58 protein-coding genes, 4 tRNA genes and 2 pseudogenes (1 of these 64 running past the window's edge) are annotated in these 55,391 nt (G+C 67.9%); 42 read left to right on the forward strand and 22 right to left on the reverse strand.

All coding sequences use genetic code 11. From position 1 onward, the window contains the following. Window positions 1-22 carry the 3' portion of an SDR family oxidoreductase gene (locus tag AB0F91_RS28525; RefSeq protein WP_360602272.1) on the forward strand. The gene continues 869 nt to the left of window position 1, outside the view, so 22 of the gene's 891 nt are visible here — the last part of the coding sequence; the start codon falls outside the window, past its left edge; it ends in the stop codon at window positions 20-22. A 61-nt stretch (window positions 23-83) separates the two neighbouring features. Here the strand turns inward: AB0F91_RS28525 and AB0F91_RS28530 are convergent, their stop codons facing one another. After that, on the reverse strand, window positions 84-737 hold the full coding sequence (locus AB0F91_RS28530) for a hypothetical protein (protein ID WP_360602274.1): 654 nt from the start codon (window positions 735-737) through the stop codon (window positions 84-86). Window positions 738-918: 181 nt separating this feature from the next. On the opposite strand from AB0F91_RS28530, the gene AB0F91_RS28535 reads away from it, so the two are divergent. The 4 genes from AB0F91_RS28535 (at window position 919) to AB0F91_RS28550 (ending at window position 6,189) form a co-directional block, all read left to right on the forward strand. Beyond that, window positions 919-2,130: a HupE/UreJ family protein gene (locus AB0F91_RS28535; protein ID WP_360602276.1), complete on the forward strand. Its 1,212-nt coding sequence runs from the start codon at window positions 919-921 to the stop codon at window positions 2,128-2,130. Between the two features lie 121 nt (window positions 2,131-2,251). Beyond that, on the forward strand, window positions 2,252-3,844 hold the full coding sequence (locus tag AB0F91_RS28540) for a metallophosphoesterase family protein (protein ID WP_360602278.1): 1,593 nt from the start codon (window positions 2,252-2,254) through the stop codon (window positions 3,842-3,844). Between the two features lie 89 nt (window positions 3,845-3,933). Further along, complete coding sequence (locus AB0F91_RS28545; protein WP_360602280.1) at window positions 3,934-4,986, forward strand: DUF916 domain-containing protein; 1,053 nt, start codon at window positions 3,934-3,936, stop codon at window positions 4,984-4,986. Window positions 4,987-5,484: 498 nt separating this feature from the next. After that, on the forward strand, window positions 5,485-6,189 hold the full coding sequence (locus AB0F91_RS28550) for a GAF and ANTAR domain-containing protein (RefSeq protein ID WP_360602281.1): 705 nt from the start codon (window positions 5,485-5,487) through the stop codon (window positions 6,187-6,189). A gap of 178 nt (window positions 6,190-6,367) precedes the next feature. On the opposite strand, the gene AB0F91_RS28555 is transcribed toward AB0F91_RS28550, so the two are convergent. Genes AB0F91_RS28555 through AB0F91_RS28565 form a run of 3 tightly spaced genes read right to left on the reverse strand, consistent with a single transcriptional unit; the run spans window position 6,368 to window position 7,815 of the window. Continuing rightward, on the reverse strand, window positions 6,368-7,222 hold the full coding sequence (locus tag AB0F91_RS28555; RefSeq protein ID WP_360602283.1) for an MFS transporter: 855 nt from the start codon (window positions 7,220-7,222) through the stop codon (window positions 6,368-6,370). After that, a complete protein-coding gene (locus tag AB0F91_RS28560) occupies window positions 7,219-7,635 on the reverse strand; it encodes an MFS transporter (RefSeq protein WP_360602285.1) in 417 nt (138 codons plus the stop codon). The genes AB0F91_RS28555 and AB0F91_RS28560 overlap by 4 nt, the downstream gene beginning before the upstream one ends. 33 nt (window positions 7,636-7,668) lie before the next feature. Further along, complete coding sequence (locus AB0F91_RS28565) at window positions 7,669-7,815, reverse strand: hypothetical protein (protein WP_360602287.1); 147 nt, start codon at window positions 7,813-7,815, stop codon at window positions 7,669-7,671. A gap of 220 nt (window positions 7,816-8,035) precedes the next feature. Between AB0F91_RS28565 and AB0F91_RS28570 the strand changes: the two genes are divergently transcribed. After that, complete coding sequence (locus tag AB0F91_RS28570; protein WP_360602289.1) at window positions 8,036-8,176, forward strand: contact-dependent growth inhibition system immunity protein; 141 nt, start codon at window positions 8,036-8,038, stop codon at window positions 8,174-8,176. A gap of 243 nt (window positions 8,177-8,419) precedes the next feature. Here AB0F91_RS28570 and AB0F91_RS28575 read toward each other — a convergent pair. The 4 genes from AB0F91_RS28575 to AB0F91_RS28590 form a co-directional block, all read right to left on the reverse strand. Further along, window positions 8,420-8,495 (reverse strand) — tRNA-Lys (locus AB0F91_RS28575). A gap of 101 nt (window positions 8,496-8,596) precedes the next feature. Further along, complete coding sequence (locus AB0F91_RS28580) at window positions 8,597-9,184, reverse strand: dihydrofolate reductase family protein (protein ID WP_360602291.1); 588 nt, start codon at window positions 9,182-9,184, stop codon at window positions 8,597-8,599. Continuing rightward, window positions 9,181-9,984 carry a metalloregulator ArsR/SmtB family transcription factor gene (locus tag AB0F91_RS28585; protein ID WP_360602292.1) on the reverse strand — a complete coding sequence of 268 codons (804 nt, stop codon included), beginning with the start codon at window positions 9,982-9,984 and terminating at the stop codon, window positions 9,181-9,183. The genes AB0F91_RS28580 and AB0F91_RS28585 overlap by 4 nt, the downstream gene beginning before the upstream one ends. 116 nt (window positions 9,985-10,100) lie before the next feature. Then, complete coding sequence (locus AB0F91_RS28590) at window positions 10,101-10,472, reverse strand: DUF5997 family protein (RefSeq protein ID WP_360602293.1); 372 nt, start codon at window positions 10,470-10,472, stop codon at window positions 10,101-10,103. A gap of 37 nt (window positions 10,473-10,509) precedes the next feature. Here AB0F91_RS28590 and AB0F91_RS28595 point away from each other — a divergent pair, with 37 nt between their 5' ends. The 7 genes from AB0F91_RS28595 (at window position 10,510) to AB0F91_RS28625 (ending at window position 16,549) form a co-directional block, all read left to right on the forward strand. Next, window positions 10,510-11,229 (forward strand): LysR substrate-binding domain-containing protein, encoded by a 720-nt coding sequence (locus AB0F91_RS28595; protein WP_360602295.1) that lies wholly within the window; start codon window positions 10,510-10,512, stop codon window positions 11,227-11,229. A 74-nt stretch (window positions 11,230-11,303) separates the two neighbouring features. After that, window positions 11,304-11,669, forward strand: coding sequence for a hypothetical protein (locus AB0F91_RS28600; protein WP_360602297.1), 366 nt, complete (start codon window positions 11,304-11,306; stop codon window positions 11,667-11,669). A gap of 761 nt (window positions 11,670-12,430) precedes the next feature. Then, window positions 12,431-13,882: an ATP-binding protein gene (locus AB0F91_RS28605; RefSeq protein WP_360602299.1), complete on the forward strand. Its 1,452-nt coding sequence runs from the start codon at window positions 12,431-12,433 to the stop codon at window positions 13,880-13,882. A 67-nt stretch (window positions 13,883-13,949) separates the two neighbouring features. Then, window positions 13,950-14,363: a roadblock/LC7 domain-containing protein gene (locus tag AB0F91_RS28610; RefSeq protein WP_360602301.1), complete on the forward strand. Its 414-nt coding sequence runs from the start codon at window positions 13,950-13,952 to the stop codon at window positions 14,361-14,363. Continuing rightward, window positions 14,360-14,719: a DUF742 domain-containing protein gene (locus tag AB0F91_RS28615; RefSeq protein ID WP_285970923.1), complete on the forward strand. Its 360-nt coding sequence runs from the start codon at window positions 14,360-14,362 to the stop codon at window positions 14,717-14,719. Before AB0F91_RS28610 ends, AB0F91_RS28615 begins: the two co-directional genes overlap by 4 nt. Before the next feature lie 52 nt (window positions 14,720-14,771). Beyond that, the gene (locus AB0F91_RS28620) at window positions 14,772-15,302 is read left to right on the forward strand and encodes an ATP/GTP-binding protein (protein WP_360602424.1); all 531 of its coding nucleotides are present in this window, start codon (window positions 14,772-14,774) and stop codon (window positions 15,300-15,302) included. Further along, window positions 15,299-16,549, forward strand: coding sequence for a cytochrome P450 (locus AB0F91_RS28625; protein WP_360602303.1), 1,251 nt, complete (start codon window positions 15,299-15,301; stop codon window positions 16,547-16,549). Before AB0F91_RS28620 ends, AB0F91_RS28625 begins: the two co-directional genes overlap by 4 nt. On the opposite strand, the gene AB0F91_RS28630 is transcribed toward AB0F91_RS28625, so the two are convergent. From AB0F91_RS28630 to AB0F91_RS28645, 4 genes are all read right to left on the reverse strand, one after another. Beyond that, entirely contained in the window at window positions 16,550-17,764 is a 1,215-nt protein-coding gene (locus AB0F91_RS28630; RefSeq protein WP_360602305.1) for a cytochrome P450, read from the reverse strand. A 216-nt stretch (window positions 17,765-17,980) separates the two neighbouring features. Further along, window positions 17,981-18,604 carry an isochorismatase family cysteine hydrolase gene (locus tag AB0F91_RS28635; protein ID WP_360602307.1) on the reverse strand — a complete coding sequence of 208 codons (624 nt, stop codon included), beginning with the start codon at window positions 18,602-18,604 and terminating at the stop codon, window positions 17,981-17,983. An 87-nt stretch (window positions 18,605-18,691) separates the two neighbouring features. Then, window positions 18,692-19,105: a thioesterase family protein gene (locus AB0F91_RS28640; RefSeq protein ID WP_360602309.1), complete on the reverse strand. Its 414-nt coding sequence runs from the start codon at window positions 19,103-19,105 to the stop codon at window positions 18,692-18,694. Further along, entirely contained in the window at window positions 19,099-20,379 is a 1,281-nt protein-coding gene (locus tag AB0F91_RS28645) for a hydroxyacid-oxoacid transhydrogenase (protein ID WP_360602311.1), read from the reverse strand. The genes AB0F91_RS28640 and AB0F91_RS28645 overlap by 7 nt, the downstream gene beginning before the upstream one ends. Before the next feature lie 116 nt (window positions 20,380-20,495). Here AB0F91_RS28645 and AB0F91_RS28650 point away from each other — a divergent pair, with 116 nt between their 5' ends. From AB0F91_RS28650 to AB0F91_RS28665, 4 genes are all read left to right on the forward strand, one after another. Continuing rightward, the gene (locus AB0F91_RS28650; RefSeq protein WP_360602426.1) at window positions 20,496-22,157 is read left to right on the forward strand and encodes a thiamine pyrophosphate-dependent enzyme; all 1,662 of its coding nucleotides are present in this window, start codon (window positions 20,496-20,498) and stop codon (window positions 22,155-22,157) included. A gap of 277 nt (window positions 22,158-22,434) precedes the next feature. Then, on the forward strand, window positions 22,435-22,665 hold the full coding sequence (locus tag AB0F91_RS28655) for a hypothetical protein (protein ID WP_220247900.1): 231 nt from the start codon (window positions 22,435-22,437) through the stop codon (window positions 22,663-22,665). Between the two features lie 226 nt (window positions 22,666-22,891). Beyond that, entirely contained in the window at window positions 22,892-23,095 is a 204-nt protein-coding gene (locus tag AB0F91_RS28660; protein ID WP_360602313.1) for a cold-shock protein, read from the forward strand. 222 nt (window positions 23,096-23,317) lie between these two features. Further along, window positions 23,318-23,539, forward strand: coding sequence for a heavy-metal-associated domain-containing protein (locus AB0F91_RS28665; RefSeq protein ID WP_360602315.1), 222 nt, complete (start codon window positions 23,318-23,320; stop codon window positions 23,537-23,539). 18 nt (window positions 23,540-23,557) lie between these two features. Here the strand turns inward: AB0F91_RS28665 and AB0F91_RS28670 are convergent, their stop codons facing one another. Next, on the reverse strand, window positions 23,558-24,022 hold the full coding sequence (locus AB0F91_RS28670) for a hypothetical protein (protein WP_360602317.1): 465 nt from the start codon (window positions 24,020-24,022) through the stop codon (window positions 23,558-23,560). An 85-nt stretch (window positions 24,023-24,107) separates the two neighbouring features. After that, a pseudogene (locus tag AB0F91_RS28675) lies at window positions 24,108-24,386 on the reverse strand (LLM class flavin-dependent oxidoreductase); the annotation flags it as partial. 275 nt (window positions 24,387-24,661) lie between these two features. On the opposite strand from AB0F91_RS28675, the gene AB0F91_RS28680 reads away from it, so the two are divergent. The 10 genes from AB0F91_RS28680 (at window position 24,662) to AB0F91_RS28725 (ending at window position 37,683) form a co-directional block, all read left to right on the forward strand. Then, window positions 24,662-25,699, forward strand: coding sequence for an NAD(+)/NADH kinase (locus AB0F91_RS28680; protein ID WP_360602319.1), 1,038 nt, complete (start codon window positions 24,662-24,664; stop codon window positions 25,697-25,699). Beyond that, window positions 25,696-26,652: a thiamine pyrophosphate-dependent dehydrogenase E1 component subunit alpha gene (locus AB0F91_RS28685; RefSeq protein WP_360602321.1), complete on the forward strand. Its 957-nt coding sequence runs from the start codon at window positions 25,696-25,698 to the stop codon at window positions 26,650-26,652. Before AB0F91_RS28680 ends, AB0F91_RS28685 begins: the two co-directional genes overlap by 4 nt. Window positions 26,653-26,665: 13 nt before the next feature. Further along, window positions 26,666-27,679 (forward strand): alpha-ketoacid dehydrogenase subunit beta, encoded by a 1,014-nt coding sequence (locus AB0F91_RS28690; RefSeq protein WP_360602323.1) that lies wholly within the window; start codon window positions 26,666-26,668, stop codon window positions 27,677-27,679. Continuing rightward, window positions 27,679-28,821: an acetoin dehydrogenase dihydrolipoyllysine-residue acetyltransferase subunit gene (locus AB0F91_RS28695; RefSeq protein ID WP_360602324.1), complete on the forward strand. Its 1,143-nt coding sequence runs from the start codon at window positions 27,679-27,681 to the stop codon at window positions 28,819-28,821. The genes AB0F91_RS28690 and AB0F91_RS28695 overlap by 1 nt, the downstream gene beginning before the upstream one ends. A gap of 198 nt (window positions 28,822-29,019) precedes the next feature. Next, entirely contained in the window at window positions 29,020-30,279 is a 1,260-nt protein-coding gene (locus AB0F91_RS28700; RefSeq protein ID WP_360602326.1) for a GAF domain-containing protein, read from the forward strand. Between the two features lie 109 nt (window positions 30,280-30,388). Then, window positions 30,389-31,249 carry a helix-turn-helix transcriptional regulator gene (locus AB0F91_RS28705; RefSeq protein ID WP_360602328.1) on the forward strand — a complete coding sequence of 287 codons (861 nt, stop codon included), beginning with the start codon at window positions 30,389-30,391 and terminating at the stop codon, window positions 31,247-31,249. Beyond that, entirely contained in the window at window positions 31,246-31,500 is a 255-nt protein-coding gene (locus tag AB0F91_RS28710) for a DUF397 domain-containing protein (protein ID WP_360602330.1), read from the forward strand. The genes AB0F91_RS28705 and AB0F91_RS28710 overlap by 4 nt, the downstream gene beginning before the upstream one ends. 95 nt (window positions 31,501-31,595) lie before the next feature. Continuing rightward, complete coding sequence (locus AB0F91_RS28715; protein ID WP_360602332.1) at window positions 31,596-33,008, forward strand: hypothetical protein; 1,413 nt, start codon at window positions 31,596-31,598, stop codon at window positions 33,006-33,008. Window positions 33,009-33,096: 88 nt separating this feature from the next. Beyond that, entirely contained in the window at window positions 33,097-34,065 is a 969-nt protein-coding gene (locus tag AB0F91_RS28720) for a glutamate ABC transporter substrate-binding protein (protein ID WP_360602334.1), read from the forward strand. A 1,305-nt stretch (window positions 34,066-35,370) separates the two neighbouring features. Further along, entirely contained in the window at window positions 35,371-37,683 is a 2,313-nt protein-coding gene (locus AB0F91_RS28725; RefSeq protein ID WP_360602428.1) for a tetratricopeptide repeat protein, read from the forward strand. A gap of 118 nt (window positions 37,684-37,801) precedes the next feature. On the opposite strand, the gene AB0F91_RS28730 is transcribed toward AB0F91_RS28725, so the two are convergent. Beyond that, on the reverse strand, window positions 37,802-38,071 hold the full coding sequence (locus AB0F91_RS28730) for a hypothetical protein (RefSeq protein WP_360602336.1): 270 nt from the start codon (window positions 38,069-38,071) through the stop codon (window positions 37,802-37,804). A gap of 316 nt (window positions 38,072-38,387) precedes the next feature. Next, window positions 38,388-38,981 (reverse strand): PaaI family thioesterase, encoded by a 594-nt coding sequence (locus AB0F91_RS28735; RefSeq protein WP_360602338.1) that lies wholly within the window; start codon window positions 38,979-38,981, stop codon window positions 38,388-38,390. A 202-nt stretch (window positions 38,982-39,183) separates the two neighbouring features. On the opposite strand from AB0F91_RS28735, the gene AB0F91_RS28740 reads away from it, so the two are divergent. Continuing rightward, window positions 39,184-40,542, forward strand: a complete 1,359-nt coding sequence (locus AB0F91_RS28740; RefSeq protein ID WP_360602340.1) for an MFS transporter — start codon at window positions 39,184-39,186, stop codon at window positions 40,540-40,542. Window positions 40,543-41,196: 654 nt separating this feature from the next. Here the strand turns inward: AB0F91_RS28740 and AB0F91_RS28745 are convergent. From AB0F91_RS28745 to AB0F91_RS28755, 3 genes and pseudogenes are all read right to left on the reverse strand, one after another. After that, window positions 41,197-41,477, reverse strand: a pseudogene (locus AB0F91_RS28745) (sigma factor); the annotation flags it as partial. A 27-nt stretch (window positions 41,478-41,504) separates the two neighbouring features. Continuing rightward, the gene (locus AB0F91_RS28750; RefSeq protein WP_360602342.1) at window positions 41,505-41,819 is read right to left on the reverse strand and encodes a hypothetical protein; all 315 of its coding nucleotides are present in this window, start codon (window positions 41,817-41,819) and stop codon (window positions 41,505-41,507) included. A 658-nt stretch (window positions 41,820-42,477) separates the two neighbouring features. Beyond that, window positions 42,478-43,686, reverse strand: a complete 1,209-nt coding sequence (locus tag AB0F91_RS28755) for an Ig-like domain-containing protein (RefSeq protein WP_360602430.1) — start codon at window positions 43,684-43,686, stop codon at window positions 42,478-42,480. A 465-nt stretch (window positions 43,687-44,151) separates the two neighbouring features. Between AB0F91_RS28755 and AB0F91_RS28760 the strand changes: the two genes are divergently transcribed. Beyond that, a complete protein-coding gene (locus tag AB0F91_RS28760; RefSeq protein WP_020669570.1) occupies window positions 44,152-44,355 on the forward strand; it encodes a cold-shock protein in 204 nt (67 codons plus the stop codon). Between the two features lie 208 nt (window positions 44,356-44,563). Here AB0F91_RS28760 and AB0F91_RS28765 read toward each other — a convergent pair whose 3' ends face one another. Beyond that, a complete protein-coding gene (locus tag AB0F91_RS28765; protein WP_360602344.1) occupies window positions 44,564-44,983 on the reverse strand; it encodes a hypothetical protein in 420 nt (139 codons plus the stop codon). 485 nt (window positions 44,984-45,468) lie between these two features. Here AB0F91_RS28765 and AB0F91_RS28770 point away from each other — a divergent pair, with 485 nt between their 5' ends. From AB0F91_RS28770 to AB0F91_RS28800, 7 genes are all read left to right on the forward strand, one after another. Beyond that, a complete protein-coding gene (locus AB0F91_RS28770; RefSeq protein WP_360602346.1) occupies window positions 45,469-45,723 on the forward strand; it encodes a hypothetical protein in 255 nt (84 codons plus the stop codon). Window positions 45,724-46,043: 320 nt separating this feature from the next. Continuing rightward, a tRNA-Glu gene (locus tag AB0F91_RS28775) sits at window positions 46,044-46,116 on the forward strand. Between the two features lie 14 nt (window positions 46,117-46,130). Next, window positions 46,131-46,204, forward strand: a tRNA-Asp gene (locus AB0F91_RS28780). Between the two features lie 31 nt (window positions 46,205-46,235). Next, window positions 46,236-46,309, forward strand: a tRNA-Phe gene (locus AB0F91_RS28785). Window positions 46,310-46,701: 392 nt separating this feature from the next. Then, complete coding sequence (locus AB0F91_RS28790) at window positions 46,702-47,196, forward strand: hypothetical protein (RefSeq protein ID WP_360602348.1); 495 nt, start codon at window positions 46,702-46,704, stop codon at window positions 47,194-47,196. 182 nt (window positions 47,197-47,378) lie between these two features. Continuing rightward, window positions 47,379-48,365 (forward strand): hypothetical protein, encoded by a 987-nt coding sequence (locus AB0F91_RS28795; RefSeq protein WP_360602350.1) that lies wholly within the window; start codon window positions 47,379-47,381, stop codon window positions 48,363-48,365. Window positions 48,366-48,496: 131 nt separating this feature from the next. After that, a complete protein-coding gene (locus AB0F91_RS28800) occupies window positions 48,497-48,880 on the forward strand; it encodes an SCO5389 family protein (protein WP_360602351.1) in 384 nt (127 codons plus the stop codon). A gap of 60 nt (window positions 48,881-48,940) precedes the next feature. Here the strand turns inward: AB0F91_RS28800 and AB0F91_RS28805 are convergent, their stop codons facing one another. Further along, the gene (locus tag AB0F91_RS28805) at window positions 48,941-49,516 is read right to left on the reverse strand and encodes a UTRA domain-containing protein (protein WP_360602353.1); all 576 of its coding nucleotides are present in this window, start codon (window positions 49,514-49,516) and stop codon (window positions 48,941-48,943) included. On the opposite strand from AB0F91_RS28805, the gene AB0F91_RS28810 reads away from it, so the two are divergent. From AB0F91_RS28810 to fxsT, 3 genes are all read left to right on the forward strand, one after another. Next, a complete protein-coding gene (locus tag AB0F91_RS28810) occupies window positions 49,436-49,987 on the forward strand; it encodes a site-specific integrase (protein WP_360602355.1) in 552 nt (183 codons plus the stop codon). The two genes, AB0F91_RS28805 and AB0F91_RS28810, sit on opposite strands and share 81 nt — an antisense overlap. Window positions 49,988-50,219: 232 nt before the next feature. Then, on the forward strand, window positions 50,220-50,630 hold the full coding sequence (locus AB0F91_RS28815) for a hypothetical protein (RefSeq protein WP_360602357.1): 411 nt from the start codon (window positions 50,220-50,222) through the stop codon (window positions 50,628-50,630). Window positions 50,631-50,731: 101 nt separating this feature from the next. Further along, on the forward strand, window positions 50,732-53,311 hold the full coding sequence (gene fxsT / locus AB0F91_RS28820; RefSeq protein ID WP_360602359.1) for an FxSxx-COOH system tetratricopeptide repeat protein: 2,580 nt from the start codon (window positions 50,732-50,734) through the stop codon (window positions 53,309-53,311). A gap of 305 nt (window positions 53,312-53,616) precedes the next feature. Here the strand turns inward: fxsT and AB0F91_RS28825 are convergent, their stop codons facing one another. After that, window positions 53,617-54,144 (reverse strand): hypothetical protein, encoded by a 528-nt coding sequence (locus tag AB0F91_RS28825; RefSeq protein ID WP_360602361.1) that lies wholly within the window; start codon window positions 54,142-54,144, stop codon window positions 53,617-53,619. Between the two features lie 237 nt (window positions 54,145-54,381). On the opposite strand from AB0F91_RS28825, the gene AB0F91_RS28830 reads away from it, so the two are divergent. The 3 genes from AB0F91_RS28830 (at window position 54,382) to AB0F91_RS28840 (ending at window position 55,338) form a co-directional block, all read left to right on the forward strand. Continuing rightward, window positions 54,382-54,837, forward strand: coding sequence for a hypothetical protein (locus tag AB0F91_RS28830; protein ID WP_360602363.1), 456 nt, complete (start codon window positions 54,382-54,384; stop codon window positions 54,835-54,837). A gap of 256 nt (window positions 54,838-55,093) precedes the next feature. Further along, entirely contained in the window at window positions 55,094-55,261 is a 168-nt protein-coding gene (locus tag AB0F91_RS28835; protein WP_360602432.1) for a hypothetical protein, read from the forward strand. Then, a complete protein-coding gene (locus AB0F91_RS28840) occupies window positions 55,207-55,338 on the forward strand; it encodes a hypothetical protein (protein WP_360602365.1) in 132 nt (43 codons plus the stop codon). The genes AB0F91_RS28835 and AB0F91_RS28840 overlap by 55 nt, the downstream gene beginning before the upstream one ends. Window positions 55,339-55,391: the final 53 nt, after the last annotated feature.

Here is a 55,391-nt window from a genome sequence, read left to right on the forward strand (position 1 = left end):
TCTGCTCACGATCCGGAAGTAGCCCGTCCGGAAGGGACTGCGGACCAGGGAGGGGAGCCCCGGCTTCCCTCCCTTCGCCATGCCTACTCCAGCCGGATGACGATCCCCGTGAGTCCACTCAGGACGCTCGCCACCCCCGCCCGCACGGCCGCCGCCGCGCGGGCCGGCGTGAAGGACGCCGGGTCATCGCCCGTGGCGGTGGTGAGGCCGGCGCCGCGGAAGGTGGCGCCCGGCCAGTTGGCGGCGGTGACGTTGACGGTCGGTTCGGCGATTTCCGCGCCGAGCACGAGGAACTGCCGGTCGAGGTGGCTGGCGGTGACCACGGTGATCGCGTCGACGAGTTCGCTGCCGGCCGTGATGATGAGGTCGGGGGCGAGGTTCATGGCATCGACGATGCTGTCGGTGTGGCGGTGGGGGTCGTCGGCCGTGACGACCTTGAGGCTCACCTTCTCCTGCGAAGCCCAGTCGTTGACCGCGCCGACCAGGGTCTTCGTCTGCGGGTCGTCGCCGGCGGTCAGGAGCACCACGCGGTAGCCCGGTGCCGGGTGCACGGCGTCCCACGAGCCCGGGCGTGGGGTGATGGTCGCCTCCGGAGTCGGCGGCGTACTGGTGAACCCCTGGCCGAGCACCCCGACCGCGGTGGGCGCGGGGTGTGGTCCCGACCAATCGTCGGTGGCGCCGCATCCACTCAGCAGCACTGCAGTCAGTACACCGACGACCACGAATCGTGAACGCAAGCCGGATTGTCCTTTCGGGCCAGTGGTGCGCGGGTCGGTGTCCTTCCTACCCGATCGCCGCGCGTTTCCGGGCTGCCGCTTTCTTCCGTCGGAATCCGGTCGCTGCGTGTTCGCCCGCCCTCTGCCGCTTGTTCGCTTGAGCCCAGCAAAGTGCTGGCGAGCAACCGGAAAGAGGAAGTCCATGCCCCGCCCCAGCAGACGTTTCGCCCGCCTGGCAATAGTTTTCGCGTTCGCCGCGCTGGCGGTTATTCTCGGCACTTCCACCGCCTCGGCGCACGGGTTTTCGTCGGTCGTCTACGCCGACGTCACCTCAGTCGGCTCCGGGCAGGTGCGCGCGGAGCTGGGGCTCGAATACGACCTGCTGGTCGTGTCGGCCGCCGACTACGAGCACGACGACCCGCTGTTCAAGCAGGGCACCGCTGCGTTCGACGCAAGAGATTCCGCCGCGCAGGCGAAAGCGCTCGACGACCACGCGGCCACGGTGATCAAGTACGTGACGGAACGCTTCCACGTGAGCACGCAAAGTCCCTGCACGCCGACGAAAGACGGCGGTTTCCGCCTGGAACAGCGGGAAGGTGTGCCCTATGCGCTGCTCGACCTCGACTACCACTGCGGCAGCGGCGATGCCCACGAGGTGCGCAGCGCGCTGTTCCCCGACGCCGAGGGCTACGTCCGCGACACCAAGACCGTCGTCACCTACGACCTCGACCTGACGTCGGGCAGCGCCGCCCTCGACGCGCACCAGCCGTCGTTCTCCACGCAGCAGTCGTTCGGTGAGCGGTTCTGGGAGTTCTTCCGGCTCGGCGCGGAGCACCTGCTCACTGGTCTCGACCACATCCTCTTCCTGCTCGCGCTCATCGCCGGCTCCCGTCGCCTGCGCGAGATCGTGCTGGCGGCGACCACGTTCACGCTGGCCCACTCCGTCACATTCGTGCTGGCGGCGCTCGGCCTGGTCACGGTGCCCGCCGCGATCATCGAGCCCCTCATCGCCCTCTCGATCGCGGTGGTCGCGGCCTGGCCGCTGTGGCGGCTGTGGCGGCGCAAGGTCAACGGCATCGACGACGACCTCACCGGCGAAGGTCACTTCAGCCTCGACCGCACCGGGTGGACCCGGCTCGCCGTGGTCTTCTGCTTCGGCCTCTGCCACGGCCTCGGGTTCGCGTCGGCGCTGGGCATCGACACCGCGTGGTCTTGGACACTTCTGTGGTCGCTGCTCGTGTTCAACGTCGGCATCGAGACGGTGCAGCTGGCGATCATCGCGATGGTTTTCCCGCTTCTGGTGCTGATCCGCCGTCGCGCGACCTTCGCTCCACAGTGGACGACCGGCGTCATTGCCGCCGCCGTTTCAGTGATGGGCCTCACGTGGTTCGTGCAGCGCATCGCGGCCGGCTGACCACGTAATTCCAGGGTGGGCCACCCGTGCTTCCGACGAAGTTCACCTTCCGCACACCAACGGCGATAACGCTACCAATCGGTCTTCCCGACCCATTGACCCGAAAGGGAAAGCACATCCGATGAAACCTTCCAGATCCGGGCGCAACCTCGCCTTCGGCATCGCGACGGTGGGCGTGAGCCTCATGCTGGCGTTCGGCAACGGCTCGGCGACTGCCGCCCCGTGGACGCCGACCCCGCCGGCCAAGGCGAACACCATCGTCCTCGGTGTCGGCGCCAAGGAATCGCAGCGCGTGTTGTCTTGGTACACCTCGACCAACGCGGACCAGACGGTCGAGCTGGTGCCGACCAATCGGCTCAACCACGGCAAGTTCCCCACCAACGCCAAGAAGTTCTCGGCGGTCATCGGCAGCAACGCGGTCAACGGTGGGTTCAACGCGCACGCCACCCTCGACGGCTTGCAGCAGAACACGGCGTACTCCTACCGCATCGGCAACGGTGACGGCTGGTCGCCGACGTACTCCTTCAAGACGCAGTCCTTCAAGGGCGACTTCGACTTCCTGTTCTACGGTGACCCGCAGATCGGTTCGTCGGGTGACGTCGCGAAGGACGGGGCCGGCTGGGCCGACACCCTGAACGTGTCGCTGGCCGCCAACCCGAAGGCCGAGCTCCTCGTGTCGGGTGGCGACCAGGTCGAGTCCGCCAACACCGAGGCGGACTGGGACGCGTTCCTGGGTTCGGACAAGCTGCGCCAGTACCCGTGGGCCGCCACCATCGGCAACCACGACGTCGGCGGCAAGGCCTACGAGCAGCACTTCTGGACGCCGAACACCGACCGTTCGACGCCGTTCTACAACGGCTCGCAGAACACGAACTCCGGTGGCGACTACTGGTACACCTACAAGGGTGTGCTGTTCATCGACCTGAACAGCAACGCCTACGCCAACAGCGCGGACGAGGCGCACATCGCCTACGTCACCGACGTGATCAAGAAGCACGGCGGCGAGGCCAAGTACACGGTGCTCGTGTACCACCACTCGATCTACTCGCCGGCGGACCACGCCAACGACGGTGACAACCAGCTGCGCCGCCAGGACTTCCCGACGGCGTTCTCCAACCTGGGTGTCGATCTGGTTCTGCAGGGTCACGACCACAGCTACTCGCGCAGCTACGTGATCAAGAACGGCAAGAAGGCCAACCCGGCCGAGCAGCCGGGCGCCACGCAGGTCCAGCAGGGGCCGGGCGGCGTCGTCTACGTGACGGCGAACTCCGCGTCGGGGTCGAAGTACTACGACCTCACAGACCCGGACACCACGAAGGACCCGAACTACGGGGCCGACCCGCTCAACCCGGACAACCACTGGGCCAACTCGGTCGAGAACCAGGAGCACGTGCGCACCTATGTCAAGGTCGAGGTGCGGGACGACAAGCTGATGGTCGAGAACGTCCGCAGTGGCACCTGTGCCGCTCCGAACGCCGCTGTCGAGCGCGGCAACGTCAAGTGGTGCGGCCCGGACGAGGGTGCTTCGCCCGCGGGCAAGGTCGGTTCCCTGGTCGACCAGGTCGTCATCCACCCGTACAAGCCCGGCAACAACAACGGCCACGGTGACAACGGCCACGGTGACAACGGTCACGGCAACGACGGTCACGGTGGTCCGTACTGGCTGAGCCAGACCCTCGGCAAGCTCGGCTCCACGCTCACCGCGTTGAGCTGACTCGCCTGATCCACCGGGCAGGGGCGGGTGCTCGCCGGTACCCGCCCCTGCCGCCCCTTCCGTTCTGCCCACCTGCCCGAGGACTGCACATGCGTTCCACGCTCACCCGCGCGCTCGCCGCGGTGCTGCTCGCCGCCGGGTTCGCCGTCACCACGGTGATGCCCGCCGCCGCTCAGGACACCGCTTCCCAGGACACCGTGCCCTGGGCCGTCAGTACCGCGGACAACGAGTTCGGCGCCGATCGCGTCAACTACAGCTACACCGCCGAGGCGGGGGAGCAGGTGCACGACGGTCTCAAGGTCGTCAACAACAGCACCGCGCCGCTGGAGCTGGCCGTGTACACCGCGGACGCGTTCACCCGGCCCGACGGGCAGGTCGACCTCCTCGCGCGCGACAAGAAGTCGGTCGGCGTCGGCGCGTGGGCGCGCGCGGCGAGCGACCACGTGAAGCTGGGGCCCGGCGAATCGGCCGACGTGCCCTTCACGATCGCCGTCCCGCCCGGCACCAAGGCCGGTGACTTCCTGGGCGGCATCGTCACGTCGGTGCAGCAGGGCACCGTCGAGCGCCGCCTCGGTATCCGCATCCGCCTGCGCGTGGGCGGTGACCTGACGCCCGCGCTGTCCGTCGAGGACGCGCACGTCGACTACTCGGGCACGGTGAACCCGTTCGGCACGGGTGACGCCAAGCTGTCCTACACCCTGCACAACACCGGTAACGCGATCACCGCCGCCCGCCAGAGCGCTTCGGTCTCCAGCTTGTTCGGCGCCTGGACCACCCCGGCCGCCGCGATCCCGGACTCGCCGCAGCTGCTGCCGGGGGAGACCTGGCACGTTTCGGTGCCCGTCCACGGTGTGGTTCCGGCGGGGCGGGTGGCCGCCGAGGTCTCGATCACGCCGCTGCTCACCGACGCGTCCGGCTCCGTCGCGCCGCTCGCGGTCGTGCCCGGTTCGGCTGGTGGCTGGGCGGTTCCGTGGACGTTGCTGGTCGTGCTGGTGTTGCTTGTGCTCGTTGTCGTTTTGGTGGTTCGGCGGCTGCGCAAGCGGCCGGTGGGCTCAGCCGAAGCAAGCCCGGTGGAGCGCCCCTCCGCTGAGTCCGAGACCGCGGCGGCCGAGTCCGCTGAGTCCGAAACCGTCGTGTCCTGAAGGTTCGGGTGCCGTCGTGCCCATGGCGCGACGGCTTCGGACGAGACCACCACCTCGTCGGACGGCTTGCCGACGAAGCCATCCGCTCCACGGAACCGGTTTCCAAGGCTTCGGACTGGGCCTCCGCGACGCGGCCGTGTGGCGCCGGCACGGCGAGCTGATCCTCGACGCCTCGAACGCCGGTTGAGTCCACAAGGCACTCAACCGGCATCTCCGGCCGCCCTACCGCAGCGCGTGCGGCGAAACCCGGCCGACGACCCCTGCCCGATGTGAGGTCGTCGACGTGCACCGGCTTGCCCGTGGTGAAGGCCCCGAGCGCGGGGCCGCGATCGGCTGCCACTGACCCAAGCGACGATCAACATCTCGTCTCGGCCGGGCTGTTCGGTAAAATCGCGAAAGTTCCGTTGGGATCCCAGCGGCTTCACGGAGGCCGGCGGGAACGGAACCCCGCCTGCACGGGCACGACAGGAGACAGGCGGAGTGGATGAGGAGACGAAGATGTCGGAAGAGCTCGACGAGCTCGCCGAGGCCATGCTCGGCCTCACCCGCGCCCTCGAGGACGACGAGCAGGGAACCGCGCTCTTGGAGGTGATCTGCGCCGAAGCCGTGCGCGCTGTCCCGGGCGCCGACATGGCGAGCGTGACCGTGATCCGCTCGGGCAAGGGTGAGACGGCCGCGACCACCGACCCGCGGGCCACCCAGGTCGACGCCGCGCAGTACGCCGCCGGCGAAGGCCCCTGTCTGCAGGCCGCCGACACGGGCGAGATCGTCCGCCTGTCGCTGCCCGCCGCGGACTACCGCTGGCGCGAGTTCACCGACGTCGCCAAGGAACTCGGCCTCGGCAGCTACCTGGCGGCCCCCCTGCACGTCGACGAGAACCTCTCCGGCGCGCTCAACCTCTTCGGCTTCGGCGACCACGGCTTCCGCGAGCTCGACAGCCAGCTGCTCAAGGTCTACATCACCATGGTCGCCTTCGGCCTGCGCACGCACCACCGCTACCGGGCCGCCCGCGGCCGCGCCGAACAGCTCGACCACGCGATGCGTTCGCGCGCCGTGATCGAGCAGGCCAAGGGCATGCTCATGGCCATCCACCGCATCGACGCGGACGAAGCGATGGAGCGCTTGATCGCCGAGTCGCAGACGACGAACACCAAACTCCGCGACATCGCGATCCGCTTTGTGACGACGGTGTCCGACCGCTGACTCACTCCGCCGCGGCACCGGGCACCTTCCCCCGAGCGACCTGGGCTGGTTGGCGCGTCGGCGCTGCTCGCACGGCCGCGCGTAGCTCGCGGTGAGGAACCGCGGTTCCACGGAGGTGCTGTGCCGATGGCGGTGCGCACACCAGGTTCTGCCGGATGGCGGGCGTGTCGACGACCACTCACCGGCTCACGCGCTCGTCCTCGCCTGCGGGCAGGTCGACCATCCTCCGCAGCGGCGACGCGAGGAGCGGCACCGCGGCGAGCAGCATCCCGCCACCCGCCACCCACAGCATCGGGCGCAACCCGATGCCGGTCGCGAGCACGCCGGCGAACAGGCTGCCGACCGGCGCGGCGCCCCAGTAGAGGAAGTTCATCGTCGCGTTCATGCGGCCCAGCAGATGATCGGGGCACAGCGTCTGCTGGAAGCTGACCTGCACGACGATCACGATGATCACGCACGTGCTCGTGAACAGGCCCGCCGCCACGTACCACGCCAGCTGCCACCCTGGCCCGGTCAGCGGGACCAGCAGGTACGCCAGGCCCTCCACCACCGCGACCGTCACAAGAAGCCGGGCGGCGCCGACCTTCCTGCTCAACCGCCTGGCCAACACCGACCCCAGCAACGCCCCCACCAGACCGAGGCTGCCCAGCAGCCCCACCGCCCCGGCGGACAACCCGATCACGCGCACCAGGAACAGCGTCGAAATCGCCAGGTAGGCGCTCGAGAACAACGCCGACACCATGTTGTTCAGTGCGATCGCCCGCAACACCGAGTGGCGCAGCACCAGCCGCAGCCCCTCCCGGATCTGCGCGCGCAGCGTCGCTTCGCGCTGCTCGGGCGCGACGACCTCTGGCACCCGCACCGTCCTCAGCCACGCCGCCGACCACAGGTAACTGACCGCGTCGACCAGCACGGCGACCGGCGCCGCCAGCCACTGCACCAGCAGCCCACCCAACCCGGGCCCCACCAACGCGGCCGCGGACGTGCTGAACTTCAGCTTCGCGTTTCCTTCGATCAGATCGGCTTTCGTCACCAGCCTCGGCAGAACGACTGGTGGGCCACATCGAAGAACACCGTCAACACCCCCGCGACGAAGACCGCCGCGTACACCTGCCAGATCGTCAGCGCCCCGAACACAGCGGCGACCGGGATCGACCCCAGCGCCACCGCCCGCCCGAGATCGGCACCCACCAGCACAGGCCGCTTCCGCACCCGGTCGCACCACGCCCCCGCCTGCAGCCCGACGAGCAGGTACGCCAACGTCTGCAGCGTGCGCAACACGGAAATCTCGAACGTCGAGGCGTGGAGGGTGATCACGACCAGCAGCGAGATCGCCGTGCCGCTCACCCTGGTGCCGACTTGGCTGATCGCGTCGGCCAGCCAAAAATGCCGGAAATCGTGCTGCCGGAGAAGGCCGCCCATTTTCCGTTTTGCCCCGTTCGCCACCGAATGATCTTACCGAGCCGGGCATTGCCGTTGTCAGGGTTGACCATCAGCGGCTTTTCTGGCCGCGGGACCGGCCACCCGCATGCCGTAGATTTCGCAGGTGGATTCGTCAATCAGCTCGACCATCCGCTCTTCGAAAACCTCAGAAACAACGTATCCTTTGTTGGCAACGTGTGCCACGGAACCGCAGTCGAGGACAAGCTGACGCTTTTCCGCAGAGGACGGAGGTCCAGCTCGGAGCGTATCCACTGGCCTTCGCCGACGACGAGCCCATGGGATCCTGTTCCGACGTTGACGAATCGCTCACCCTTGAGCATCGAAGGCCGCCGCTGGGGCGACTCGCCGGCCGACGCGACTGATCAGGACGGTTTACGAGCTACGCAACAAACGGGTGGGTGCCATGGACGCAGAAGACCTCCGCGTGCTGCTGCTCCAGCAGGAGAACATCGATGTGCTGGTCCCCGTTGCGCTGACTCGCCTCGAGCAGAATCCACTGGCCGAAGGCGACTTGTATCCCGGTGACCGCTCGCAGCGGTTCTGAAAGTCCCGCCGGCGTACTGGCAGCAGCACGCCGACCAACGTCACCGCGCGTTAGGGGTGATCGGAGCAGTCGAGGCCCTCGGCGACCAGGACGCACCACACGACACCGTCGGGCGGCAGATCGACGCGTTCCACACCAGGTGACACTGCCGGCTCGCGGGGGCGCTGAGTCGGTCCCCCCGGCATTCCGCGGGCTTCCGAAGTGATCATCAATCCCGATTTAAGGGGTTTGACCTGCGGAAAGTGGTGGGCCGCCAGGGGCTCGAACCCTGGACCCGAAGATTAAAAGTCTCCTGCTCTACCAACTGAGCTAGCGGCCCGCGCGCTCAGTTTAGCGGGCGCCCGCCGTCTCGCCAGCAGGGTGGGCCTTGATCCTCGTCACCCCGCCGGCGGGGTCGGGGATTCCACAATGGACAGGGCCTCACCGGACCCGGTCGTAGACCATCGCCATCTCGCCGAGGTCGCCGGTTTCGTGCAGGGACAGCTTCCACTTCGTGGCGGGCAGGCCGTCGTCGAAGAGGCGCTCGCCGCCGCCCGCGATTTCGGGGGTGATCATGAGGTAGAGGCGGTCCAGGAGGTCGGCTTTCAGGAGTGCCTTGATCACGGTGGTGCTGTTGTTGACCAGGATGTCGCCGTCGCCTCTGGCCTTGAGCTCGGTGATGACGTCGGCTGCGGGGGCGTTAGCGATGCGCGCGTGGGGCCACGGTGCCTCGGTGAGCGTGCTCGACAGGACGACTTTTTCTGTGTCCACCAGCCACTTCGCGTAGCCGCGGTCGCGGGGGTCGGCGTCCTCGTTGTCGATGACGGTCGGCCAGAAGCCCAGGAAGCCTTCGGCACTGAGGCGGCCGAGGACGGCTGTGGTGGCGCCGTCGTGCAGGCGGGCGAGGTGGCCGCGGGCGACCTCCGTCGTGGCGTACGGGACGATCGCGGCGAGGTCGCCGGGGCCGCCGGGGCCGTTGTAGCGGCCGTCGAGGGTGATGCTGATGTTGGCGGAAACCGTGCGGGTCATTTCTGTGCTCCCAAGGTGTCGATCTTGATGGTGTTCAAGAGGTTGTCGAGGACCTGGCCCCAGCCGGTCGCGATGCCGGCGATGTGCGGCGCCGCCTCGACGGTCGTGTCGGTGATGCGCAGTCCGAGCCGCAGGTGGGTGCCTTCGGCGACTTCGTCCAGCTCCAGGTCGTACTCGGTCGTGAACGACGCTTCGCCCAGCACGGCCAGGTCGAACACGAGTCGCTCGTTCTCGGTGGCTGCCTGCACGTGGCCCTCGGACCGGTAGCTGGCCTCGGCGTCGCGGAACTCGACCACCGCCTCGCCGTGCGGGTGCGGGTCGAGCACGACCTCCACCACCGAGAACGCCGGCGGCGCCCACCAGTCGGCCAGCTTCTCCGGCTCGACCCAGTACCGCCACACCACGTCCGGCGGCGCGGGCACCAGGCGCTCGAACGAGAACTCCCGCCCGTCCGCCCATCGCTCCCGGTCCGCGGCCGCCGTCTCGGTCTCGACGGCCGCCCGGTACCGCTCGAGCACGTCCCGCTCGCCGGCGTGCGCCTCGACCTTGTCGAGGATGATCTCCAGCCGATCCGCGAACGCCCTCAACGGAACGGCGTCGATCGCGTACACCCGCCTTTGCCCGAGCGGCGTCACGGACACCACCCCGACCTTCGCGAGCGCCTGCAGGTGCTTCGTCGTCTGCGGCTGACGCAGCCCCGTGAGCTCCGCAAGCTCCCCCACGGTCCTCGGCCGCCCCGCCAGCAGCTCGACGATGCGCCACCGCGCCCCGTCACCCAACGCCGCTGCGATCTCGTTCATGCAGGGAAGTATTCCGCTACAAGAATATTCTTGTCAAGGAATATACGAGGAAAGACCTCTGACCTGCTTGTTCACCAGAGAAAATCAACCGGCGGGAGCCCGCGACGGGCCCAGGATCAGCCGTCCGACCCCTTCACCCGCGCAGCTTCCCGACGCACCTCAGCGTGCGTAGCCCGCTCCCGCTCCAGCCACTCCGGCCCCGCCGCCTTGATCTCCTCGATCTGCGCCGTCGTCAGCGGTTCGGCCAGCCCCGCGCGCGACAGGCCACCGATGGAGATCCCCAGCTTCGCCGCCACCACCGGACGCGGGTGAGGGCCGTTGCGCCGCAGGTCGCGGAGCCATTCGGGCGGGTCGGTCTGCAAGGCGTTGAGCTCATCGCGCGACACGGCGCCCTCCTGGAACGACGAGGGAGTCGCCTCCAGGTACACGCCGAGCTTCTTCGCGGCCGTGGCGGGCTTCATCGTCTGAGGGGTCTTGCGCGAGGTCATGGGGCCCAGGGTAACCACCGTCGGTAACCTGGCCTGCGTGACCGGCCCGGACGCACCGCCCTCGTTCACGCTCGGCTACGTCCCGGGCGTGACGCCCGGCAAGTGGGTCCGCACCTGGCAGGAGCGCCTGCCCAAGGTTCCGCTGATCCTGGAACCCGTCGAGCCGCCAACAGCGACCGAGAAGATCCACAGCCGCGAAGTCGACGCCGCGCTCCTGCGCCTGCCCATCGACCGCACCGGGCTGCACGCGATCCCGCTGTACATCGAGACCACGGTGGTCGTCGTGCCGAAGGACCACGTCGTCGCGGCCGCCGACGAGGTCACACTCCAAGACCTCGTCGACGAGGTCTTCCTCCACCCCCACGATGACACCCTCGACTGGCCCCACCCGCCCGGCAAACTCGCCGAACACCGGCCGGACACCACCGCCGACGCGATCGAGCTCGTTGCCGTCGGTGTCGGGCTGCTCGTGGTTCCGCAGTCGCTCGCCCGGCTGCACCACCGCCGCGACCTCACCTACCGGCCCCTCACCGACGTCCCGGAATCGCAGGTCGCGCTGTCCTGGCTCGAGGACGAGACCACGGACCTGATGGAACAGTTCATCGGCATCGTCCGCGGCCGCACCGTCAACAGCACCCGCGGCAAGGCACCGGAACCGAAGCCGAAAGCCAAGGCCAAGGCCCAACCGAAGGCCCAAGCCAAAACCAAGAAGCCCCAGCATCCCCCCAAGCGCGGCAAACCCCGCCGCCGCGGCTGACCCCACCTGCGCCATTCGGCCGGAGCTCACGCCACAACCCCCAGCCGAACGGCCAACCCGCTGCGGCAGTACAGGTGATCAACGAAAACGTCGTTACCCGAGCTCAGCGGGCGGCGAGCGCCGGTTCTTCGAGGCGGACCGCGGCCGGGTTGCGTGACGACCAGCAGCCACGTGAGGAAGCCGAGGGCGAGCAGGAGGTAAGAGTCGCCGATGACGTGCTGCCAGGGCGTCCACGCGAGTTCGCGCAGATCTCTGTTCGGCAGGAAGCTGCCGCCGCTGGCGTACGGCGAGAGGACCAGGACGGCCGTCCGGGCGGTGCGGACGCGGGTGGCCAGGATGACCAGCGCCGGAGCGACCAGACCCAGTGGTGCGACCAGGAAATTGCCAAGGTGCGGCCTTCGCTGCCGATACGCGCGAGCCGCGGCCGGGCACCGCCGTGATCGCGGTGGTTGGCCTGGCCGCGGTGGTCGCGCGTCCCATTCTGCCTGCGCGCGGTGCTCGCTCCCCTTCCCAGCTTGTTCGCCGGAACCGCCGTCGTCTTCCTTCTCCCGCGACGGAAACCGCGACCGCCGCGGCGCAATCTCACCCTCGCCACTCCGGCGTTGCCTGGGCTCAGCACGCGGGCGTGATGGTGTAGAGAACGGGGCCGACAACGGCCCGGCACTCCACCACGTTCACCGCCACCGGACGCATTTCCCGCTCACCGACCAGAATTCATAATTGCGACCGCCAAAACAGAACAATTCCCTCCCTGTCGAGTGACCGCGTCAAACAATCCGTCACCCCGCCGCGGGGCCTCGTAGGGACCAGCCGGTGAACGCGCTGCTCTGTTTGGGCGAATTGCCACGCGCAACACCCGGGCCGCGCCAAAGGTCCCGCGGTGCGCCTTGATCACACGCAGCGTCACATCCGGCAACGCGAAGAGTGGCGACCGGTCGAAAATTCCTCGTCAAACCCCTGCCACGAGGCCCTATTAGCACCCCGCCAGGGCACTGGTGCTCGCAGCCTGGATGTGATGGCGCTAATATCCGGGTCCCGTCATCCAGGCATGGGGGCGCGGCACCATCGGCGGGAAGCGAAAACCGCGCTTTTGCCGAAAGCCGCGAACCAGCGAAGAGCCCGAACAACGAGCCAGAACAACGAGCGAGACCACCAACCCGGCGCACGGCCTGCCACCAACCGGACGCGAGGACTTGAAGCCATGTCGGAACAACTGCCCGCCCGCCACGCGCAGCAGCGCGGGCGCGCCGTCCCGGCCGCGGTCGCGGTCCCGGTGACGGCGGTCGTCGCCGGTGCGCTGTGGGCGTGGGTGACGTTGGAGGTGCCCGAACAGAGCCGGGTGCTCGTCGCGGTCGTCGCGGCTGTCACCTGGGTCGCCCTCGTCGTCGCCGTCTACCTCGCCACGCGCGGGTCGTCGGCGCTGGCCGAGGCCGAGGAGCGTGCTCGCGACGCGGAGCACCGGGCGCAAGTCGAGGCGCGGCAGATGGTGGCCGTGAACCTCGAGCTCTCCATGATGGTCGATCAGACCCTGCCGGCCGTGGTCAACCGCCTGCGCGACGGCACGAGCGCCGCCGACATCTACAACTCCACGCAGCTGCCGGAAGACCCGTTCCAGAACCGGATCATGCGCCTGTTCATCGACGAGGTCGCCCAGGGCGAACGCCGCCGCGCCGCCGCCACGGCCGCGTGCGCGAACGCGGCCGGCCGGGTGCAGGCGCTGTCCACCAGCATCCTCGCCGACCTGCGCGAGATGGAGAACCACTGCCCCGAGGACATGCTCGGCGAAGTCCTCAAGGTGGACCACAGCACCGCCCAGGCCGGCCGCCTCGCCGACTCGATCGCGGTGCTCACGGGCGCGCGCTCGGGCCGCCGCTGGGCGAAGCCGATCCGCATGGAGAGCATCCTGCGCGGCGCCATGGGCCGCATCGGCGCGTACACCCGGGTCCGCATCCACTCCACCAGCGGCAGCGCCATCGCCGGGTACGCCGCCGAAGACGTGATGCACGCGCTGGCCGAGCTGATGGACAACGCCACCAAGTTCTCCGCGCCCTCCGAAGAGGTCCACGTCTACGTCGAAGACCTCCACAACGGCGCCGTGATCACCATCGAAGACGGCGGCCTCGGCATGAAACCGCAGGCGCTCATGCGAGCCGAGATCGCCGTGGCGCAGAACGAAAAGCTCGACCTCACCACGATCTCCGGCACCCGCCTGGGCCTCGCCGTTGTCGGCCAGCTCGCCCGCAAGCACCAGCTGCACGTGTTCTTCCGCCCGTCCTCGCGCGGCGGCACGGGCGTGGTCCTGCGCATCCCCAACCACCTGATCACGCAGCCGCGCACCGACCCGTTCTCCGACCCTCTCCCGGACGCCCAGCCGCGCGGCGAGGCGCTGGTCAGCGCTGTGCGCGCCGAGGAACGTGCGTCGACCCGCGGCACGCTGGAACCCGTGCCCAGCGAGTCGGGCGGCCTGCCGAAACGCCCGCGCGGGCAGACGCTCGCCGCGTCGCGCCAGCCGGCGCCGAGCCCCGGCCCGCGGCCGACCAACCGCAGCCACGGCGACAGCGGCGCGCGGTTCGGGGCCTTCCAGCAGAGCCGCACGCGCAGGGTCGCCACCAGTCCGGCCGAGTCGCAGGCGGACGCCGATGACAACGACTGAGCCCCTGCCGCACCGGAACCCCCAGATTGGAGTGAGGGGGCGCGCGTTTTCCGCCCCCGGAACCTCGATGACCCAGAACTCGAACCTCGAATGGCTCCTGGAGAACCTCGTCGGCAACACGCCGGGAGCTGTCCACGCGCTGGTGCTGTCGAAGGACGGCCTCAAGCTCTGCCACACCGCCGGCCTCACCATCGACAAGGCCGACCAGCTGGCCGCGATCGCCGCCGGCGTTCAGGCGCTCTCGCACGGCGCGTCGGCCGAATTCGGTGACGGCAGCGGCGGCATCCGCAACTCGATGACCGAGTTCCACGGCGGCATCCTGTTCATCGTCGAAGCCGGCATCGGCGCGCACCTCGCGGTGATCGCCGCCGAAGACGCCGACGTCGGCCTGATCGGCCACAACATGGACGAGCTGGTCGAGCAGATCGGCTCGTTCCTGACCGCGGCTCCGCGCTACGCGCAGGCCGGTCCGACGGCATGATCCGCCGCGCTGTCGAGGAAGAGGACCCCGACCGCCTCTACACGCTCACCGGCGGGCGCAGCCGCACGGAAGACCTCGAGCTCGACCTCGTCACGATCATCGTCGCCGAGTCGGCGCCGTCAGCCGGGATGCAGTCCGAGCACGTGCGCATCCTGCGGATCACCCTGCACCCGACCTCGGTCGTCGAGCTCTCCTCGGAGCTCTCGCTGCCGGTGAGCGTCGTGAAGATCCTGGTCACGGATCTGCTCGACAGCGGCAAGGTTTCGGCCCGCCACCCCTCTTCGGCGCTGCAGCGCGCGTCCATCCCCGACTCCGAATTCCTCAAGAAGGTGCTCGTTGGACTCCGCAATCTCTGAACGCACCCCTCGCGCCCCGCTGGCCGCCACTGCCGCCGACGGGCTGAAGATCGTGATCGTCGGGGGCTTCGGCGTCGGCAAGACCACGATGGTCCGGTCGGTCAGCGAGATCCGGCCGCTGAGCACCGAGGAGACGATGACGCAGGCCGGTGTCGGCATCGACCAGGGCCTGCAGGGCAAGACCACGACCACGGTCGCGTTCGACTTCGGCCGCATCAGCCTCGACGAGCGCATGGTGCTGTACTTGTTCGGCGCCCCCGGCCAGGAGCGCTTCTGGTTCCTGTGGGACCGGCTGTTCTCCGGCACGCTCGGCGCGGTGGTCCTCGTGGACACCCGGCGCCTGGCCGACTCGTGGTACGCGATCGACCGGCTGGAACACCACGGCACGCCGTTCATCGTGGCGCGCAACAACTTCGAGCCGCCGGCCCACGATCTCGGGCAGGTCCGCGACGCGCTCGACCTCTCGCCCGAAGTGCCCCTGATCGACTGCGACGCGCGCCGCCGCGACTCGTCCAAGCAGGTGCTGATCTCGCTCGTCGACCACCTCTACTCGTTGTCCACCGCCCGGGAGAACCAGCCGTGACCGACCACCGGCCTGAAGTGTCCACCGAGGACTTCGTCAAGCTCTACGGCGCGCAGTTCCAGGAAGATCCGGCCACTCTCTACGGCCGGATCCGCCAGGAATACGGTGGTGTCGCGCCAGTGCTGCTCGACGGCGACGTCCCCGCGTGGCTGGTCTGCGGTTACCGCGAGGTGCACCAGGTCGCCAGCGACTCCCAGCTGTTCGCCCGTGACACGCGCCGCTGGAACCAGTGGGAGAACGTGCCGGCCGACTGGCCGCTGCTGCCCTACGTGGCGCACAACCCGTCGGTGATGTTCACCGAGGCCCTGGAGCATCGCCGCCGCGCCGGCGCGATCGGCGACGCACTGTCCTCAGTGGACCAGTTCGACCTGCGCGCGCACTGCGAGCAGATCGCCGACCGGCTGATCGACACGTTCGCCGGCACCGGTGAGGCCGACCTCATCACGCAGTTCGCGATGCAGATCCCCTTGCTGGCCATCGCGAAGATGTATGGCATGCCCGAGGCCGAGACCCCGGCGCTGGTGCGCGACGTCGCGATCTCCCTCGACGTCGGCCCCGACGCGATCCCGGCGTACGGCCGCGTGCAGGAGACCATGGGCCGGCTGCTGGCGCTCAAGCACCGGCAGCCCGGCCACGACGTTCCCTCGCACATGGCCCAGAACCCCGCGGGCCTCACCGACGCCGAGATCGTGCAGGACCTGCTGGTGGTCACGGCCGCCGCGCAGCAGCCGACGGCCAACTGGATCGGTAACACCATCCGCTTGATGCTCACCGACGACCGCTTCGCGATGACGCTCTCGGGCGGGCGCGGCAGTGTCGGCGAGGCCCTCAACGAGGTCCTCTGGCACGACACGCCCACCCAGAACTTCATCGGCCGCTTCGCCACGCGTGACACGCAGCTCGGCGGCCGCCGCATCCGCACCGGCGACCTGCTCGTGCTTGGTCTCGCCGCCGCGAACGCCGACCCGCACGTGCGTCCCGACCTCGCCGGCGGCGCCGTCGGGAACCACGCGCACATGTCGTTCGGCCACGGCGAACACGGCTGCCCGCACCCCGCACCCGAGGTCGCGGAGGTCATCGCCCGCACAACCGTCGAGGTGCTGCTCGACCGGCTGCCCGACCTGTCGCTGTCGGTGCCGGACGAGTCGCTCAAGTGGCAGCGGTCGATGTGGATGCGCGGGCTGGAGTCGCTGCCCGTCAGGTTCACGCCGACCTACGTCGCGAGCCACGCCGCCGGCTGGGGCTGATCAGTTGGGGCTGAACCGAACCGGCAACGCCGAAGGCCCGCGCGTGAACACCCCCGCTTCGTGGGTGTCCGCGTTGTCGGCGAGTCGCACGTTCGGCATCGCTTCGAGCAGCTGTGCCACCCCGACCTCGATCTCCGTCTTCGCCAGCAGCGCGCCGACGCAGAAGTGCCGGCCCAGCGCGAACGACAGGTGGTTCGCGGCCGCGGAGAACGCGGTCTCCGTCGGCAGGTCCCTTCGGAAGATGTCGAACTCGTTCGGGTTCTCGAACCGCCGCGGGTCCCGGTTGGCCGCACCGATCAGGCAGGTCACGGTGCTGCCGGCCGGCACGGGCTCGCCCGCGATCTCGATGGCCTCGGCGGGCTGGCGCATGATCATGTGCACGGGCGGGGTGTAGCGCAGCGTCTCCGCGAACGCCTTCGGGATCAGCCCGTGGTCGGCCTGCACGGCTTCGAGCTGAGCCGGGTTTTCCAGCAGGTTCTTGAACACGCTGGCGATCGCCTTGTCGGTGGTCTCCCCACCGGCGGCGAGCAGCAGGCTGCAGAACGCCTTGATGTCTTCGTCGCTCATCCGCGTGCCGTCGACCTCGGCCGAGCACAGCGTGGAAAGCAGGTCGTCGCCAAGGTTTTCGCGGCGGGCGCGGATGATCGGGATCAGGTACTCCGCCAGCTCCTCGCGCGTGCGCACGCCGGCCGCGGCCACGTCGGGGTCTTGGCTGAGGTTGCCGAGGAACCCGATGATCGCGGTGTACCAGCGCTGGAACCGCTCGTGGTCGCTCTGGTCCAGACCAAGCATGTCCACGATCACGTTGATCGGGAAGTGGCGCGCGTAGTCCTGCACCAGGTCGGCTTCGCCGCGGCCGCGGAAGCCATCGATGAGCTGACGGGAGTTCCGCTCGATCACGGGCCGGAACTTCTGCTCCAGCTCGTTGCCGCGGAACGCCGGCACCACCAGGGCCCGGCGGATCGAGTGCTCGCGCCCGCTCATCTGCAGGATCGTGCGCCCGTGCGCGGGTTCCAGCTGCCAGCTGTAGTTGTCCGTGGTGAAGACCGGCTCCCGAAACGCTCTGGCGACGTCCTCGTAGCGGGAAACGATGTAGCTCTGCATACCTTCATGCCAGACGATGGGCTCGTCTTCCAACATGATTTCGTACGCGGAATACGGGTCGGCTGCGAATTCGGCGGAAAGGATGTCCGGCGCGTGACGTGCCGTGGTCATGGAGCTCCCTCGCTCTGGCGGTGGAGCAACCACGTTATCGACGGACGTTGCGGGTGCGCCGAAAATTCAGGCCATTGGAGCAGACCACTGCTCCAGGTGGATCACCGGCCGAACCCCGGTCGATGTCGGCGCGTAGTGATCGGAGTCCGCGCGTCACTCGCTAGAGTTTTCCGGTCAGTGGGATTACCTGCTCGGGACCTGCCGGCTCAAACGCCCTCAGCCCCTCGGCGCGATCGAATCCCACGTGCCGAGCAGCTGATCGGCGTCCATCACCGCGCCGAAGTATTTGTCGATGTTCATCAGCGCTGCGTCGTGCTCGGCTTGCGTGAAAGCCGCGCAGCAGTCGCCCATGAACGCGATGTGGTAATCGAGCATGTAACCGTGTCGCGCGGTCGATTCCACGCACACGTTCGTGCTGACACCGGCCATCACCAGCGTCTCGGCCCTCAACGTGCGCAGCACCGAATCCAGCCGGGTGTTCACGAATCCGCTGTACCGGTGCTTCAGCACGACGGTTTCCCCTGGCAGCGGCGCCACCTCGAACGGCTCCGCGCCCCACGTCCCCGCCCGGCACACCACGCCCGAACGGCCGCCGGACCGCGCGGTCAACGCCGCCGAGTCGGTCGCCTTCTCGTGCGCCGTCTGCACGAACACGACCGGCACGCCGTGCGCTCGCGCGCCGGCCAGCAGCAGCTGCAGTCGGGGGACCATTTCCTTGGCCGCGCTCACGTCCTCGCCACGCCGGGCACACGCGCCGTCGGGATGGCAGTAGTCGTTCTGGACGTCCACCACCACGACGGCCGCCTTGGCGGGGTTCAGCTTTTCCTCGTCGAATCGCACAGTCGCCACCTCGGTCGAGCCACTCCGGGAGCCGGAACCTACCGGCCGGGCCACGCCCCCACCAGGAAGGTTTCCACTGGCTGAAAGTCAACCGGCCGTGACCAGCTCTGCCAGCGCTTCCCGCAGCTTCCCCGCCACCTCGACCGGCCGCCGCGACTCCCGGTCCACGAACACGTGCACGAACTGCCCCTCCGCCACCAGCACCTCGGCGGCGGTGTACATCCCGATCTCGTACCGCACGCTCGACCGCCCCAGGTGCGCCACCCGCAGCCCGACCCGCAACGATCCCGGGAACGACACCGAAGCGTGGTACTGGCACCGCGACTCCACGCACAGCCCGATCACTTCGCCGGCCTCGATGTCCAGCCCGCCGCGATCGATCAGCCACGTGTTGATCACCGTGTCCATCAACGAGTAGTGCACCACGTTGTTCACGTGGCCGTAGACGTCGTTGTCCTTCCACCGCAACGGAACTGTCTGCCAGAACGGATAACTCACCACAGCTGCACCGAGGCGCGCAGGATCCCGGCCAAATCGTCTTCGGAGGCCTCCCGCGGTGCCGTCGCCAGCAACCGCTGCTGCTTCACCGTGCCGGAGACCAAGGAGTCCACATCGGACTCCAAGTACCCCACCGCGCCGATGCCGGCGGGTATCCCGATCTCCCGCATCAGGTTCACCAGCACCGCCGGCAGGTGGTCCTGGAAGTCCCCGGCCCACTCGAAGTCCGGCGCCAGCAACCGCGCCACCCGCAGGTGCCGCTCCGGCGCGGCGGAGAAGGTGAACCGAAACGCCTCCGGCGCCGTCAGCGACACCGCCATCCCGTGCGGCACCATCGCCTCGTCGCCCGGGTAACCGTCCGGGTGGAACTCCCGCACCTGCCCCGCGATCGGGTACGCGTTGGCGTGCGGGATGTGCACCCCGGCGTTGCCGAACCCCAGCCCCGCGAACGTCGCGGCCAGGGCCATCGCCTCGCGCGCCTCCAGGTCCGCACCATCGCGCACCGCCCTGGGCAACGCCCACGACAGCAACGACAACGACTTCTCCGCGAACATGTCCGCCAACGGGTTCGACCCGCAGTACGGCACCCGCTGCTCGGGCTTCTTCCGGTCGAACGACGTGTACGGCTTCGCGGTGTAGCTCTCCGCCGCGTGGCAGAGGATGTCCATCCCGGACGCGGCCGTCACCCCGGCCGGCTGCGTCACCGTCAGCCGCGGGTCCACGACCGCCAGCGTCGGCCGCAGCCGCAGGTGGCTGATCCCGCTCTTCACCCGCAGCGACAACACATCGAGCACACACACCGTCGTACTCTCCGACCCGGTGCCCGTCGTGGTCGGCACGGCCACGAGCGGCTTCAACGGGTTCGACGGCGCCCGCCCGCCGCCCACCGGCGCGTTGACGTAGTCCATCAACGAGCCCTCATTGGACGTCAGCAGGTTCGCCGCCTTCGCCGTGTCGATGCTCGACCCGCCGCCCACGGCCACGAACGCGTCGTACGGCCCGCTCCCGCGTGCGAAGTCCACGGCCTTCTGCATGCTCACGTCAGTCGGCTCCACGTGGACGCCGTCGAAGACCTCCGTCGCGATCCCGTACGACTCGATCCGCGAGGCGATCCGCGCCGGCCACCCCGTCTCGGCGACGGTCGGATCCGTGACCACGAGTACCCGGCGAACGCCGTACTGCGTGAGGTCGTAACCGATCTCGTCACTGGATCCCGTGCCGTACTTCAACGCGGGCGCGCCATAGGTGAAAACGGTTTCATGCTCGGTGGACGTCACAGCCCGGTCCTCGCTTCCTGCCAGCGGGCGGTCAAAGCGGACATTCGTCCCATTTTCGCGGTCATTCCCCGAAGATCACTTGACTGCGGTGAACCGTGCCGCCCTAAGCTCTACTCATTAGATACCAAGTAGGAGCGACCGTCGCCCAGACGGCCGTGCGCATCCTGACCGAGGCCCAGGTCCGCCGGGTGTACGCGGTCGTCGGCGAAGCATTCCTTGAGCTGCTCGACGCGCTGCAGCGCGAGCGCGAAGTGACTCTCGTCTCCGCGCGCCACGATTCGGGCGCCGCGTTCATGGCCGAAGCCGAGGGCAAGCTCACCGAGCGCCCCGCCGTGCTGCTCGCGAGCCGCGGCCCGGGTGCCGCGAACCTCGCCATCGGCGTGCAGACGGCCTACCAGGACGAGACCCCGATGGTCGTCCTCCTCGAGACGCCGGCGCTGGACCGCACGAGCACCGGCGAGCTGCCGACCTCCGACCTCACGGCGATGTTCGAGTCGATCGCGAAGTGGTGCGTGCGCGCCGAAGACCCCGACGCGGTGCCGGGCCTGCTCGCTGAAGCGCTCACACGCTGTCGCGAAGGCCGTCCGGGGCCGGTCGTGCTCGGCGTGCCCAGCGACGCGTGGGGAGTGCCGTACGACTCGGCCAAACCGGCGGCCAAGGTGCGCCCGCCGGTCACCGGCACGCTGGGCCGTTCGGCCGAAGCCGTCGCCGGGCTCGTCGACGAGGCCCGCTACCCGGTGGTCATCGTCGGCGGTCGCGCGCGTTCAGCGCGTGACGAATTGATCGCCGTCGCCGACGAGCTCGCCCTGCCCGTGTACAACGCCTTCCGCCGCCAGGACGCCTTCCCCGAGACGCACGCGCGCTACGCCGGCCACCTCGGTCTCGGCATCCCCGCGCGCCAGCTCGACGCCCTCGAACGCGCCGACCTCGTGCTCGCCCTCGGCACCCAGCTCGACGAAGTGACCACTCAGGGTTACCGCTACCCGACGCCGCAGCAGACGCTCGTGCTGGTCGGCACCGGTATCGACGAGCAGCGCCGCCGAGGCCTCACCTTCCGCGTCGACTCCGAGGTGGAGCCGTTCCTGCGCGAGCTGCGCTCGATCGCGACCCCGCGCACGCGCCGCGCGTCGGCCGCCAACGCCGCCGTGCACACGTTCATGACGCCGCCCGACACGAGCGGCAACACGCGCGTGCACCCCGTCGACGTGATCCGCGCCCTGCGCAAGCTCGCGCCCGAGGACACGATCGTGACGAGTGACGCGGGCAACTTCGCGCAGTTCATGCACCGCTACTGGTGCTTCACCGCGCCGCGCAGCCAGCTCGGCCCGAGCAACGCGGCCATGGGCTACGCCGTGCCCGCCGCCATCGCGGCCAAGCTCGCCGAACCGCGCCGCGCCGTCGTCGCGATGGTCGGCGACGCCGGCACCCTCATGACGGGTCAGGAGATCGAGACCGCCGTCCGCTACCGCGCGCCTGTGATGGTGGTCGTGTTTCAGAACGGTGTCCACGGGGCATTGGCCATGCACCAGGCCCGCGCGCACGGACGGCTCTCGGGCGTGACCATCCCGCTCACGGACTTCGCGTCGTGGGCCCGTGGGCTCGGCGCGGCCGGGTACACGGTGGACGATCGCGAAGAGCTCGAGGCGATCGTCGCGAGTGCGTTGGTACGCCAGCGTCCGTGTGTGATCGATGTGAGGACGGACCCGGACGTCGTAACGCCCGACGTCCGCCTGAGCACCTTGCTGAGCGCGGTTCGCCCGCAATCACCCGGGCAGTGATTTTCCTCCGGCGCACAACAGGAAACGCCGGGAAAGTTCAGTGGCCGCAGGGGGGTGGCTCCGGTAGCCTGACGGTGTTCCCAGGGGTTCGCGGGAGAACCGGGATCCGGCAGAGTCACAACGGGGCGCGCCGCGCGCACGGATCAGCGTCCGTGGCGTGAGGGTTACCGATTCAGTGGTCTGGTCCGGACGGGAACAGCCGGTTTCTGTCGGTGCCGGATGACATCATCACGGCATCGCCCGCTGAGAGGCGGGTGGGAACGAGGGGAGTTTCACCATGGCCGACGAAAAGACCACGGTTTCGCGTGGTTCGTCTGCCCGCACCGCCGCGGCGCGCGCCGCCGGGGCGCGCACGGCGACGGAGCAGGTCCGCGAGACCTCGGGTGTCGTGCCGGTGCTGTTCAGCGCCGTCGCGGAGGCCCACGACGTGGCCGTCGTGGTCGGCGACCAGGACGCCGGCTGGCGTTCGCCGTTCGGGGGCGGTCTGCGTCCGGCGAGTGGCGAATAGCTCATCCCGGCCCGGCTCGCCCCTGTCCACGAGGGTGAGCCCGGGTGACTCGGGTTGTCCACGTGCCACGAGCTGTGCTTTACTTTAGATGGTCTCGATTTTTGTGAGTCACGCTCGCAGATTTCAGCGGGCGTAGTGTCTCCTCACTCGAGGAAGCAAACCGCCCGGGTTTGACTCGGGATGCTGATGTGGCTTCCCGTTTGGTGTTATGTATGGAGATATTTTAATGACTCAGGGCACTGTGAAGTGGTTCAACTCCGAGAAGGGGTTCGGCTTCATCACCCCCGACAACGGTGGCGGCGACGTCTTCGTTCACTACAGCGAGATCCAGGGTAGCGGCTTCAAGAGCCTCGAAGAGAACGCTCGCGTGGAGTTCGAGATCGGCCAGGGCCAGAAGGGCCCGCAGGCCACGTCGGTCAACGTCATCTGACCTAGACCTTCGAGAAGGGGCCGTCACCCGCGCTACGGGTGGCGGCCCTTTTCGTCTGGCAACGCTGTCGTTGTCAACGCGGTCGTATTTCGCTGCTGTCGTCTGCCCAGTCGCAGACTGCCCCACGATCTGGTTTCCTTTGGTGGACAACGACTCCCGTGCTTTCAGGCCAGCCTGCGATCGCCCGATCGTGTCCGGCGTGGACCTCGTAGGCTGCGCGCCATGATCGAGAACGGCTACACCGTCTCCGGGATGTCCTGCGGCCACTGTGCACAGTCGGTCACCGAGGAAATCACCGAACTTCCGGGCGTCGAAAGTGTCGAGGTCGACGTCGAAACCGGCCGCGTCGTCGTGCGCAGCGCCGAAGTGCTCACCGAGGACGCCGTCCGCGGTGCCGTCGAAGAAGCGGGCTACACCTACGAAGGCACCGCGGCGCTCGTCTAGCGGATCAGAACCGGTGGATCAGAGCACGGCGTCCGCGAGCCGCTTGATGTCGTCCACGTCGTCGGTGCCCGGGTTGAAGATGAGCTCGTCCAAGCCGAGGTCGGCGAACGACGTGATGGTCGACTTCAGCATCTCGGGCGTCCCGCACACGCCGGACATCACGAGGTCGGTGAATTCACCCGCGCCGGCGTAGTAGTCACCGACGTTCGCCCGGCCCTGGTCGGGGTCGCCGAGGGCGAAGTAGGCGAGCGCCACCGGGTGGGGCTGACCGGCGCGGCCGGAGTCCTTCCACGCGGCGCGGGCCTGCTCGAAGTGGTCCGCCACGAACTGCGCCGGGAGCGAGCCGGCGATGTCGCCCTGGCCCCACTTGGCCATGCGCGTGAACGACGCCGGCGCCATGCCGCCGAAGAGCATCGGCACCTCGTGCGTCCCGGCCGGCACGCCAGGGTTGTTGCCGCCGCCGACGGGCTGCCCCGTCCACATCGAACGGGTACGTCTCGAGGTCACGGTCGATGCGGGCCCCGAGCCCCTTGGGACCGAGACCGTCGGTGACGAAGTCGTCGGGGCGGATCCCGATCCCGATCCCGACGGCCAGCCGGCCACCGGAAACGCCGTCGATGGCGGCGAGTTCCTTCGCGAGCAGGGGAGCCGGCCACACCGTCGCCAGCATCACCCCGCACATCAGCCCGATCGACTTGGTCGCGCCGGCGGCCGCGGCCAGTGCCACCGTGTCCATCACGCCGGGGTAGGCGATCCGGCCGACGGTGCCGAGCGTCGAGAAGCCCGCCTGCTCGGCTTGCGCCGCCCACTCGGGGATGACCTGCGGGGCGGACGCCGCGCACCTGATCGGGAATTCCGATACCGCCCTTCATGCTCACCGCTTTCTGGGAAAAAGACTTACCCGCCGGTCTGACATGATCTCTTTCCCGGTGCGCGTCGGCTGGATCGGCGCACGTCGTGCCGCACGGGTATGCCCCTTCATCCGGTCGTGGGCGTGGATTCCCCCGGCCGCATGACTGGGCCGTCCGGGTGAGCAATCGAGCTGCAACCCTCCGCAACCCTTCCCCTATGCGGCTTCACACGGTCTGCTGAACCGGCACAAGCAGGACAAGGAGATCTGTGGTGGGCCCAGGTGTGGCGGGCATCGTCGCCAACCCGGCGTCGGGGCGGGACATCCGGCGGCTGGTGGCGCAGGCGTCCGTGTTCCCGACGGCCGAGAAGGCCAACATGGTCCAGCGCGTGCTGGCCTCGCTGGCCATCACGGGCGTGGGGAGAACGCTCGTTTCCACCGACCTCGGTGGCATTTCCGCGGCCGTGGTCCGGCAGCTCGGGCGCCATCCGCTGCCGGGCGTCGAGTTCTGCGACAAAGACCCGCTCACGGGCACCGCGCAGGACACGATCAACGCCGTCCGCCGCATGGTCGAAGCGGGGGCCGGCGTGATCGTCTGCCTCGGCGGCGACGGCACGGCCCGGGTCGCCGCGAAGGCGTGCGGTGAGGTGCCGTTGCTCGCGCTGTCGACCGGAACCAACAACGCCTTCCCGCAGATGCGCGAAGCCACCGTCGCGGGTCTCGCCGCCGGCTTCATCGCGAGCGGTCAGATCGACCCCGACCTCGTCACCCACCGCGTCAGCAAGCTCGAGGTCGTCACCAAGGCGCGGCGCGAGATCGCCCTGGTGGACGTCGCCGTGACCCTGAGCAAGCACGTCGGCGCGAAGGCGCTGTGGGATCCCGCGTCGCTCACCGAGCTCTACTGCACCTTCGCCGAGCCCGACGGCATCGGCCTGTCCAGCATCGCGGGCCAGCTCTGTCCGAGCCCGCGGTCCAGCGCCGACGGCGTCGCTCTCAAGCTCGGACCCGTCGGCGTCACCCCGCACGTGGTTCACGCGCCCATCGCCCCTGGCCTGGTGAAAGCCGTCGGCGTGCGCGGCTGGGGCGTGCTCCAGCAGGGCATGCGCGTGGACCTCGCCGCCGGCGGTGGCGTGATCGCCGTCGACGGAGAGCGTGAGCTTGAACTGAAGCCAGGGGAGAGCGCGTACGTCGAGCTCCGGTCCGACGGGCCGTGGTGCGTCGACGTCCGCGCGGTGATGGCCGAAGCGGCCAGACGGGGGTTGTTGCGCACCACGTCCGCGAACGAACCGAAGAAGGAGCGTCGACGATGACGGAAACCTTGCTGGAGGCCTATCGCACCATGCGCACGATCCGCGCGTTCGAAGAACGCGTGCACGAGGAGTTCGCCACCGGTGACATCCCGGGTTTCGTCCACCTCTACGCCGGCGAGGAGGCCTCGGCCACCGGCGTCTGCCGCCACCTGGACCGCCGCGACACCATCGCCAGCACTCACCGCGGCCACGGCCACTGCATCGCCAAGGGCGTGGACGTGAAGGCCATGATGGCTGAAATCTACGGCCGCACCACGGGATCTTGCCATGGCAAGGGCGGCTCGATGCACATCGCCGACCTGTCGAAGGGCATGCTCGGCGCCAACGGCATCGTCGGCGGCGGCCCGCCACTCATCTGCGGTACCGCGCTCGCCGCGAAGCAGCAGGGGACCGGTGGCGTCGGTGTCGCCTTCTTCGGCGACGGTGCCAGCAACCAGGGCACCACGCTCGAAGCCCTCAACCTCGCGTCCGTCTGGAACCTGCCCGCGCTCTTCGTCGCCGAGAACAACGGCTACGCCGAAGCCACCTCCAGCACCTGGTCCGTGGCCTCGGACAACATCGCCGACCGCGCGGCCGGCTTCGGCATGCCGGGCGTGATCGTCGACGGTTACGACTTCTTCGCTGTCACCGAAGCCGCCGGCGAGGCCATCGACCGCGCCCGCAACGGTGGCGGCCCCACGCTGCTGGAGGTCAAGTTCACGCGCTACTTCGGCCACTTCGAAGGCGACCAGCAGAGCTACCGCGCCGACGAGGTCGCGCACGCCCGCGAAAACCTCGACTGCCTCAGGCGCTTCCGCACGCGTGTGGTCGAAAGCGGCGAGCTGTCCGAGGAAAACCTCGACGAGGTCGACACCGAAGTCGCGAAACTCGTCGGAGAAGCCGTGGCGGAAGCCAAAGCCGCACCCAAACCCACCCGAGCCGACCTGGAGACCGACGTCTACGTCTCGTACTGAAGGGAGCGCGAGCATGGCACGCACGATCAGCTACCGCGAAGCGATCAACGAGGCCCTCGCGCAGGAGATGCAGCGCGACGAGTCGGTGATCGTGATGGGCGAGGACAACGCCGGCGGCGCGGGAAGCCCCGGCGACGACGACGCGTGGGGCGGCGTTCTCGGCGTCACCAAAGGACTTTTCCACCGCTTCCCCGGCCGGGTGCTCGACACACCGATCTCCGAGTCGGCTTTCATCGGCGCGGCCATCGGCGCCGCGACGGCCGGCCAGCGGCCCGTGGCCGAGCTGATGTTCATCGACTTCATGGGCGTCTGCTTCGACCAGATCTTCAACCAGGCGGCCAAGTTCCGCTACATGTTCGGCGGCAACGCGCGCACGCCCGTGGTGATCCGCACGATGTACGGCGCGGGTCTGCGGGCCGCCGCCCAGCATTCCCAGTGCCTGTACCCGATCTTCACGCACATCCCGGGTCTCAAGGTCGTGGTGCCCTCCAGCCCGTACGAGGCCAAGGGCCTGCTCATCCAGTCCATTCGCGACGACGACCCCGTGATCTTCTGCGAGCACAAGACCCTCTACGACACCACCGGCGAAGTTCCCGAAGACAGCTACACCATTCCCTTCGGTGAAGCCAACGTCGTCCGCGATGGCGACGACGTCACCATCGTCGCCATCGGCCGCATGGTCGGGGTCGCCGAGGAAGCCGCGCACGAGCTGTTCGAAAGTGGCATCGAGGCCGAGGTGATCGACCCGCGCACGACCAGCCCGCTCGACACCGAAACGATCCTCGAAAGCGTCGAGAACACCGGCCGGCTCGTGATCGTCGACGAGGCTTCTCCGCGCTGCAACCTCGCGACGGACATCTCCGCGCTCGTCGCCCGTGAAGGGTTCGCGTCCCTGCGGGCGCCGATCGAGATGGTCACGCCGCCGCACACGCCCGTGCCCTTCTCCGACGCGCTCGAAGACCTCTACATCCCGGGCCCCCAGCAGGTGGTCAACGCGGCGAAAGCCGTGGTGGGCTGGACGCGCTGATGGCCGATATTCAGCGTGTCACGATGCCCAAGTGGGGTCTGTCGATGAAGACGGGCCGCATCACCGACTGGCTCGCGGCCGAGGGCGACGACCTCACCGAGGGTGACGACCTGGTCGACATCGACACCGACAAGATCACCGGCACGCTGGAGTCCCCGGGCTCCGGCGTGCTGCGCCGGGTGATCGCGCCTGCGGGGGAGGACGTGCCCGTCGGCGCCACGATCGCCCTGGTCGCGCCCGCCTCCGTCGCCGACGCCGAGGTCGACGAAGCCGCCGAAACCGCGTTGCGGGAGCTGGCCGAAGGCGTGGTCGAGGAGGCGGCGGGACCGGTCACCGGCACCGTCGAGGTCGACGGCCGCACCCTCAGCTACGCCACGCTCGGTGTGCAGGGCGGCTCGAGCGGTGAGGTTGTCGTCCTCGTCCACGGCTACGGCGGCGACAAGAACTCCTGGCTCTTCGTCCAGGAGCCGCTCGCAGACGGCCGCACCGTCCACGCCCTCGACCTTCCCGGTCACGGCGAGTCCACCAAGGACGTCGGCGACGGCTCGCTCACCACCCTCGCCAACGCCGTCCTCGGCTTCCTGGAAACACTCAACGTCACCAAGGCACACCTCGTCGGCCACTCGCTCGGCGGCGCGGTCATCGTGGCCGCCGCCGCGGCGCAACCCGCGAAGGTCTCCTCGCTCACGCTGGTGGCCCCGGCCGGCTTCGGCGACCGCATCAACGCGGGTTACCTGCGCGGCTTCGCCACCGCCAAGTCGAGGAGAGAGCTGAAACCCCACCTCAGCGCCCTCTTCGCCGACCCGGACCTGGTCACCCGCCGCCTCGCCGACGACCTCCTCAAGTACAAACGCCTCGACGGCGTAGACCGCGTCCTGGGGAAACTCCTCGGCACCCTACTCGAAGACGACGACACGCCGGCCCTCCACGTCGCCCCGCTCCTGGCTCAGTACGAAGGCCCGGTGACCGTGATCTGGGGCAGCGAAGACGCGGTGCTCCCGGCCGAAAACGCCGCCGGTCTCGCGGACGTCCACTCCGTCGAAAACGCCGGCCACCTGGTCCACTTGGAGACACCCTCGGCCGTGGTCGAAGCCGTGGTCGAGGTTGTCGGGGGAGCGACCGAGAGATCGTCACGGCCTTGATCGACCCGGGATCGCCGCTTGACCGACGCCGTTGCGGCCTTGATCGACTCTGTCGGCGAAGTCACCGCCCCTTCCGATCACGACCCGACCACCGGCACACTGGCGCCGGAAGCCGGGTGAGGACCACCCCAATGTGGCGTTGGGTGCGTTGAGAGCACCCAACGCGGCGTTCGGTGAGTCGAGCGCACCGAACGCCACATGGGGGAGTCGGACGAGGAGCGGTGGTTGGGCCAGCAGCACCTCGAGGCAGCGTTGCCGGTCGGGGTCGACCCCCGGCGGCACGCGCGCGCTCTCGCCCGGGTCCACGAAGCCGCCGTCGCCGGCGAAGCGCTGCCCAGCGCGCCGCGCTCGGTGATCAGCGAGTCGTGGTCACGCGTGCGGCGCCTCGGCATCGACCCGGACCGCGGTGCGTCCTCGCCGGTCCTCGACGCCGCGGAGCTCGAAGAACGTCGCCGCGAAAGCGGCCTCGCCCCGCTGCTGCCGTTGCTGCGCGGCGGCCTGCTCAGTCTGGCCGAGCAGACCGCGCACATCATGGTGATCGTCGACGCCGCCGGCCACGTCCTCTGGCGCGACGGGTCCGTCCCGGTCCGCCGCCGCGCCGACCGGCTCGGGTTCGTGGAAGGCGTCGACTGGCAGGAGGAAGCCGTCGGCACCAACGCCATCGGCACGGCGCTCGTGGCCCGGCGGCCGGTGCAGGTGTACTCCGCCGAGCACTACGTCCGCGCCCACCACGACTGGACCTGTGCCGCCGCTCCGCTGCACGATCCCCGCGACGGCCGGCTGCTCGGCGTCGTCGACCTCTCCGGACCCGCCCCGACGGTCCACGCCACCACCCTCGCCCTCGTCGACGCCGTCGGCCGCCTCGCCGAGTCCCAGCTGCGCACCACGCACCTGACCGACCTCGAACGCCTGCGTGGCCTCGCGGTTCCTTTGCTGACCAAGGTTTCCGGCCGCGCGCTGGTCACCGACCCGCACGGCTGGATCGCCGCGGCGACCGGCCTCGCCCCCGCCGGTCGGCTCCCGCTGCCCGCGTCCGTGGGGCCCGGTCCGCTGTGGCTGCCCGCCCATGGCCACTGCTTGGTCGAACCACTTCCCGGCGGCTGGCTCATCCGCTGGGACGACTCCGAAGCTGCTCCACCGACCCGCGTTTCCCTGGACCTGCGGATCCCCGGCGAACCGGCGCTCACGGTTCATGGCGCCGCGACCGAATGGACCCACCACGTCTCCCCGCGCCACGCACAGCTCCTGTCCGCCCTCGCCGCGCACCGAAACGGCTGCAGCGCTTCACAGTTGTCGTCCGTGTTGTTCGGCGACGCGACGCGCACGGTGACCGTGCGCGCCGAGGTCTCGCGGCTGCGGCGGATCGTCGGCGGGATCATCGTCGGGTGCCCGTACCGGTTCGCCGACAATCTCCAAGTCGTCGTGCACGGACCTGACGGATCTGCCGTCGCGGGCTAGGTTTCGGTGCGCGAAGCAGTGGCACGCGCGGGTTGCCCCGCGTACGCGCAACCACCATTGGTGTGAGTGATCTTTCTTGCCCGCGTGGCAAGCGGCGATGGTGTGCACCATGACCAAGCGAACATCGGTGCGCCAGCGCCGGGTCTCCGCTGAGCTGCGGACGCTGCGCATGGCGGCGGGCATGACGTGCAAAGAGGTTTCCGACGGCCTCGGCTTCTCGGAGAGCAAGATCAGCCGCATGGAGACGGGCGATCGCGGCCTGTATGCCGACGACGTCTCCGCCATCCTCGGCTTCTTGCACGCGCCAACTGAGAAACGCCAGGAGCTGCTGCAGCTTCTCCGCGAAGGCGAGCAACGCAACTGGCACGAGACGAACGGGCCACTCCCGCCCAATTGGAAGGACTTGATTCGCTTCGAGGAGACCGCCGCCGCCATCTCGAACTTCGAGACAATGGTGGTTCCGGGGCTCGCGCAGATCCCTGAGTACTCGCGAGCGCTTATCCACGGAGTCAATTCGCAGCTAACCGAGCGCGAGGTCGAACGGCTGCTGACCGCTCGAACGACTCGGCAGATGATCGTGACTCGGCGAGAAGGCCCTGCGGTGCACCTGTTGCTCGATGAGATGGTGCTGCGGCGATCGATCGGCGGGCGCGAGATCATGACTGCACAGCTGGAACATCTGCTGAGATTGGCTCGCAGATCCAACGTCACCATTCAGGTGGTGCCGTTCGCCGCAACCCCGCATCCTGGCTTGACTGGACCATTCGTGGTGCTCGAGTTCATCGACGAACCTGCACTTGCTTATGTGGAGAGCCGAGGCACCAGCAGCTTCCTCGAAGAGCCAGACCTCGTCGGCAGCGTCCGGCTTGCCTGGCGCGAGCTCCTCGCCATCGCCATGTCGCCTGAGGCCTCCCTGCGGCTGATTGCCGATACGATCGGCGTGCCGACACAAGAGGAGCAAGAACCATGATGATCCCGGAGTTCCAGCCCGTCTGGCGCAAGAGTTCCTTCAGCACCGACCAGGCGAACTGTGTCGAGGTCGGTGCGTGGAACAAGAGCTCCTTCAGCCCCGACCAGGGTAACTGTGTTGAGGTCACCGCCACCCCGTCGATCGAGATCGGCGTGCGCGACACGAAGGACCGTGGTGCGGGTCACCTCACCGTTTCGGCTGAAGCCTGGACCGCGTTCCTAACCGCTGCCGCCGCTGCTGCCGGGCGCTGACCGAGATCACGTGCTGGTGACACCTTCCGGGTGAGGTTCGCCCGGCTCTCCGCGACCGGCTACCTTCTGCGGGTGGCGTACGGGGAGGATCGGGGATGACCAGCACGGTGACGCGGCCGGAGACGTCTGCGGGCACTGGCGGTACGGGTGCTTCCGCGCCCCCGCCTGAGGATCCGGAAGGCCGCAGCGGCATCGCCGGCCTGTTGGAGCTGCCGGGTCAGGCGGTGCGCGCGATCGTGAGATCGGCGGCGACGACGCCGGGCCGGCTTTCGGTGATCGCGGTGGCCTTGGTGTTGCTGTCGCTGGTGGCGGGGCTGGTGGCCACGCTGTCGGCGCAGGACAAAGACGACACCATCTCCGGTCTGATCAGCTACCGCGAACCGCTCGCGGCGGCGGCGCAGCAGGTGTTCCGCTCGCTGTCCGACGCGGACGCGACGGCGGCGACCACGTTCCTGTCGGTGGGTGCCGAGCCGCCGGAGCTTCGCAAGAAGTACGAGCAGGACATCGCGGAGGCCGGCTCGGCGCTGGCGAAGGCCGCGTCGGACACCGCCGATGTGGGTGACGCCGCTCACCAGGTGGACATCCTGAACCAGAAGATCCCCGTGTACACCGGGATCGTCGAGACGGCGCGCGCGAACAACCGGCAGGGCTTCCCTTCGGGTGCTTCGTACCTTCGTGAGGCTTCGCAGCTGATGCGGGCGACGATCTTGCCCGCGGCGGAAGCGTTGTACCGCGCGGACACCGACAAGCTTTCCGCCGAGCAGGACGACAGCACCGGTTTCCCGTGGGCGGCCGTCGCGCTGCTGCTCGCGCTGGTGGCGGCGCTGGTCGTCACGCAGGTGTACCTCACGCGCAAGACCAACCGCGTGGTCAACATCGGCTTGCTGGTGGCGACGGCGTGCATCGTCCTGTCGATGTTGTGGGGCGCGGTGGCGCTGGTCGTACAGGGCAGCCTGGTCGGCTCGGGCAAGACCGACGGCAGCTCGCAGGTCGACGTGCTCGCCCGCGCGCGCATCGCCGCCCTGCAGGCCCGCGCCGACGAGACGTTGACCCTGGTCGCCCGCGGTGATGGCGGCACCTACGAGCAGCAGTTCATCAAGCTCGCCGAGCAGCTCGTCGGCGCCGACGGCCAAGGCGGCCTGCTCGGCCAGGCCCGCGGTCTCGCCGCCGGCACTCCCGGCCAGCAGAAGATCGAGGCCGCCGAGGAAGCCGCCCGAGAGTGGTCGCTGGCCCACCTGGAGGTCCGCAAACTCGACGACTCCGGCCAGTACCAGCAGGCCGTCGACTTCGCCACCTCCGTCAGCCAGGGCAGCGCCGCGGCCGCCTTCGCCCGCCTCGATGCGAACCTCCAGGACGCCATCGAGGTCTGCCGCCAGGAATTCCTGGACGACACCCAAGCCGGCGACAACGCCCTGACGGCGTTGGCCCCCGGCTTGGGCGCCCTCGCGGTCCTCGCGGCGGGCGGCGTCACCGTCGGCGTCCGCGAACGGCTCCGGGAGTACCGGTGATCCTGGCTGACGGCGCCCGCGGCGTGAGACGCAGATCGACGACAGCAGGCACCGTGACCTGCGGACGGCGGAGATTGAGGGAGTACCGGTGATTCGGTCGCGTCACCTGTTCCGGGCGGCCGCACTGGCGGTGGTCGCGGTATTGGCCTCCGCGTGCGGCTCGGCACCTCAGCCGATCGACCCGGCCCCGGTGAGTGACGCGGCCTGGCCGATGCCCGCGGACGTCGGCGGCCCCGACGCCGCCGCCGGTGGCTCGACCGACAACAGCTGCGACCCGACGGCCAGCCTCTCGCCCGCCGGCGCCTCTGCCGGCTCGCCTTCGGTGGCGAAGATCAAGGCCCGCGGCAAACTCATCGCGGGTGTCGACCAGACCACGTACCTGTTCGGCTTCCGGAATCCCAAGACGGGCAACCTCGAGGGCTTCGACATCGACATGGTCAACCAGATCGCCGCCGCGATCTTCGGCTCCGCCGCGGGCCACGTGCAATTCCGGGCGATCGCGTCGTCGCAACGTGAGCAGGTGCTGAAGGACCACCAGGTCGACATCGTCGTCCGCACCTACTCGATCACGTGCGCGCGCCTGAAGGACGTGGCCTTCTCGTCGGTGTACTACGTGGCCGGCCAGAAGATCCTGGTCCCCAAGGCCTCCAACGCCGAATCCCTGTCCGACCTCAAGGGCAAACGCGTCTGCGCCACCAAACAGTCGACCTCGCTCGCCAAGATCGCCACCGACCCGGCCCACCCCACGGCCGTCTCGGTCGACAACTGGTCCGACTGCCTCATCATGCTCCAGCAACACCAGGTCGACGCCGTCTCCACCGACGACACCATCCTCGCGGGCATGGCCGCCCAAGACCCGACCGTGAAGGTCTCCGGCGCCCCGATGACCACGGAGAACTACGGCATCGGCATCCCCAAGGACCAGCCGGACCTCGTCCGCTACGTCAACTCGGTCCTCGAAACCACCCGCACCAACGGCACATGGGCCGCCAGCTACCAGAAATGGGTGGGCGCCCGCCTTGGCCCGGCCACGCCGCCGCAGCCGAAGTACAAGTAGTCCGATCGAGTGGCCCTTGCTTGATCAGCGGCTTCCTGAGGCGTCCGGGCCCCCGCGCCGTGGTGCCCGACTAGGATCATCAAGGGACTTGTTCCGCGGGGATCTCGGGAGGTAGTTGTGTCGGAGGAGCCGCGCCGTCCTCGGCACGCCGCGCCGGACGAGAACGCGGGCGCCGAGACGCCCTCGTGGACTCCGCCGCCGCCGGTCCGGTGGGACACCCCGGAGCCGTCGGTGTCCGGCCGCCTCGACCCGGCCGCCCGGCCGGACCCCGAGTCGCCGACCGTGATCAACACTCCGGTCTACCGCCAGCAGACCCCCGCGCAAGGTGTGCAGCAGCAGTATCCGGGGCAGCCGTACCAAGGTGGTCCGGGTCAGCCGCCCCAGGGTGGTCCGGGCCAGGCGCCGGCCCAGCAGTCCCAGGGTGGTCCCGGCCAAGGCCAGCCTGGTTCAGGCCAGCAGCTGCCGGGTCAGCCGCAGGGCGCTCCCGGCCAGCAAGGTTCAGGTCAACCGGGTCCAGGTCAACCGGGTCAGCCCGGCTACCCCCCGCCGCCCTACGGCCAGCAGCCCCCGTCACAAAGCCAGACCTACCCGCCTCACCCGCAGTCCCCGCAGTCCCAATCCCGCGCCTATCCCCAGACGCCCGGCTACCCGCCCCAGTCCCCCACGGGCCGGCAACGCCATCCCGCCCGCCCCGGCACCCAGGGCCAGCCCTACCCCGGCTCCCCGTACGCCCCCGGCCGCCCGGCTCCGGAACAGCCCAACCGCGTCGCCGAGCCCGGCTCGAACCCGGCCACCTCCGCGCAGCCCGGTCGCCCGGCCGACCCCGGCGCGAACCAGGGCCCTTCCGCTCAGCCCAACCGCGCAGCTGAGCCAACCGCGACCGGCGCGCAAAATCCGGGCGCCTCCGCCCAATCCAGCCGCACCCCCGACTCCACCGCGGTCCCTTGGAAGCAAGTGCAGCCAGGAACTCACGCACCCGAAAGCTCCGCGCAGCAGACCTCCGACTCCGGAAACCGCAGCAGCGAAGCCACCGACCCGGACCAGCGCACCTTCACCGGCCGCCAGCCCTCCGCCAACCGCGTCGCCGAGCCGAACGCGACCGACACCGACCCGGCCCAGCACCAAGATTTGGCCCAGCACCAAGATCCGGCCCAGCACCAAGACCCGGCCCAGCACCAAGACCCGGCCCGCGCGGAGAACCCCGAAGCCAAGTCAGAAGACCCCACTCGCCCGCCGGGCGATCTGGCTCCGGTCATCCTCCCGCAGTCGCAGCAACCGGTCGCCCCCGTCGACCCGGCCGCGCCGATGCCCACCAGCGTCCTCGCCAACCCGAGCCCCGGCACCCAGAGCATCATGCCGCCGTCGCCGCGCCTCCAGCCGCACGAGTCCCTGCCGGACCCGGGCACGGACAGCGTCGTCGCCGCGAGCAGCAGCGAAGGCCACGGCACCGGCACGCGCAGCGAAGGCGGCTCCCAAGGCAGCGGCACCGGCTCGTTCCCCGGCACCTCCCGGCGCACCGGCTCCCGCACCTCCAGCCGCCGCTCCCGCCGCGGCCGCCTCGGCGCCGGCCTCATCGACGTCCCGCCCGTGCCCTACCGCGACCCCGCGACGGCCGTGCTCGCGAATCCCGTTGTCTCCGAGGAAAAGCGCTTCTGCAGCAACTGCAGCGCGAAAGTCGGCCGCGCCAAGGATGGCAAGCCCGGCACCCCCGAAGGCAAGTGCGACAACTGCGGCACGCCGTTTTCGTTCCTGCCGAAGCTTCAGCCCCACGAGCTCGTCGGTGGCCAGTACGAAGTCCTCGGCGCCCTCGCGTACGGCGGCCTCGGTTGGATCTACCTCGCGCAGGACCACAACGTCTCCGACCGCTGGGTCGTCCTCAAAGGCTTGATCGACACGGGCGACGCGACCGCCATGGCTGCCGCCGCCAACGAGATGCGGTTCCTCGCCGAGGTCGAGCACCCGAACATCGTCAAGATCCACAACTTCGTGCAGCACCCGGACGCGCAGACCGGCACGTCCGTCGGCTACATCGTGATGGAGTACGTCGGCGGTCAGTCGCTGCGGCAGCTCGCCCTGCAGCACCACCGGGAGAGCAAGCGGCCCGAGCCGTTGCCGATCGGGCAGGTGATCGCGTACGGCCTCGAAATCCTCCCCGCCCTCGGCTACCTCCACAGCCAGGGCCTGCTCTACTGCGACCTCAAGCCCGACAACGTCATCCAGACCCACGAGCAGCTCAAGCTGATCGACCTGGGTGCCGTCCGGCGCCTCGATGACTACGAGAGCCCGCTGTTCTTCACCACGGGCTACAGCGCGCCCGAGCTGGCGACGCAGGGCGCGTCGATCTCGAGCGACCTCTACACCGTCGGCCGCACGCTCGCCGTGCTGAGCTTCGAGTTCCAGGGTTACACGACGAAGTTCAAGTCGACGCTGCCCGGCCCCGACGCCGTGCCGCTGTTCGCGCTTTTCGGTTCGTACTACCGCTTCCTCAAGCGCGCGACGCACGTCGACCCCGACCGCCGCTTCCTCGCCGCCGAGGACATGGCCGACCAGCTCACGGGCGTGCTGCGCGAGATCATGGCGCTCGGCACGGGCAAACCGCGGCCCGCCGCGTCGACGGTCTTCGGGCCGGAGAGCCGGACCTTCGGCGTGCACCTCGTGGTCCCCGAAGCCGGCACGAGCGTGCCGCTGCCCGAGCCCGCCGAGGTCGTTGCCGGCCTGCCGATCCCGCAGGTCGACACCGATGACCCCGCGGCCGGCGTCCTCGCGACCACCACCGCCCTCGACCCGCGCGAAGCCATCGAAGCCCTCGCCGGCGCGCCGCGCGAGTCCATCGAGGTCCGCCTGCGCATCGTCCGCGCACGCATTGAGCTCGGCGAGTTCGTGGAAGCCCAGCGCCAGCTGCAGGCGGCCCAGTACCTGGCCATCCGCAACGGTTTTCCGCACGACTGGCGCATCGACTGGTACCGCGGCCTCATCGAGCTCGCCGGCGCCCGCCCGCGCGTCGCGCACGTCGCCTTCGAAGCCGTCTACGACGACCTCCCCGGCGAAATCGCCCCCAAGCTGGCGCTCGCCGTCAGCGCCGAGGGCGTCGGCGACTACTTCGGCGCCGCGCGCTACTACGAGCTCGTCTGGCGCACCGACCGGACCTACGTGAGTGCCGCCTTCGGCCTCGCCCGCGTCTACCTCGCCCAGGGCGCCCGAGCCGGCGCCGTCGAAGTGCTGGAAATGGTCCCCGCCACCTCCACGCACTACATCGACGCCCAGGTCGCCGCCATCAAGATCAAAACCCAGCCCGGCGCCGCCTCGGAGCAGTCCCGCATCTCCGAACAGGACCTCCTCGACGCCTCCGTGCGCCTCGAACGCCTCAACCTCGACGCCGAACGCCGAACCCGCCTGTCCGCCGAAGTCCTCGAAGCCGCGTACGACTGGCTTCGCACCCCGTCCGCGCCTTCTCCGGCTGAGACCTCGAAGGTCCTCGGGTACGCGCTGGAGGAGCGGGACGTGCGGTTCGGCTTGGAGCGTTGTTACCGCACGTTGGCTCGGTTGGCGGGGAGCACGGAGGACCGGATTGCTCTCGTGGACCGGGCGAACTCGATCCGGCCGCGGACGTTCACGTAGGACTCGTTCGCGGTGAGTGCGGACATCGGTGAGGACCGGCGTCCGCGCTCACGAGCCCTGCTCACAGTCTGCGAGCGTTGCTGTTCCCGTACTCCGTCGGGTTCGAAGCCCGGGCCGTTCAGCCGGCCGACGGAGGCGTCACCGGCTTGAGTGGACAGCCGCAGGCCGGCCGCCTCGTCGATCTTGATCGCGCCGTGGAGCCCTCGAACGTGGCCTCGCCCGACCGGCCCACGCCGCGGAAGTCGGCGCTCGCGGCCGAAGCGGAGACGCGGGAGCCGGCGGGCAGCTGCACAGTCACCTCGATCGAGCCCGACGCACCGAGCACCTGGTTCTTCGCCGTGGCCTCGATCCGCAGCACGCGGTCCGTGGTCTGCTCCGCGACCTTCACGTCGCGGGCCTTCGAAGCGTCGACCGTCTCCGAGGCCGTCGCACTTCTCGGCGGCCTGGGCCTGTTGACTAGGGAACACGACGAGCGCCGCCGTGAGCGCTACGTCGCCGACAACGACGTCTGGTACCAGTCCGTCCTCACCAGCGCGAAGCCAGCGCGCAGCTCGCCGAGACCGCGAGGCGGGGGGCGATCCTCAGACGTGACGCCCCGGCCGTCGCGCGCCTGGAGAACAACGCCCGGTTTGTCGATTTCGTCCGCGAGAGCCTCGCCCGCGCCACGGAGCAGGCCCGCGAAATCCTGCACGCGAAACCCGAAGTCAGGGATTGATCTCCCACTCCTGACCGTCCTGCGCGCGCCGCTGCTTCTCCCGCGCGTCGGCCAGCTTCTGCAACGCCGCGGAGTCACCGTGCGTAGTGAAGTGCTCGAACCCGACCGCCACGAACAGGGCGCGCGCCGTCACCGCGACTGGCCCGTCGGGCGCGTCGAGGCGCCCATCAGCGGAAACGTAGATCTTCCGCCCCGCCGTGCCATCCAGGCGGGTCTCGATGTGCAGCGTCGAGCCGACGGGCACGGGCCGGCGGAAGTCCGTCTCGAGCTTGCCGGTCACGGCCGGGCGCCGCAGCAGGTTGCCGACCGCGCTGCCGAGGGCCTCGTCGAACGCGCACGCCAGCAGCCCGCCGTGCGCGAGGCCGGGCGCGCCCTGGTGGGCGGGCGTCACGGTGAACTTCGAGAGCACCGTGTGCCCCTCACCGACGGCCGAACGCAGGCGCAGGCCTGCGTCCACCTCGTCGCCGCAGCCGAAACACTCGTCGAAATGCACGCCGAGCTCGGTGCCGGGAGCGGGGGCCTTCGGGTGCACGGCGGGTGGCTCCACGGACACCGGCGGCCACGGTCCAGAAACACGACTCATGCGCCGACGTTAACGCGGCAGTAGCCGTTCGCGGTACGCGGCCTGACCTGCGGCGCGCGTTTTCCTCAGCGCACAGTAGTCGGAAAATTCCGTACGGTAGAACTTTCCCGGCTCACGCTGCCGATTAATCCCAGCCGGGCAACACTCGGGAAATGAGCTGCATCGGATCTACCGGGTCGCGTACGAGGAGGTCGTCGCGGGGATGAGCGAGGCAACGGCGAAAAAATCGGACGTGGACCAGAGAACCGTCAAACGGGCGGTTCTCGCGTCGGCGATGGGTAACGCCACCGAGTGGTACGACTACGGCGTCTTCACCTCGGGCGCCATTGCCACGAGCATCGGCACGGTCTTCTTCCCCGGCGAGGGCAACGCGGTGCTGAAGTCGCTCGCGCTGGTGGCCGTCGGGTTCATCGTGCGGCCGTTCGGTGGGGCGTTTTTCGGCCCGCTGGGCGACAAGCTGGGTCGGCAGAAGGTCCTCGCGATCACCATTCTGCTGATGTCGGGCTGTACCTTCCTGGTCGGCGTGCTGCCCACGTATGCGGGCCCGTACAGCATGGGCATCGCGGCACCGATCGCGATCTTGTTGCTGCGCTTGATCCAGGGCTTCTCCACTGGCGGTGAATACGGCGGCGCGGCGACGTTCATCGCCGAGTACGCGCCGACGAAACGCCGTGGTTTCTTCGGGTCGTTCCTGGAACTGGGGACTTTGAGCGGTTACGTGCTGGGCAACGTGGTCGTGCTCGCGGTCACGCTTTCCCTGCCGGCCGACCAGGTCGAGGCGTGGGGGTGGCGGATCCCGTTCTTCGTCGCGCTGCCGCTGGGCCTCATCGGTCTGTACCTGCGCTCGAAGCTCGAGGACACGCCGGAGTTCAAGCGGCTCGAGGCTTCCGGCAACAAGCCGAAGAAGGCGCCGCTGAAGGAGACCTTCACCCGCAACTGGCGGATGATCCTGAACTTGATCGGCATCGTGCTGCTGCTGAACATCGCGGACTACATGCTGCTCACGACCATGCCGACGTACTTCACGGATACGTTGAAGATCAACGACAACACGTCCACGTTGATCATCATCGGCGTGGAGCTCGTGCAGGCGGCGATCATCCTGCCGCTGGGCGCTTTGTCCGACCGGATCGGGCGAAAACCATTGCTGATCACCGCCGCGATCGGGTTCTTGGTGCTGAGCTGGCCGAGCATCAAGCTGATGCAGTCGGGCAGCATCCTCTGGCTGATCGTCGGGTTCGGCATCGTCGCGTTCCTGCTGGTGCTGATGCTGGCCGTGATCGGCTCGACGTTCCCGGCGATGTTCCCGACGCGCGTGCGCTACGGCTCGTTCGCGATCGGCTACAACGTCTCGACGTCGCTGTTCGGTGGTACGTGCGGTGTCGTCGTGACGGCCCTGATCCAGGGCACGGGCAACAACGACTGGCCGGCGTATTACCTGATGATCGCCGCCGTGATCGCGCTGGTGCCGATCTTCAAGATCCCGGAGACTTCGCAGGTGCCGATCGAGCAGATCGACACTGCGGACACGGGTGGCAAGCTGGCGGGTGCTACTCGCTGAGTTTCTTGCATCGCGGCCCGTCCCCCTTGTGCCGGGGGACGGGCCGCTCTTGCGTCTTGCTGTGTCTACTGTGGACAGCTTGGGGGCTGCTCCGCTCAGCGAACCTCGGCAACCTCGACCGGGCGAGGAGCAGCGAAACGCTTGCGCGCCCAAGTCGCCAGCCCACCGGCGACCACAACAGCTACTACGGTTTCGATCATGAGTGCGGCGAACACCATTTTTGCTTCCTCCTCGAGTTCTCGGGCCGGCTCGCTCTTCGTTCGACCGGCTGAGCAACGGACCCCGGCGGCCTTCGTCGACCGCCACAGGACACATCGCCACGAGGCGCCCGGATATTTCGCCGAAAACCCACCTCGCCGGGGTGACGTCGGCCACCCTCGTCGTGGGGGCGGTAACTGTGGTCTGAACAGGGGATTCTCGCCTCACTGAGTGAGAGGGCCGAGCCTCCCGCGCGGCGCGATCGGTCCGGCGCGCGGCGTTGAGGTGGTTCGAATGGTCCAGTCGCGTGGTGATCATGGCTCGACCGGTCCGTTCGCACCGGACCGCGGGGCAGGCCCGTTGGCGCTGAGCGCACTGCACGACTGGTCCACTCGCGCGACTGCGGCGGTTGGACTGGTCCACTCGCGGCGGCGGTTGGACTAGTCCAGCCGCGCGGACGTCGGGCGGAACGTCGGTCAGGCGCTCCGCTTCCAGCGGCTGCGGCGGTTCTCGGCGAGGAACGTGCGCAGCACGATCTTGCGCGCGTACGCGTCCAGGCTGTCGTGCCGCGACAGGCGCGGCCACGCGAGGTACAGCTTCAGCAGCGCCGCCTGCGTGAGGTCCTCGGCGCGGTGCCAATCGCCGCACAGCAGGTACGCCGTGGCCCGCAGGCTGTGCGCGCGCTCGTCGAAGTAGCGGGCGAACTCGCCGTCCCACGGCGAGTTCGGCCCGGACACCGGACGGGAGCGGGATCACCTGCGCGATCAGCCCCAGATGTCCGGCAGGTTCAGGTCGCCGGCCGGCCCCACGGGGATCGCCGTGGGCACGCGCCCGCCGCTCGGCGCCTTCACGCCCGGAGCCTGCGCGGGCATGCGCGTCGGGACCGCGGTCGGAGGCGCCACCTCGGTCGGACGCTGCGTCGGCAACGTCGGCCGCGCCGTCGCCGTCGGCGGCGCCTGGACGGGCGTGGTCGGCTGTGCCGTCGGCGGCGACGGCTGCGCGAACGCCACCGCCCCACCCGTCCGGGCACCCCCGGCCAACAGCAACGCACCGACAGTCAACGCGAAACGAATACGCAAAACAGCTCCTCAGCTCACCCGCACCCCGGTCGGCGGCGCCTCTTCTGCCCTAGTCATGCCGCCGGGGCCGCGCCGGGTTGCCTCGAGTTCGCCAAGTTCTTTCCGCGCCCCCGCCGGTGTCCGCGCCCGGCCCGCCACCTCTTAAACGCCCAGCGCCCTCGCCGACGCCCGGCCAAGTCGGACGCCGCGCTGCCCGCCGACCGCTGCTGTCGCGCCGGGCCGCGTGGTTGACCGCGGCCGGGCATCGATGTGTGGCCAAGCCGGGCGCCTGCCCTGCCCATGGGGACCTTCTGTCCGGCTGGGCACCGTGGTCGACCGCGCCCTCACCGAAGCCCGGCCAAGTCGGACGCCGCGCTGCCCGCCGACCGCTGCTGTCGCGCCGGGCCGCGTGGTTGACCGCGGCCGGGCATCGACGTGCGGCCAAGCTCGGCACCCGCCCTGCCACTGGCACCCCTGCCCCGGCAAGCACCGCAAACGACAGCGCCCCAACACCGACCGCCCGCGAACTCGCCCGCAGGCCCCGTCCCCACGCCAGGGCACAAAGCCCGGAGACCACACCCTGACCGCAAACGCTTGCACGCCCCGACACCCCCGACCACCCCCACGACAAACGGCCGGAGGCACCAACCCCCGGCCGCTCATCACACAAAAAGAAAACTCACACCGCGGACAACTTGCTCCACGAAGCCCAGTCATAGGTCCAGTCGCTGTAGTCGCCGTCCTTCGACGTGAGCGTCTGGGTGCTGCCGGTGATCTCGACCGGGTCACCCGGCAGGACGCTGTCGTAGTAAATCTTCGCGTTCGCCGGGGACAGGTTGAGGCAGCCGTGCGAGATGTTCTTCTTGCCCTGCGCCCAGACGGAGCCCGCTAGGCCGTGGATGAACTCGCCGTTGTTGGAGATGCGGACGGCCCACGGGACGTTCACGTCGGTGTAGCCGTAGCGCGGGTTGCTCATCGAGTACGTCGCGTGCTTCGACATCACCACGTGCACGCCGCTGTGGGTGACGCGGCCCGGGTCGGAGTCGAGGCCGTAACTGACCGGGAAGTCCATCACCTGCTTGCCGTCGCGGATGACCTGCATGCGGTGCTGCGTGGTGTTGCCCTTGACGATCTGCGAGCGCCCGATCTTGAAGCTCGCGGAGACGTCCTGGCGCCCGTACGTGCCGTTGCCCATGGGAACGCCGTAGATGTTGGCGTTGACCTTCACCTCGGTGCCCGGCGCGAAGTACTCCTTCGGCCGCCAGTGCACGGAGGTGTCGCCGTTGAGCCAGGCCCACGAGCCCTCGGTCTTCGGCGTGGTCTCCACCGACAGCGCCTTCTCCACCGACGCCTTGTCCTTCACGGCGCTCGGGAACGTCAGGGCGATCGGCATCGCGATGCCGTACGTCTGGCCGTCGCCGACGTTCAGGCTGCCTGCCATCTGCCGGCGCGGCTTCACCGTTGTGAAGGCGCCGCTGATCTGCACCGGCTTGCCGTCGCTGCCGGTCGCCTGGCCGGACCACGTGTACGTCTTGCTGTAGCCGAGGTCCTCGGTCGTGCTCCAGCTCTTCTTGTCGGCGGACGGCTGGCCCAGCACCTGCTTGCCGTCCGGGTTCGTGAGCGTGACGGAGTCGAGCGTGCCGTCCGCGACGGTCACCTTCACCGGATCACCCGGCGCCACGTCCTTGGCGTTCGCCGCGGGTGCGAGCGTGATGCTGGCCGGCTTGGCGACCGGCGCGGCCTTCGTCGGGCCCCCGCCCGCGCTGCCGCTGGCGCTCACAGTGGCCGGATCGCTGCTGCACGCACCGAGCGTGAGCGCGGCGACGACCCCCAGAACCGCGATGCCCGCTCTCCGGCGCGCCTGCAGTCCGATAGCGATGTGTCGGATGGTCACACCGATCCCCAATCTCCCCTGGACAACCCCAACCACCCAGACGTCCCGAACAGCCCGAACGTTGATCGAGTGAATTGTGACCAATGTCACATCAACCTTCGGGATGCTCACGGAGGGGTTCCAGGTGACTCCAGGAAGTGCACGGTGATGTCCGGCGCGGCCCCGCTCGATCAGCGTAACCGGCACTCCCGACAGCGCTGCGTAGGCGGCGATACGACGTTCCGGTGACGTGCGAGTCTGTGAACCGATCCGCGAGATCACAGGCTTCAGATTTGGCCAGATCCCGGTAGGCTGCTGAGCAGGCCGTCGTTTTGCGTGTTCGTGGCTTCACACTCGCGGAACTTCTGACGCGAGCCGTGGGGCCCGACAGCTCTTCGCTCGACTCGTTGGAACCGCCCGGGACGGCCGGGGTGCCGCTTCGGTGGCATTCGAAGCGGATCTGTTACGAGGAGTACAGCGGTGGCGCAAGGCACTGTGAAGTGGTTCAACGCGGAGAAGGGCTTCGGCTTCATCGCGCAGGACGGCGGTGAGGGTGACGTGTTCGTGCACTACTCGGAGATCGACGGGCGCGGCTTCCGCACCCTCGAAGAGAACCAGCGAGTGGAGTTCGAGGTTGGCCAGGGCCAGAAGGGCCCGCAGGCCCAGAAGGTCCGCCCGATCTGAGACAGGCCCAACGCGTTTTCTCAGGCCTGAGTAAGGAACTCCCGGCGAGTCACTCGCCGGGAGTTCCTTTTTGAGTGCGAATTGTCGTTGTGTGACACCGTTTTGTTGACACAGCGTGGTATCGCTGACGCAGTGTGACTTCCGGTCACGGAAAAGCCCCCGGCGCTGGTGCGCCGGGGGCTTTCTCGTCTGCGTTGTTGCGCTTCGGTCAGCGGGGGAGAAGCGGCTCGTCGAAGGAACCCTGGGGGATGCTGAACTCGTCGGTCATGGCGTCGGAGTGCCGGCGCTCCTGCGCCGACGCGGCCTGGCCCTCCCAGGAGAGGCGTTCCAGGATCCACTCCATCGCCAGCGCCTGCGGGGAGATGTCGCGCTCGTTGGCGATCTCCTTGAGCTGCTGGCTCGCGATGAGGTTCATGCGCAGCTGGTAGACCTGCGCTTCGCCGAAGCGCTTGCCGGTCCCCGTGCTTTCGGGATCGGAGTCCGGAGCGAGAGCCGCGAGGTAGCTGGTGAGCTCCTTGTCCTCGACGACTTCTTCGCCCGCCGGCTTGGCGGCGTTGCGGTGCCGTCCGGACGAGACGGCCTTGAGGTTCGTACGGCTGCCGAGACGGCCGAGTGAGGGAAGAGGCACCCGGACACGATAACGGTTGGGTCTCGGCAAACAAACGACTGTGAGACACGACACAAGCAAGTCAGTCCCTCATTGAGCCTATTCGATCACCTGATCAGCCCAGCGGGTAAACGCTGTTCAATACCGTCCGTGGATGTGCCGTTCACGCGTTGCGCAAGGCAGGTTTCGGGAGGTCAGCGCGCAAAAGTGCGGAAATGGAGAGACCCCCGCGCCAGGGGGAGGAACGCGGGGGTCGGAGGGGATCTCCACAGGCGCTGACCGGGGGTGTGTCAGCACCATCGATTGTTGCACGAGTTCCGGGCTTGGGCGAGTGGAACCCGTGAGAAATCCACACTCCGGCTCACATTCACGATCTTGTGAATGTGTTCGACGATTGCGCAGGGTTGTGCGGAGAGTGTTCCCAGGTTCACTCTCCGGGGGGCTGCCTGTGGCGCTTCGCGCTGGCTAGCCTCGCGGCCAGTTGTTCAGAACCGGGCGGAGGGGCCATGAGCGGGTCTGTGGAAGTTCGACAGTTCCTCCTTCGGTACGAAGGTGCCGATGGCGGAAGCACGTCGCTGACCGGCGGCGGCGTGCCGGCACAACGCGGGGCCACCGACGGCCAACGCGTCTCCGACGACCAAGTGCGGCGCGCCCGCCTGGCCGTGGCCAACGGCGCACTGGGGGTCGAGGACTGCGCCCAGCTGTTGGAGATGTTGGGCCTCGATCTCGACGAGGGTGGACAGGCGCCGGTTCAGCGCTGAGGTCCGCCGCCGGTTGTGGTTGGCGTCGCTCGGCGGGTCGGTGCGGGCTGTCGTGTGACTTGTTGACGGTTCTCGAGGTGTCTTGGTGTCCTGGTCCAGGTTGATCGCTTCGCTTGCTTCGGGGCTTGATCGACGCCCCGCGGCGCCGACGGCCGCGTCGATCGCCTCGTCAGCGCGTAGGGGCGCTGTTCTTGCAGGTCACGAGGTTGCCGGAGAGTTAGTCACCCCCCGGTGTAAGGCGGTGGGGGCGTGCCCTATGCTTGTAATCGCTCCCGGGGGAACCTGAGAGCGCGGTCGGTCGGTTCGCCGAAACCGGCTGGGCTCCCATCGTTCAGTGGCCTAGGACTCCGCCCTTTCAAGGCGGCAACGCGGGTTCGAATCCCGTTGGGAGTACGCAGTACCAGTAAGGCCCTGTGGCGCAGTTGGTTAGCGCGTCGCCCTGTCACGGCGAAGGTCGCGGGTTCGAGTCCCGTCAGGGTCGCAAGATCGTTCGGCTCCTAGCCGGCGTTCCCGGCCAGGTAGCTCAGTTGGTACGAGCGTCCGCCTGAAAAGCGGAAGGTCGCCGGTTCGACCCCGGCCCTGGCCACGCTCGAAGAAGCCGTCTTGACCCAGGTCAAGGCGGCTTTCTTGTGTCCCGAGCTGATCTTGGCCGTGGCCGTTGTTGACCTTGGTTGACCGCCGTTGGCCGTCGCTAGTTGCACGTGGGTTGCACGGCCCCTCGGACACGTTCTCATGTTTAACCCCCTGGAGAGGTGATCTCCTCGCGGCGCGGGTTCGTCCCTGCCAGACCGGGCGGCGCCGGTCAAGGGTTTGCCGGAGGCCGCGTAGCGCCCTTGATCGGCGGTGCGCGGTCTGGGAGCCCTCGGGCGCGCCGTGAGGTGGTCACCGGAGGTGTTCCCCTTGATCTCTGAAGCGGTGCCGGGGTTCGGGGCGGAGCCCCGGGTGGGGAGGAAGGCGCCAGACCGGCAGGATGAGGCGATGCCGGATCTGCTGTGGGACGAGGTTAGAAGTCTTTTTGATCCCCACTTGATGGGTGCTCTTCCCGATGTGTCGGTGGTCGGTGCGTCGGCCGAGGACTGGCAGGCCGTGTTTGATCTCGTGCGTTCGCGCGAGTGGGCGTGGGAGTACCGGGTGGGCGACGTGGTCACGGCGTTGCCGACAGCGGTCGAAGCGTTGGGGCGTCCCGCTGAGGCCGAACTGGCAGAGCTGCGGGTGTGGCTCTCTGCGGGTGTGTTGGCGATCTTCCGGCTGTACTCGCCGAGTGAGATCGACTTCGACATCGACTTGCGGGAGTTGCAGGGCCAGCACGGTGTGGACGTTTTGTGCGATCTTCTTCGCGCGATTGGCAAGAGGCTCGGGAAGCCGGTGCTGCTGAGGGCGGAAGGCGACTCGGGGCACCCGGTCCTTGGGTTCGATCCCAGCGCGGACCGTGTCGTTCTCATGGCCGACCGGGAGCCGCCGGGCCATCCCTGATGGAGCGGATGCCGAATGGCGTTGATGGTCAGGGTGTCGCGACGCGGGCCGGGGCCGCCGGCCGGAGCGGAGCGGCAGGCCGAGCGGTCCCCGGTGGCGCGCTTGCGCGCCGCTCTTGATCCCATAGAGCCAAATTCGGCAGTGATGTAACACGCGACAGCGTTGCGAACGATCTTTAGCGCATGACGGCAGCAGTTGGCCCGGAGGACGCGAAGCCTTCGAAGGACGCCTCTAAGGAAGTCGAGACCAAGCCAGAGGTAGAGACTGAGGACTCCACTGGTGAATCGCGAGACTCTGCAGGTGAGAATGACAGCTCATCCGGCTGGCTGCCGACTACGCGCCGTGTAATAGCCGGAATTTTGACTCTTGCGTCTGTCGTCGTGACAATTGCCAGTTACTGGTGGCAGCCGTTGACCATCTGTCGATCGGTAAACGGTGGCTCTAATTTTGTTGCGGCATCAAATTGTAATCCTTGGACGCCGCAAGACCTGCTCCCAGTTCTTGTTGTGGTGGCACTGCTTCTTGCGCCTGACTTTACCGAGTTGAACATCTTCAACGTGATCAGCATGAAGCGCGAGATCAAGGCTGCTAAAGCTGAGGGAGATGCCTTGCGAGCACGTCAAGAGGCTCTGGAGTTTCAGCTCTCAACGCAGATCAACCAAGTCTCAAGCCAGCAAGTCGAAAATCATAATCATTTCTATCCATCCGAACCTGCGTCAAAACTGCCTGAAGCTATCCGAGAAAAGCTTCATGATGACCAGGTTTCAGGGCATCCTGCCGCGCCTGTTTTCGAAGGTGACGAACGAAGTCCTGGAAGACAAGTGAAAAGAGATCGCGGAGATGGCTCTCAAGGTTCTCCCCGTGTTGTTCTGCCCTCCGCCGATGTCACCAAGGAAAACGCGGACGACGCTCCCTATGAAGCAGTTGCTCTGGCACTCATAGATGAGTGGGAGGCGCTGTCGAGGTTCATGGGTCCGCGCTCCGCTAAGGCGGGAAGCGACAGTGAAAGTCAGAAACGACGAAGGTTTGAGATGCTATTTAAGGACGAATTCGATATTGTAAGGTCTGTGAGAAATAACATTGCTCACGGGAAACGGGTTTCCCGTGAGGACCTGGTGGGGGCTTATAAGGCGGCTCTGGAGCTCGAAAGGATCGCAAACGGCGCATAGGTTGCCTCTTGGGCCCCTGGAAGGGCTGAGTATCCAGGTGTCCTGGCGTCACACGTTCGGGCGGTCGCGCGAACCTAATTTTGAGCGTTAACTGGGCTGCGGCAGTGTTGACGCTGAGAGGAAGTGCCGCGATGTCGTTGACGGTCCCGGAAGAATTGGTCAGGAAGGCTCAGGCGGGAGCCATGACCGATGACGAATTCCTGGCCTGCGTTCAGAGCTCCCTCCCCTACGCCTGGTCGGTGGTCGAGCGCCTGGTCAAGCAGTACGAGAGCGGGGTGACGGCCGCCGAAGACGGGGCTGTGCCGCCGGACGATAAGGCGTGGGGTGAGCTGCTGCGCTTCGCTGCCAGCGACTCGATGCGCGGGGCCGTTGAGCGGAAGTACGGCGTCCGGCTGGCTTTCCAGAACTGCTGCAAGACGGGCCTCTTCGCCCCGTCGGCGGTCAAGGAGTACGAGGAGTTCGTCTCGCCGCGTGCGCAGATCCTCAACCAGAAACCTGAACTCATCAACTGCTAGGCATACGACAAGCGCCCGTCGCGGAACCATCGCGGCGGGCGCTTTCGCGTTTCCATGCTCTTATTGCAATGGGTCTACCCTGAGCACGTATTCAAGCTCGAACCTATGTGCGTCCAACAATATGTCGGCGGTTTCGACGGGCGTCTCATTCGAGTACGTGGTCCGCACGATGATCACCACCGGCGTGCCCTTGCGAAGCTGTAGCGCTTCGGTCTCCGACGGCCGTGGCATTCGAGACCGAAGGCGCTCGACGACTCGGGTCGGACGCATGTCGATCGCAGTGAACCTGTCGACCAGGCCGGCCGTCATCATCACGCCTTCCTCTGGGCGCTCGATCACCGTGCCCTTGGTGATCTCCATCGGCTCGTACGAGTGCGTGAGCATCATCGGCTCGTCGTTCGCGTAGTGAACTCGGCGAAGCGTGACGGGGCGATCGCGGTCAACCCGTGTCAGATCCCCGGTGCGGGCTCGGACAAGGCGAAGGAACGGGGGATCGCCACGCCCAAGCAGGTCGCGGAGGTCGTCGAGGCGATCACTCCGCGATACCGGGCGGCCGTGCTCCTGGCGGCCTGGTGCGGTCTTCGGCGCGGGGAAGTGTGTGGGCTGCGAACGGAGGATGTCGACCTGGCCGATCACGTCGTATGGGTGCGGAAGAACCGCGTGGAGCTTCTGGAGAGCCCAAAGAAGTACGACAAGGACCCCAAGACGGATGCGGGTCGTCGGCCGGTGTCGGTTCCCCCGCACGTCATGCCGTACCTCCGGGAGCACATGAAGGATTGGGCCGGTCGTGAGCGATTCTTCGTCGGCAAGGATGGCCGGCCGATGAACGGCAACGCGGTCTACCAGGCGTTCGTCCGGGCTCGGGTGAAGGCCGGCATCGGGATCAGCTTTCACGACCTGCGGCACACCGGGCAGACCCTCGCGGCGAGTGCGGGCGCGACGTTGGCCGACTTGAAGAAGCGGCTCGGGCACGCGTCGGCCGCTGCCTCGCTGCGGTACCTCCACGCGGTCGAAGGGAGGGACCGGGAGGTGGCCGACGAACTGAGCAAACTCGCCGCACGTGGGGATGCCGCCAAGCTGCCCAGGTCGATCGTCGTTAAGCACTGAGAGGACGACGACGATCCGGTCGTCATCCTCGTGGATGATCTTTCCTAGCGCCCGCTGCGAGATCAGCTTGTCGCACCGGGCTTGGAGGACATCGTTTCGTGGTAGTTGGCAGCGCGAGTGCCGCGGCAGGAGAGCGAGCTGGTGGTGCACCTGATGCGGCGGAGGTTGTAGCAGCCGGCTCGGCATGGCCGATACTGGTAGTCAACGGTCCGGGCTAGACGAGGGGTTCAGCGTGATCGAGTCGGTGGAGCTGATAATGGCGGCGTTGGCCGCCGGTGCTGCGGCGGGGGCGAAGGAGACAGCGTCGACGGCGGTGAAGGACGTCTACGCGGGGGTGAAGACGTTGACCCTGCGGGCGCTGCGCCGCACGGAGCCGGTGCAGTCTGCGGTTGTGCAGATGATTGAGTCTGACGCGGTCGCAACGATTGACGACGAGAGTGGTGCCGCGCATCGGCGGGAGCTCACCGCTGCACTAACCGCAGCGGGGGCCGGGGCGAATGAGGAGCTGGTTGCGGCGGCACTCAAGGTTCTGCAGCTGACCGACCCCGATGGAAGCAAAGCAGGCAAGTACCAGGTGATGCTGCACGGCAACAAAGGCGTACAGGTGGGTGACCACAACACGCAGACCAACACCTTCAGCTAAGTTGGCTGCCGATGCCTACAGGCCCAGTCTCCCCGCAATCCGACCCATCCCGGTCTTCGGGTTCGGTGCCGCCTGCATACGAGATTCGCAGTAGCCAAGGTGTGCAAGTAGGCGACTACAACACCCAGTACAACAATGTGTTGCGAGCCCCATTGCCCGCGATGGAGACAGTGCCCGCGCTGCCGGGTCTATCTCAGCTCCCTCCCGAGACGGGGCTGTTCGTGGGGCGATCCGGCGAGTTGGAGCAGCTTGAGAAGGCTTTGAGCGTTTCCGGGCGGGCAGCGGTGGTCGCGGTTCACGGTCTGGGTGGGGTGGGTAAGAGCACGCTCGCGGCCCAGTTCGCCCACCTCAACGCTGCTCGGTTCGAGTTTCGATGGTGGGTTACTGCGGACTCCCCGGCTGCCATCGACGGCGGTTTGGCCGAACTTGCAGTGGCTCTCTTGCCTGCCGTCATAGACCTTCCGGTAGAAGAGCGCATTGCCCTGGGGGTGCGGTGGCTGGCCACACACGACAAGTGGCTGTTGGTACTGGACAATCTCACCGCTCCCACCCACGCTGCCCCTCTGCTGGAACGAGTGCGCTCCGGCACCATCATCATCACCAGTCGACAGAGCACCGGCTGGCGAGACCTGACAGCGGTTCCACTCGATGTGTTGGCTCCAGGCGAGGCTCTCGGTCTACTTGAGCGAATCGTTCAGGTCGAATGGCCCGAAGCGAATCTGGCCGAGGGGGAGCGGCTGTGCGCGGAGCTGGGGTGGTTGCCATTGGCGGTAGAGCAAGCTGCCGCCTACATCGCACAGACGCGAATCACCCCGGCTCGCTATCTTGACCTTCTGGCACAGTTGCCGGCGCGGATGTTCACCGCGACCGCCGAGGGCGGCGACGCGCAACGAACGATAGGCCGGGTCTGGCGAGTCACCCTAGATCACCTGGTCAGCACTCCCTCAGCAGGACAACTACTTCGGGTCCTAGCGTGGTACGCATCCGACGAGATCCCGCGTGGGCTCCTGGACGACATCTTCACTGAGCCTGACCTGCTGGACGCTGTTGGCAGATTGGCTGCCTACAGCATGATCAACCTCACCGCCGACACGATCGGCGTACATCGCCTGGTGCAGGCTGTGACTCGCACCCCTGATGATGCTGACCCCCATCGGCACCCTGAAGACATTGCCGCCGCCTGCGTCGTTGCTACCACTGCTCTCAACGACGCCGTTGACGAACTTGATCACCGCACTCCATCTTCTTGGCCAGGCTATCGGGCGATCCAGCCCCATGCCCGTGCCTTGTTCGACCGCACCGCCCCCGACGTCGACACAGAGGACATGAGCGTTCTCCTGATCAAAATGGGGGTCTATCTCGACAGTCAGGGCGATACGGCCTCCGCCATCGCCTACCTCACCCGCGCCGCTCAAGGATCTGAGCGTCGTCATGACTCAGATCAATCGACAACGCTGGGCGCATTCACAAATTTGGCTAATGCTTATTTGGCGGCGGGCGACCTTGATCGGGCGATCCCGTTGATCGAATCGACTCTTGCCAAGACTCTTATCGAGTATGGGTCTGACGACAGGAGCACACAGGTATTACGGAACAACCTGGCCAACGCCTACAAATCAGCGGGGGATCTTGAGCGCGCGATACCGCTCCTGGAGGCCGCCGTTGCTGACCGCGAACGACTATGGGGACTCGATCACCCAGACACATTGGTAGCGAGGAATAATCTCGCGAATGCCTACCGTGACGCTAGGGATTTTTCGCGTGCAATCGAATTGCATGCGTCTGTGGTGGCCGATCGAACTAGAGTGCTAGGCGCTGACCATCCGGCCACTCTTAACTCGCGGCACAATCTGGCGCACGGATACCTGGGAATTGGCGATGCAGAGAAGGCGAAGGCACTCTATATTCCAATTGTCTCTGACCGAATCAGGGTGTTGGGCCCGGACCATAGGGACACGCTTGGCTCGCAGCACAACTTGGCGAATACTTTCAGGTTAGAAGGCGACTTTATGCGGGCGATCCGTCTGCACAAGTCCGTTCTTAGTCGTTACATCGAGACGCTGGGAGCTGACCATCCCGATGCTCTCAATGCGCGGGTAAGTATTGCGAACACTTACCGTAGTGCGGGCAATCTGGCGCAGGCTATTCGTTGGTACGAGTCCGCCGCTGCAGAACATGTCAGAGTTTTAGGTGACGATCATCTGGACGCACTTAGGTCGCAGGTGAGCCTGGCTGACGCCTATAAAGAAAAGGGCAATTTAGAACGAGCAATCCAGCTCTATGAATCAATTAGTAAGAAGATCGGCTCTGTTCTGGGTTTAGTTCATCCTGAAACGGTTTACGCCCGAAGTGGCCTTGTTGCAGCCTGTGCCTCGATGGGCGACTTGAAGCGGGGTGTCACGCTTTCAGAAGCCATCGTGGCAGACTGTGCACGGTTACTCGGGGCAACCCATGTCCGTACCTTGACTACACAAAATAACCTCGCCACCGCGTATGCAACAATCGGCGACCGAAAGCGGGCGATTGCATTGCTGAAGTCTGTCGATGCAGACTGCTCGCGAGTGCTGGGGTCAGGCCATCCCACTACAACTGACGTCCGCAAAAACCTAGAGGCAGTCCTGAAGGCTGATCCGCGTACCGCCCCGTCGCCACCTGCACTCAAATCGAGGCACCTGGCGTGATGTTGCACGGAGGTTGCACGTGGCGGCAGTGCAACCCCAGTGACCTGCGGAAACGTCTGCGCCTGAAAAGCGGAAGGTCGCCGGTTCGACCCCGGCCCTGGCCACCGCTCGAAGAAGCCGTCTTGACTCAGGTCAAGGCGGCTTTCTTGTGTTCCAGGGCCGAGGTCGGCGGGCGTCACCAACGCTGGGTCGACGATCGCGGGGATGTCGCGGTGGAAGCTGCTGGTGTGGCCTCGGCGGGACGCGATATCCCCGATGATCGTGCTACTTGCAGCGTTTCGGTTCGGCCCCCGGCGTTGTGGTGGTCACAACCGGTCGGCGAGGGTTTTCGCCAGGGTCACGTAGCCGTCGTGGTAGCTGTCGTTGACGGGGTCGGCCAGTTCGAAGATGGCGATGCGAGTCGCACCGTGGCTCAGCGCGGCGACCACGATCGCGGTGCCGTTGTCTTTGCTGAGGCAGTAGACCGCGGTTTCGGTGAGCGACTGCGGTTTGTCGGCGCAGACCTCGGTGGCCGTTTCCAGCGCTTTCGCCTGCGGAAGCTTCACCGGCGTGGGGAGAACTGCAAGTTGTGCCAGATGAGAACCGGGGTCGTCGGCGCGGTGGTAGTCGCAGCCGTAGGCGGTGAGCCCGTGCCCGGCTGATCTCGGGGATATTTCCTTGCTGTCGTAGATGTTCGGGTCTTCGATCGCCTTCGCGATCTCCTGCGGGCCCAGATACGGACACGCCGCAGTCACCTTGGCCGGCGACACCGCCGGCACGAACGGCGTCGGGGAAGGAGCACTCGTCGTGGCGCTCGTGGTGGGCGCCGGGCTGTGGGAAGACGGCGCCGTCACCACTCCGCTCCCACCGTTCGAACATCCGGCGGCAGCCGCCGCCACAAACGCGACGGCGATGAATCTTCGAGACAAACTCAGGCACCGAATCCTGCCGGACTTTCCCCGAATTCCCGCTGCCGGAGATCCACTTGTGATCACTCGGAGTGACTTCTTCGCGGGACTCACTCGCTGTGCGTGAAAAACTATGCGGCCACTCCGATGGCCTCGCATTTGACTGGGCCTGAGGACGAAGCAATGGCGGATGCCAGGCCGGAGCCTCACTTTGATCAGGATGTGGTGGTGGCGCTGGACGACCGGCAGCACCGGACGAGGTTGCGTGTCTGGACGGATGGCCGCGGCGGCCCGGGGACGACCTATCGTCTTGAGTTGCTCCCCTGGCTGGACGAGCACGGGGGTCCCTACGCCGCGGCTGGGCCGGACATGTTCGAAGCCCTCGTGCGGTTGCGGCGTCAACTGGAGCCTGAGGGGTGGGCGATCGCGGTGCAGGGGGCTCGGCGCGACGCATATCCGAGCGGGATGGCGCGCGATATGGGCGGCGGCTTCCGCACTTACCTCTTGCGCCCGGGGCGGAAGGCGAGCGTCAGCGACCTTGTCGACACGTTGGCCGATGCGCCGGTCGCTCTGTTGGCGACGGTTGACGAGCAGCGCGCCTTCTTTGAAGCCTGGCTCAGAGAGCCTCGCAAGGTGTAGCGCGTTCGACGCAGCTTCTCCGCGTCGAACACGGCCGGCAGCAGGCGGCAGGTGACGCAAGACCTCTGGGACGCGCACGCCGCGGAGGTCGACGACCAATCCGACCACGGCCTGCGCGATCCCGGCGTGCGGGCGGTGTGGCGGAAGCTTCTGCTGTCGCTGCCGCCGAAGGCACCGGCGTCCGTGGTCGATCTCGATTGTTGGGACGGGAAGTCTCGCCGTGCTGTTGGCCGAAGCCGGCGACGAGGTGGGTGGGGTGGATCTGTTCCGACGGATGCTGGCGCTCGCCGAGGACAAGGCCGCGGCGGCTGAGGTCGTGTCGAGTTTCGCCATGGAGACGCGGCGGGCCGGCCGGCGGGCGCGTACGACGTGGTCCTCAGCCGGCACGTGCTGTGGGCGATGTCCGGCCCCGCCGCCGCGGTGAAGCGGTGGGCAGGGCGGCTGAGCCCCGGCGGGCGGCTCGTGCTGGTCGAGGCCGATGGGCCACCGGGGCCGGGCTGACCGCAGCGGAAAGCGAGGCGCTGGTGCGAAGCCATCCGCAAGAGGCGCACGTG

It is taken from the genome of Amycolatopsis sp. NPDC023774 (assembly GCF_040639695.1).
Classification (GTDB): Bacteria; Actinomycetota; Actinomycetes; order Mycobacteriales; family Pseudonocardiaceae; genus Amycolatopsis.

Coding starts and splice junctions, on each gene's coding strand:
- AB0F91_RS28610 (WP_360602301.1), top strand. CDS start 13,950: ATGACCCAGAACTCGAACCTCGAATGGCTCCTGGAGAACCTCGTCGGC.
- AB0F91_RS28585 (WP_360602292.1), bottom strand. CDS start 9,984: ATGAACGAGATCGCAGCGGCGTTGGGTGACGGGGCGCGGTGGCGCATC.
- AB0F91_RS28615 (WP_285970923.1), top strand. CDS start 14,360: ATGATCCGCCGCGCTGTCGAGGAAGAGGACCCCGACCGCCTCTACACG.
- AB0F91_RS28540 (WP_360602278.1), top strand. CDS start 2,252: ATGAAACCTTCCAGATCCGGGCGCAACCTCGCCTTCGGCATCGCGACG.
- AB0F91_RS28580 (WP_360602291.1), bottom strand. CDS start 9,184: ATGACCCGCACGGTTTCCGCCAACATCAGCATCACCCTCGACGGCCGC.
- AB0F91_RS28545 (WP_360602280.1), top strand. CDS start 3,934: ATGCGTTCCACGCTCACCCGCGCGCTCGCCGCGGTGCTGCTCGCCGCC.
- AB0F91_RS28535 (WP_360602276.1), top strand. CDS start 919: ATGCCCCGCCCCAGCAGACGTTTCGCCCGCCTGGCAATAGTTTTCGCG.
- AB0F91_RS28690 (WP_360602323.1), top strand. CDS start 26,666: ATGGCACGCACGATCAGCTACCGCGAAGCGATCAACGAGGCCCTCGCG.
- AB0F91_RS28715 (WP_360602332.1), top strand. CDS start 31,596: ATGACCAGCACGGTGACGCGGCCGGAGACGTCTGCGGGCACTGGCGGT.
- AB0F91_RS28725 (WP_360602428.1), top strand. CDS start 35,371: ATGCCCACCAGCGTCCTCGCCAACCCGAGCCCCGGCACCCAGAGCATC.
- AB0F91_RS28790 (WP_360602348.1), top strand. CDS start 46,702: ATGCCGGATCTGCTGTGGGACGAGGTTAGAAGTCTTTTTGATCCCCAC.
- AB0F91_RS28670 (WP_360602317.1), bottom strand. CDS start 24,022: ATGTGGACGGGGCAGCCCGTCGGCGGCGGCAACAACCCTGGCGTGCCG.
- AB0F91_RS28705 (WP_360602328.1), top strand. CDS start 30,389: ATGACCAAGCGAACATCGGTGCGCCAGCGCCGGGTCTCCGCTGAGCTG.
- AB0F91_RS28660 (WP_360602313.1), top strand. CDS start 22,892: ATGACTCAGGGCACTGTGAAGTGGTTCAACTCCGAGAAGGGGTTCGGC.
- AB0F91_RS28630 (WP_360602305.1), bottom strand. CDS start 17,764: ATGACCACGGCACGTCACGCGCCGGACATCCTTTCCGCCGAATTCGCA.
- AB0F91_RS28830 (WP_360602363.1), top strand. CDS start 54,382: ATGGCGGATGCCAGGCCGGAGCCTCACTTTGATCAGGATGTGGTGGTG.
- AB0F91_RS28700 (WP_360602326.1), top strand. CDS start 29,020: ATGGGGGAGTCGGACGAGGAGCGGTGGTTGGGCCAGCAGCACCTCGAG.
- AB0F91_RS28550 (WP_360602281.1), top strand. CDS start 5,485: ATGTCGGAAGAGCTCGACGAGCTCGCCGAGGCCATGCTCGGCCTCACC.
- AB0F91_RS28735 (WP_360602338.1), bottom strand. CDS start 38,981: ATGAGTCGTGTTTCTGGACCGTGGCCGCCGGTGTCCGTGGAGCCACCC.
- AB0F91_RS28655 (WP_220247900.1), top strand. CDS start 22,435: ATGGCCGACGAAAAGACCACGGTTTCGCGTGGTTCGTCTGCCCGCACC.
- AB0F91_RS28665 (WP_360602315.1), top strand. CDS start 23,318: ATGATCGAGAACGGCTACACCGTCTCCGGGATGTCCTGCGGCCACTGT.
- AB0F91_RS28740 (WP_360602340.1), top strand. CDS start 39,184: ATGAGCGAGGCAACGGCGAAAAAATCGGACGTGGACCAGAGAACCGTC.
- AB0F91_RS28710 (WP_360602330.1), top strand. CDS start 31,246: ATGATGATCCCGGAGTTCCAGCCCGTCTGGCGCAAGAGTTCCTTCAGC.
- AB0F91_RS28685 (WP_360602321.1), top strand. CDS start 25,696: ATGACGGAAACCTTGCTGGAGGCCTATCGCACCATGCGCACGATCCGC.
- AB0F91_RS28590 (WP_360602293.1), bottom strand. CDS start 10,472: ATGACCTCGCGCAAGACCCCTCAGACGATGAAGCCCGCCACGGCCGCG.
- AB0F91_RS28795 (WP_360602350.1), top strand. CDS start 47,379: ATGACGGCAGCAGTTGGCCCGGAGGACGCGAAGCCTTCGAAGGACGCC.
- AB0F91_RS28570 (WP_360602289.1), top strand. CDS start 8,036: ATGGACGCAGAAGACCTCCGCGTGCTGCTGCTCCAGCAGGAGAACATC.
- AB0F91_RS28695 (WP_360602324.1), top strand. CDS start 27,679: ATGGCCGATATTCAGCGTGTCACGATGCCCAAGTGGGGTCTGTCGATG.
- AB0F91_RS28605 (WP_360602299.1), top strand. CDS start 12,431: ATGTCGGAACAACTGCCCGCCCGCCACGCGCAGCAGCGCGGGCGCGCC.
- AB0F91_RS28800 (WP_360602351.1), top strand. CDS start 48,497: ATGTCGTTGACGGTCCCGGAAGAATTGGTCAGGAAGGCTCAGGCGGGA.
- AB0F91_RS28770 (WP_360602346.1), top strand. CDS start 45,469: ATGAGCGGGTCTGTGGAAGTTCGACAGTTCCTCCTTCGGTACGAAGGT.